Origin of the sequence: Shewanella sp. 3_MG-2023 (assembly GCF_030548765.1) — a bacterium.
In the GTDB taxonomy this organism is placed as follows: Bacteria; Pseudomonadota; Gammaproteobacteria; order Enterobacterales; family Shewanellaceae; genus Shewanella.
In genome coordinates, this window is sequence record NZ_JAUOSH010000031.1 from 1 (window position 1) to 55,014 (window position 55,014).

The following is a 55,014-nucleotide window of genomic DNA, read 5'->3' on the forward strand; positions in this document are numbered from 1 at the left end:
TATGTTACCCACATATCAAAGGTAGATTGTCATAAAAAATTGTCAAGGGTTTTTGTCATAAAAAATTTCTAGGGGTGAATTGCTTCTCGCCCCACACGCCAAAGGCATCAGCAACGGCATGATCTTCATCACTGAGTAAGGCAAAGTTTAACTCTTGCTTGTCATTGAACTTAAGCAGTTTAGCAACTGGGTCAGGGCTTAAACCCAATACTGTGACATTATGATTTGCTAACTGGTCTTTGCTATCACGCAAGCCTTGAGCTTGCACTGTGCAACCAGGTGTTGATGCTTTAGGGTAAAAATAAACTAACACAGGGCCGGTTTTTAAAGCTTCAGAGAGAGAGACTGATTGGTCAAATTGATTTTGTAGGGTAAATTGTGGTGCTAAATCACCAAGGGTTAAGGTATTCATTTTATGTCCTTATTTTATATTCTATTTGTCACTGTTTTGCATATGATTGATAGAGCACTCAAGTGATAGTTCTTTTGCCAGTTCATGGATACTTTTTTCAAGCTTTATAAGATCAATTTTTTCCGGCACATTGATAGTAAATAAAATATGCTGCGTTAAATTATCGTCGTCAGCGTGAGAGCGCACCGCAGCAAGATCAAGGGAACGATCCGCTAAGAATTCGGTTATTCGCTTCATGGTGCCACGTTGATCTTGACCGTTAACATTGACCTCGATACGCGACACGTAATTTTGTGGTGTATGCTTGGAAGTACGTTTCATTACCATGAGTAATTCAAGCTGTACACTTAAGCTGGGTAACTGGGTTTCTATCTTTGTTATTGCTGCCCAAGAGCCTGAAATCATCATAATTAAGGTAAATTCATTACCAAAAAGTGCCATACGGCTATCGACGATGTCACAGTCACATTCACTTGCTAAACGGGCTAGACGACTTACTAAACCAGGGCGATCAGCACCCATAGCAGTAACGACCAGATAGTTGGTCATGGATTTTCCTCACTTTTTCGATATCATGGAGCGTAAACTAGCGAGCTAACGCAAAGTTTTTTTGCGGGCACTAATGCTACCATAACTAATGTAAAACCACATAAGTATGTCACTATGAAAGTTAATTCATATTAAAAATTTACTTCTTGGCATAACAACTTAGGTGTAAGATTGATTTCAATGAAATAAAGTACCTAACGTCATGATATAAAAAATATGCTTAGCCATTAAACAATCATCTGACGATGTAAATTTGTGCTTTAGTAAAAATGCATTTGAGAGCCCCCGTTAATGCTTGTCATTAGTTGTAGGCATCAGTAACATAGCGAATCCTGAAACCTTGGGGAATTTAGATGATAAACGGAAGCATCGTTGCCTTAATCACTCCTATGAATAGTGATGGCACAGTAGATTATAAAAGTCTTGAAAGACTGGTAGAGTTTCATATAGAGCAGGGGACTGATGCGATCGTTGCAGTCGGTACAACAGGTGAGTCTGCTACTTTACCCATTAAAGAACATGCACAAGTTGTGTCGCAAACTGTTAAATTTGCCGCAGGTCGTATACCCGTCATTGGTGGTAATGGCGCTAACGCCACTGCCGAAGCGATAGAACTTACCCAATCAATGGCTGATTCTGGCATTGTTGCCATGCTTGGGGTCACGCCTTATTACAATAAGCCTTCACCTAAGGGCTTAATTGCACATTATAAAGCTGTTGCAGCAAGTACTGATATCCCTCAAATTCTTTATAACGTCCCTGGACGTACTTCAGTGGATATGTTGCCTGAAACCGTGGCTGAATTAGTAGCGGTGGAAAATATTATCGGTGTTAAAGAAGCCACTGGCGATTTAACCCGTGTTGCTCGATTACGCGAGCTTTGCGGTCAGGATTTCAAACTTTATAGCGGCGATGATGCCACTGCGAGAGACTTTTTATTACTTGGCGGTGATGGTGTTATTTCGGTTGCTAATAATATTGTTCCAAAAGCATTTAAACAACTGTGTGATGCAGCATTAGCAGGTGACCATGCTTTATCCGAAAAACTAAACCTACCACTGAAAGGTTTATATGAGCATTTATTCTGCGAAGCTAACCCAATCCCTGTTAAATGGGCTGCGCATCAAATGGGTTTAATTAGCCAAGGACATATTCGTTTACCTTTAACTGAACTTTCTGAGCAGTTTCATGGTCAGTTGTTAGAAGCGATGAAACAAGCCGAGATAGAGGTAACACAATAAATGTTGAAGCAAGTCACTCCAATTTTACTTATAGCAGCAGTTTCTGCTTGTAGTTCACCGACAGATCGTCGCGTTGCCAATGGCAATGATGAATATGTTAACGCCAAAGAAGTCCCACTATTAGTTATTCCAGAAGGCTTGACTGAGCCAACTTATGGCCGTGAATACGACATTCCTAAAGTGGGTAACAAAGTTGATAAAGACTTAGTTGGAAAACGTCTGGATATTCGTCCTCCTTTACTGGTCTTGCCTATGTCTGAAGGTACGCGTATTGAAGAAGGCAGTGACAATATTAAAATTATTGTCGAATCAATTACGACCACAAAAGATCTAAAACAAGAAGTTTTTGATAATTTACATGGTTTCTTAGCAAAACATGAAGTACCTATCGAAAACGAAAATTATGACGAAGGTTTTATCGAAACAGGTTGGATAGACACGCAAGACGTCATAGAAACAAGCTGGTTCGGTGAAGACAAAGTGTATTTACTGCGTCAACGTTACCGTTATGAGGTCGATGTGAGTCCTCATGGTCGCTCAGGCAGCATGGGTATTGATCTGATTGAGCATGAAGAAAGCTACAATGGTGATGATCAGCAAGTGCTATTAACGGCAGAAGATAAACGCCGTTACACCGTTGATATGCTCAATAACACTATTGCTTACATCAGCTTAAAACGTGACAAGCAAATTAAAGCTGACCGTATTCAACAAAGTAAAGGTATTAACGTTGATCTAGTGGCTGAAACAGAAACCACTGGCGCTTATTACATTTCAGAAGTTGATTTCAATAAAACCTGGGATCGATTACGTATTGTATTGCCTGAGCTAGGTTTCGATATTGTTGATATGAACAGCGCCAAAGGTTTGTATTATATTGTCCTGGAAGAAACTGGCGGGTTCTGGAGTTCATTATGGGGCGAAGATAAGTTATCACTTGAAAAAGGTAACTATCGAATTGAGCTTGTTGAAACTGATGATAAAGATCAAACTGAAATCTTTATTAAAGATGCCGCAGGTGAGCCATTAGAAAATGAAACGATTACTGAAATCTATCGCGTAGTCAGCGAAGCAATGAAAGAAGATCGTAAAGTACGATAATGCGTTAAATTAACATTACCTAATTGTTCGTATTTTAGGCTATCAAAAAAAAGAGACAGTATTTACTGTCTCTTTTTTTATGCTTTAAAAACAGTAAAAATAGTCATTTAACCTTCTATATCGATTGTTTACCAATTAAAAAGCTAAGATTGATCTTAGTTAACCCCGATCCCGTATATTCCGCAAATGTTTCCTAAGTTTGTTAATTGTAAGAAAAGGTAAAACACCTTGATACCAGTATGATGCTGAGTACACTAGCGGTTGGCTAAATCCCATAACATATCGTTTTTGAGTTTGATGAATGGAATCCCGATGAAAAAAATAATAATTCTCCTCGTTGCGTTACTGATAGGCTGGTTTACATACCAATCTATGAAGCCTACTGAAGAGGCCAAGGTGCGTGCTAAACCTATCCCAAACGTTGTTGTTGCTAAAGTGGCGATGTTGCCAGTAAGAGATGAGGTTGAGGCAATAGGAACCAACAAAGCGTTTGAGTCTATTACTATTACACCAAAAATCACTGAGAAAATCGCAGACATTAAATTTAACGATGGAGATGTGGTTAAAAAAGGTGATTTGCTGGTTCAATTACGTAACCGCGAGCAGCTAGCCAAAGTTAAAGCCGCTGAGTTTAAAGTCAGCGATAATTTACGTGAACTCGACAGAATTCGTAGTTTGGTTACCAGTAAAACGGTAGCAGAACTTGAGCGAGATAGATTACAAACCTTAATCGATACGACCCGCGCTGAGCTTGAGCAAGCTAAAGCAGCTTTGGGTGATCGCGCCATTCATGCACCATTTAGTGGTCGCTTGGGACTAAAGCTTGTCAGTGTCGGCAGTTTAGTGTCACCAGGTACCCAAATATCGACCTTAGATGATGTCAGTAAAATTAAACTTGATTTCTCAGTGCCAGAGCGTTTTATCCAACAACTTAAATTAGGTAAAACCGTTGAAGCGAAAGCGATTGCTTATCCAGATCGTATATTTAAAGGTGTGGTCACATCTATTGATACAAGGGTAAACCCAACAACACGTGCTGTGGTAGTTCGCGCTATTATTGCCAATGACGATGCAGCGTTATTACCCGGCATGTTGATGAAAGTTAAACTGATTAAACAAAATCGTGAAACCTTATTATTACCAGAGTCTGCCATCATTCCTATTCAATCAAAACACTATGTATACACAGTTAACGAAGAGAATATTGTCGAGCGAAAAGAAGTCACAATAGGCATTCGTAATCGAGGTTGGGTTGAAATTCTTGATGGTGTCGGAATTGGTCAATCGGTCATTATCCGCGGGTTATTAAAAGTAAGACCGGGAGATGAAGTCACCACTCAGGCTGCAGAAGCGTTTAACTTTGCCAATGTCGCTGATGTGGAGAATGCGGCATGATCCTCACTGACATTTCCGTAAAGAGGCCGGTATTTGCTTCTGTTATTAGTATTTTAATTATTATTCTTGGCATGGTGTCATTTGATAAGTTACCTCTTAGAGAATACCCCAACATTGATCCACCGGTAGTATCGATTGATACCAATTATCGCGGCGCGAGTGCTTCAGTGGTTGAAAGTCGCATTACCCAATTAATTGAAGACAGAATTAGCGGCGTTGAAGGGATCAAACAAATTACCTCAAGTAGCCGTGATGGACGCTCTTCTATTACCTTAGAGTTTAATATCAACCGTGATATTGAAGCGGCGACCAATGATGTTCGAGATAGAATTTCAGGGTTACTGGATAACTTACCAGAAGAGGCAGACCCACCAGAAGTAGAAAAGTCCAATGGTGGTGATGAAGTGATCATGTGGCTTAACTTAGTGTCTGATCAAATGAACACATTACAGCTAACAGACTATGCCCGACGCTATTTGGTCGATCGATTTTCAGTTGTCGACGGTGTTGCCAACATCCGTTTAGGTGGCGGTAAAGTTTATGCCATGCGAGTGTGGATAGACAGACAAGCTTTAGCAGCGCGTAAACTGACCGTAGCGGATGTGGAATCTGCGCTGCGCTCAGAAAACGTTGAGCTTCCGGCGGGTTCTATTGAGTCAAAAGAGCGCCATTTTACTGTCAGGGTTGATAGAAGCTTTAGAACCGCTGAAGACTTTGCCAGCATGGTTATTACCCAAGGTGATGATGGCTATTTAGTGAAGCTTGGTGATGTGGCTAAAGTGCAAATTGGCTCAGAAGAAGAGCGGATAATGTTCCGCGGTAATACTGAATCAATGATTGGCTTAGGGGTATCTAAACAATCAACCTCAAACACCTTAGAAGTCGCCCGTGCTGCCAATGCGTTAGTCGATGTTATTAATCCGACATTACCAGCAGGAATGGAGATTAAGCGCTCATACGACAGCTCAGTATTCATTGAAGCGTCAATTAAAGAGGTGTACCAAACCTTATTTATCGCGATGCTATTAGTGATAGTGGTGATTTATCTGTTCCTAGGCAGTGTGCGCGCGATGTTAATTCCAGCGTTGACTGTTCCAGTGTCGTTAATGGGGACTTTTATTGTTTTATATTCATTAGGTTATACCATTAACTTACTGACTTTGCTGGCGATGATCCTTGCCATTGGTATGGTGGTTGATGATGCCATTGTGATGTTAGAAAATATTCATCGCCGTATTGAGCAAGGTGACTCACCGCTTAAAGCGGCCTATTTAGGTGGCCGTGAAGTTGCTTTTGCGGTAGTTGCGACAACATTGGTATTAATTGCCGTGTTTATGCCGATCACGTTTTTAGAAGGTGATTTAGGTAAGCTGTTTAAAGAGTTTGCAGTTACCATGAGCGCCGCAGTGATTTTCTCAAGCTTAGTCGCATTAACCCTAAGCCCAATGATGTGCTCTAAGTTGCTTAAACCCGCCGGTGAAAGCACTTGGTTAGTACGTAAAGTCGATGACGTGATGGATAAGTTATCTGCTATTTATCAATCGCATTTGGTGAGTGCGATTAAAAAGCCCTATCTTATCGGCGTAATTGTCGTGGTGGCTTTTGCGTTAAGTGGCTACTTGCTTAAACAAGTACCTCAGGAATTTGCCCCTCGCGAAGATAGAGGCTCAATGTTTTTGGTGGTTAATGGCCCTGAAGGAGCAAGCTTTGAGTACATTGAAAAGTACATGGATGAAATTGAAGGCCGTTTAATGCCATTAGTTGAATCGGGTGATGTGAAACGCTTATTGATCCGCGCTCCTCGTGGTTTTGGTCGCTCAGCAAACTTTTCAAACGGCATGGCGATTATCGTTTTAGAAGATTGGGCCGAGCGACGTCCTGCCAGTGAAATTATTACTGATATTCGCGCTCGAATTTCGGACTTAGCAGGGGTCAGGGCATTTCCCATTATGCGTCAAGCCTTTGGCCGTGGTGTCGGTAAGCCTGTGCAGTTTGTATTAGGTGGTCCAAGTTATGAAGAGTTAGCTTTATGGCGAGACATCATCATGGAAAAAGCTAAAGAAAATCCGATGTTAACCGGGCTTGATCATGATTATAAAGAAACCAAACCTCAACTTAGAGTGTCAATTGATAAAGACAGGGCTGCTGATTTAGGGGTGTCAATATCACATGTGGGCAGAACCTTAGAATCGATGCTGGGCTCACGTTTAGTGACGACCTTCATGCGAGAAGGGGAAGAATATGATGTGATCATTGAAGGTAATCGTGAAAATCAAAATACTGCTACGGATTTAGAAAATATCTACGTGAGATCTGATCGAACCGGCGAGTTAGTGCCACTATCGAATATTGTCACTGTAGAAGAGTATGCTGATGCCAGCTCTTTAAATCGCTATAACCGCATGCGGGCGATCACTATCGAAGCAAACTTGGCTGATGGCTATAGTCTAGGTGAAGCGTTAGATTATCTTAATGATTTATCCTATACCTATTTGCCTGCTGAAGCGGTGATTAGTTATAAAGGGCAATCGCTGGATTATCAAAGTTCAGGCAACTCCATGTACTTTGTGTTTATCCTAGCGTTAGGTATTGTGTTCTTAGTATTGGCGGCGCAATTTGAAAGTTATGTGCATCCTATGGTGATTATGCTTACAGTACCTCTGGCTACGCTAGGCGCATTAATTGGCCTATGGTTTACCGGACAAAGTATCAATATTTACAGTCAAATTGGTATTATTATGCTGGTGGGGCTAGCGGCTAAAAATGGTATTTTGATTGTTGAATTTGCCAACCAATTGCGTGACAAAGGCATTGAGTTTGAACAAGCAGTCATTCAAGCCTCATCCCAACGTTTAAGACCGATCCTCATGACCGGTATTACCACTGCAGCTGGTGCTATTCCATTGGTGCTATCAAGTGGTGCGGGCTCTGAAACACGTTTTGTGATTGGCGTGGTAGTGTTATCAGGTATTTTGTTAGCAACCTTCTTCACCTTGTTAGTGATCCCGGTGGCTTACAGTATCTTTGCCCGAAACAGTAGCTCGCCTGAAGCGATTGCCAAGCAACTGGAACAAGAGTTAACGACTTAGTGACAATCTGCTTAAGTGAATTAGCTGTTATAAACGCTATGTTGACTTAAGCACTTCAAAAAGCCAGTTGTGAATAGTCACAACTGGCTTTTTTATGTCTGTATAGTGACAACCCTATAATTCACAGCTAATCGAAGGTTAACGATGAAAAAATCCGACAAGAAACGTGATAACCAAATTCGTCAGCAGTTAACACTGGTGTGTGATTTATTAATGTCAGAGTGTGAGGGCTTTCAATGGCTCACGCATTCGGTAAACTACACCGCTTTTCCTAAATCGTTAAAAGTGATTTGTGTATTTAGTAATGAGGCGCAAATAACCAAGGTCAAATTAGCCAAGCAAGATGCGTTTATTGTGCAGATGATAAGCCATTATTTACAGGCTGTTTCTGTGGAGATAACTGCTGGGCAGATTGTATTAGACAGTGAAGCGGCATGTGATAGTCAACATGAGGGTAATTGGGCAAAGCGTTTAACTTAAGTCATTATTATTTTTGCTTAACACTAGGGTAATTAGCGCAGCTTAACTTGGGTTTACAGCAAATAAAAAAGGGAAAGCAATGCTTTCCCTTTTGGTATTTTTAGTTAGCTTTAAAAAGTGAGTTAAGCCGCTTTAACTTGCTTGGCTTCACTAACAACCTTTGCTTCAAGCTCTTCAGGGTCAAAGTCATCAACATTGATTGACTTCATACGACCAATTTCAGCTCTTTCAAGTAAGGCCACTTCAGTATCACTTAACACACCTAAGGCTTTACCTTGTGCAGCGACTTTATCTAACCACATAAATGGTAGGCGTTTACCGGCAGCTTTACAGACTTTGTCGTATAAAGGCTCTGAAGCTAAAATATCTAATAAAGTTTGCTCTTGAATACCTACCGCATTGTGCTCTGAAGCTGTCCAGAATTGGCCTTGGCCTAAACGGTCACGACTGGCACATGGCGTTTGCATAATTTTAGACACTTTATGGTCTAATACATCGCTAGGACGTTTTAGTGGGCGACCAAATGGGAAGATAACAGCGCGAAGTGCAATGCCAAGACCCATAGGGAAGTTATCCAGTAAGTCATCTAAAGATGTTTGTAGTTTATGTAGTGAATCTTCTACAGCCCATTGAACTAACGGTAAATCTTCAGTTAAACGACCATCATCTTCATAACGCTTAAGCGTTGCAGACGCTAAATATAGCTGACTTAATAAATCACCTAAGCGTGCTGAAATACGTTCTTTACGCTTAAGGTTACCGCCAAGTGTTGCCATCGCTAAATCCGAAAGCAGGGCTAAGTTAGCACTGAAACGATTCATCTGCTGATAATAACGTTTCGTTTTATCATTATAAGGTGATTTGGTGAAGCGGCTAGAAGTAACGCCCATCCAGAAACTTCTTACAAAATTAGACATCGCAAAGCCAATATGACCGAAGATGGCAGCATCGAAGTTACTTAAGCCTTGACCCGATGTGGTATCAAAAGCAGATTCCATTTCAGCTAATACATATGGATGACAGCGAATAGCGCCTTGTCCATAAATAATCATAGAACGGGTTAAAATGTTGGCACCTTCAACGGTAATTGCAATCGGCGCTGCTTGATAACCACGACCCAAATAGTTATTTGGACCTAGACATACACCTTTACCGCCGTGAATATCCATGGCGTCGATAACACACTTTTGCATTCTATCGGTTAAATGGAATTTAACGATGGCAGAGATAACTGATGGCTTTTCACCTAGACCAATCCCCACAGTAGTTAATGAACTTACAGCATCCATCAAGTAAGCATTACCGCCAATACGTGCCATTGGCTCTTCAATACCTTCTAATTTACCGATAGGTAGTTTGAACTGACGACGAATTCGAGCGTAAGCACCTGTAGCTAATGCAGCTGTTTTGACGCCACCAGCAGAGTTTGACGGCAGGGTAATACCACGGCCTACAGAGAGACATTCAACTAGCATGCGCCAGCCTTGACCGGCCATTTCAGGGCCACCAATGATAAAGCTCAGTGGCACGAATACTTCGTTGCCACGAGTTGGACCATTTTGGAACATACAGTTCAATGGGAAGTGACGACGACCGGTTTCAACCCCTTGAATATCAGTAGGGATAAGGGCACAAGTAATACCTAAATCTTCGGTATCACCTAATAAGCTGTCAGGGTCGCGTAATTTAAATGCCAAACCTAATACTGTCGCCACTGGTGCTAAGGTAATGTAGCGTTTGTTCCATGTTAGTTTCATACCTAACACTTCTTCGCCTTCCCATTCACCTTTACAGACGATACCAAAATCAGGGATCGCGCCAGCATCACTACCAGCTTCTGGGCTAGTAAGTGCAAAACAAGGCACTTCAAGACCTTTAGCTAAACGCGGTAAATAATGATCTTGTTGTTCAGTCGTACCATAGTGTTGCAGTAACTCACCAGGGCCTAGAGAGTTTGGTACCCCAACCGTTGATGCAAGTTCACTACTCACGCCAGCTAATTTTTGCAATACACGTGACTGAGCATAAGCTGAGTATTCAAGACCACCGTATTTCTTTTTGATGATCATGGCGAAGAAGCCTTCGTCTTTTAAGTATTGCCAAACTTCTTGTGGAAGGTCAGCTAGCTCATGTGAAACCTGATGTTGGTTAACCATTTTACACACAGTTTCAACTGGGCCATCTAAAAACGCTTGCTCTTCAGCAGTTAAACGCGCTTTAGGGTAGTTATGTAATTTATTCCAGTTAGGGTTACCAGCGAATAAGTCAGCTTCCCACCAGGTTGTACCTGCTTCAATGGCTTCTTTTTCAGTGGTAGACATTTCAGGCATGATGCCTTGATATACTTTAAGCAGTGGACGTGAGATGAAATTCTGACGAAATGATTTAACATTTAAAGGTAATGCTAAAACTATATAGACAACCCAAGCTAGACTGCCAACAATATCTAATACACTACCAATTAACATTACAACTGCTGCTGCAATTGTTGCTGTTAATAACGACACCCGCAAGTAAGTTGCTGCGCCGAGTACCGCGATCATGGCGATGATCCAAATAAGTGTCTCCACTGTCTTTCTCCTTAAAAGTGTTTAATATTTAAACACCTACAAATTAATGATCCTATTCACAGAACTGACCGTGGTCTGACCTGTATCACATAAAATTAAACCTAACTGGCGCTGATTACAAGTTATTTCAAACAATTGTTTAAAATATTTTGTTTAATAAAAATGCCAATTTTTTTCTGCACTAGGTACAATATAAATTACGTAATATTTTGAGTTAATTATATTTTTAAGGCGTGTTTCATGTGTGAGTTACTAGCGATGAGCGCTAATGTCCCAACGGATATTGTATTTAGTTTCACAGGCTTAGCTGAAAGAGGTGGTGTTACTGGGCCACATGTTGATGGTTGGGGGATCACTTTTTATGAAGGCAAGGGCAGCCGCACCTTTAAAGATGCTCGTCCTAGCAGTGAATCCCATGTCGCTCAGCTCATTAAATCTTATCCAATCAAAAGTGAGATTGTCGTCAGTCATATTCGTCAAGCAAACCGTGGCTGTGTTGCGCTGGAAAATACCCATCCTTTCACCCGCGAGTTATGGGGCCGATATTGGACTTATGCCCATAATGGACAGTTATCAGACTACCAAAATAAGTTTCAAGTAAATCATTTTCAGCCTGTTGGGGACACCGACAGTGAGCTGGCATTTTGCTGGATTATGGAACAGGTGTTAGGTGAGTTTGGTCATACGCCACCCGATGACATGAAACAGGTGTTTGAATTTGTAGCAACGCTGGCTGATGACATTCGAGCTTTAGGTGTTTTTAATATGATCCTAAGTGATGGTGTCGATTTAATGAGTTATTGCACTAATAATTTGTGCTTCATTACCCGCCGTGCGCCTTTTGGCAAAGCCAAATTAATCGATACTGATGTGGTTATTGATTTTAATAAAGAAACGACACCCAATGATGTCGTTACAGTGATTGCTACTCGTCCGCTGACAAAAAACGAACAGTGGCATATTTTACAGCCTGGCGAATGGAAGTTATTTAGGCAAGGCGAATTACTGATTAACAGTTAATCCAGCGTTTGCTTTAGTAACAGCTGTATCGGATTCTATTGCTTGCTGAATTTGATAATTATCTAACTGAATATCAAGCTGCTTACTACCTTTAGAAAAATGACTTAAACGCACGGGTAAGTAGTTTAATTCTGGCGCCATCCAAAAAAAGGTTTGGCGCTTTTTACTTTTTCGTACCACTTCTATTTTTACGGTTTGATAAGTGCCACTGTCTAATATCACTTGTTCTTTGCCGACAATTTTAAATTCATAATCATCAAACTCTTTTTCTTTGACCATTTTGTATTTAAGCAATTCGGGTTGGCGGTACATATCCATTCTAAATATTAATTGAGATACCAAGGGATCGTAGATATCCTCGGCAAAGGGTAATTTCTCTCTTTCGTCTTTATATATGGTGTGGATAACGCCTTGTCCAGCAGCAAAGGCGGTTTGCTCTGTGTAGTCAGATCCGGTGCCGCTACGTTTACTCATATAGCGGATGGGCTTAACCTTGCCATCTTCGAGTTTGAACTCACTATTAAGGTTACGCACATCCGATAGCATTAATAAGCTGATATCGCTATCAAAGCGATAGTTATAGTAGCCATTATCACTTTCAGGCAACTGGTAGCGAGCTTTACCGAGTTCGATACTGCCATAGAACACCCGATATTCAGCAGAGTGAGGGGTTAATGCTTTGAGGTACTCGAGGTTTTCCTTGTCATCAGAAGCGACAGCATTAGGGGCCTGAGACAATGTAATGACAATAATATTGGCTAATAAAGCGGTGAATTTTCTAATCAAAGTAATACCTACCCATGCAATATTTAAAAAGGTAACGACATGACAAGGGTTGCAATGTCAGGGCGCCATTCATATTTTGACAATGAAACCTTGCCTTGGTTCACTTCTACTCCATCTGATCTTAGTCGCTGTTGCTGATTTTGGAAATGAATAGAATTGACTTTAAAAGAAATTTTTCCTTGGCTGTTAATCACTCTATACCAAGGTAAGTTTAGGTTATCGGGGGCGTCTTTGAGTGCTTTAGACACATACCTGGCTCTACCTGGTAGCCCAGCTAAGTCAGCCACTTTACCATAAGCTAAAACATGACCTGTGGGGATCATATTTACAATAAACCAAATTCTTTGCTTTGGGCTAAGGTTTTCCATTGATGGCTTTTGATCAGGTATGGGATGATAATTTATTGTAACCCGCTTTGGTGTTGCGAGTTAAGTAGACAATAGTAAGTATTCAATAGCCAGCTTATGAGTGTTGGTTATCGCTCATGGTTGATGAGCGATACTTTTTGAGTGAGTTTATAACAGTGAGACGAAATACTGACAGGGTTAATACTGTGGATATAAAGCAGGTTTATATGACTGTTAAATAAATACACAAGAAATGAGACAAGGCGCCTGCAAGTACAAATAAATGCCAAATAGCATGATTATAAGGAATACGCTTATTGACATAAAAAATAACCCCGATGCTATAAAAAGCCCCACCTGCAAGTAATAGGTTAAAGCCTAAATCTGACATGCCTTTGATTAAATCTCCCATGATGGTGACACAAAGCCAGCCCATAACAAGATACAAAATAACACTTAGCCCTTTGAAGCGGCCAATAAATAAGATTTTAAAAATAATACCGCCTAAGGCTAATAACCATATTGCAGTTAGTATTAGCGTAGCACTATCATTTTGAAGGCTAATTGACATTAAAGGTGTGTATGTACCAGCAATAAGCAAATAGATTGCACAGTGATCAGCCATTTTAAAGCGTTTACGCCATAAGGGGCTTTTACTGGAATGGTATAAGGTTGAGGCCAGAAAAAGCATAATAATACTTAATCCATACACAGTGATCCCGATAGTGTCAGCGATATTAAGTTGGCCATTCGCTTTTATTAGCATTGCAATTAGCGCGGCGATACCCGCAAGTACCCCTATACCATGGGTGATACTGTTAGCTAATTCCTCAATCACACCATAGTCTGACTTTGATGTAGGTGTTGGTGCTAATGTTTGATTAGCATCTAACTCAAGTGACATAGTTGCATACAACCTTGTTAAGCAATTTACATTGAGTCTACCAGCAATATTCATAATAGGCCATGACTTTAGCGTACACGTGTAAGCTTAAGTTTGACGCTATGATAACTGTCTGATTTTGTGGGGAGTCGTGTGTCATCGACATAAATTAAATGAACTTAATGGCTTTTTTATCATCTAGTTTATGGTCAGCTTGTGGTTAAAGTCTGATCTAGCACGATTTATATCCAGTGATTCAAAAGCGACAGGAGGCGCGAGTAATGAACCAAGGTGGTGATAAACATTTAACACAAGGATTGGCAGCAAACACTAATTTTGAACCGGGTGCTAGTGGAAATTCGACAGGCTTAAATGGCACACAAGTTTCACATGGACAGCTTTACATAAATGCAAGCCGCCAAGAATCTGCGGTTGAAGTGATAGATTTCTGTGATCATGTTGTGATGTTACAAACGGTGAATGCAACTAGCACTGAAGTAACTAGCACTGAAATAATGAGCACTGATGTAATTAAAGCCCAAACATTACCGCTGCTCTGTGGGCTGATCGACAATCAAAATAATCAAGGTCGCTTTTTAAAACAAAATTCTGATAACGAGTTTAAAAAAATACTGACATCACCATCGAGCATTATTGTTGCAGGGCTACATGTTGTGCTGGTGTTTATGCTATTTTCCTTAGCTGATAACACCATTAGCCATTTTGTCGAGATCAGCCGTGAACAAGCCGTTAAAGCTGCGACATCTGAAAGTAACAACCAAGAAATAAAAGCCTACTTTTTAACGGCTGAGCAAATTACCCAGCTAGCTAAGACCCTGCCAAGTGAACAAGCCTTGATTGAAGAGGTCGTCAGTGAAGTCATTACCAATGAAGAAATAATCGATCAAACTATATCGAACAAACAAAGTACTAATAAGGTTGTCGATACAAGCTCAATAGCGCCTGCAGTTGCAACTAGCCCAAAAGATACTGTTAATCACAAGGCAATTTCCCCAAAGCCTATTGACCAAAAAGATATTCACCAAAAACCTATTCACCAAAAGCCAATTGACTACAAGCCCATAATTGAAAAATTGCCAATAGCAGAAGCAGTGCAAGCCGAAACGCACCAGTTCGATTGGTCTTCAGTTGATAGCATGTATCTGCAGCAGCAAAAAGATAGCAGTAACGAACATCTATTTAAGCCACAATTGTTTAATGAAACCATCTCAGAGGCCAATACCATAACAAGCGACAATTTATCGGCCATCAATCAAGCTAGCCATTCCTTTATAAATAAACTCAATCAACAACAAGTTAATCAGCAAATAAGTCAGCAAGCCCATTTAGCGACTTCTGTTAGTGGTGCCAGCACCAGTGAGTTAACCCCTGAAATGGATGATATAGAGTTAATAGTAATAGAAGATAAGCGCCAACCAACTACCCTCAATCATCGTTTAGATCCAAATAGAATTGTTAAGATTGGTGAAACTTGCCATCGATTGGTGGCATTACCAACCCAAATTAACCCTTATGCCGAAGGCTTAGATTTAGGACACCCATGTGAAGGAGGCAAAACAAAAAAAGCACTAAATAACGCCATTCAACAACGCTTATCGAAACTTAAATTACCTTGAACTGTTCAGACTTTCACAGAAGATTTATTTCAACAACATCAAAAATGAATAATATTTATCAAATTTATTCATCAAATTATTTCTGTGTTAATTGGATCTTAATCGCTTAATTGTAAATTAAATTCATATATAACAGTATTTTAATTAGTGAAATAATTTAACTCTTATTCCAATTCGAAAATTGTCAAAGACTTGTATTTTATTAAATAAGCTGACTATACTGCAGCCATCTTGTCGGAGTGCCTTTATGGCTGAGACCGTTTATTCGGGATCCGTTGAACCTGATCAGGCTAGAACCTGCGAAGGAAACAAGCAGTTAATTTGCTTATTTTTACCCTACAGTCAGCAGCAATTTTATAGTGAATGGCTGCGTGGCTAGATCATAAATATTAGTGCAAAATAAAAGATAGAATTAATTAAAGCAGAGTTATTGCTGAAGTTAATTTAACCCGCCATTTGCCGATATTTAAGGTTCAAAGTTAAGGTGTAAATTCAAGTCAATTACAGAGTTAATGTTAACTCGCTCGTCATCAACAATTCTCCAGGCAAGCAACTCTATTTTTTTATTTTGAGGTTGCTTATGTCAAATCGTCGTGAAACCCGCGCTCAAGCGCAAAATTTTATTGAAACCCTAAAACCTTTACAGCACCCAAATTCTGAAAAGATCTATCTGAGCGGATCCCGCCCCGATCTGTTAGTGGGCATGCGTCAAATTCATCAAAGCGATACTATCCTTGGCGGTAGTGAAGATGCGCCCGTGACTGAAGCCAACCCAGCCATTAAAGTTTATGATTGCGCCGGTGCCTATTCAGATCCTGATGCTGAAATTAATGTCCGTTTAGGCTTAAACAAGTTTCGCCAAGCTTGGATTGAAGAGCGCGAAGATACAGAGCAACTTGATGGAGTTAGCTCTGACTTTACCCAACAGCGTTTGGTTGACGACGGTTTAGATCATTTGCGTTTTGAAGCCCTTGTTCGCCCTAAAAAAGCCAAGTCAGGCCGCCGCGTTACTCAAATGCATTACGCTCGTAAAGGCATTATCACACCTGAGATGGAATATATTGCCATTCGCGAGAATATGGCTAGAGAGCAAGTCACTGATGAGATTTTGACTCAAAAAGCCCCCGGTGAAGCTTTTGGCGCTCACATTGGCCAGCCTATTACCGCTGAATTTGTCCGTGATGAAGTTGCCCGCGGCCGCGCCATTATCCCGTTAAACATTAATCATCCAGAAGCTGAGCCAATGATCATTGGGCGTAACTTTTTAGTCAAAGTTAATGCCAATATTGGTAATTCTGCTGTGACGTCTTCAATTGAAGAAGAAGTTGAAAAGCTGGTCTGGTCAACGAGGTGGGGCGCTGACACTGTAATGGATTTGTCTACGGGGCGCTATATCCATGAAACCCGTGAATGGGTCATTCGAAACTCTCCTGTCCCCATTGGTACAGTGCCCATCTATCAAGCGTTAGAAAAAGTAAATGGTGTCGCTGAAGACCTAAATTGGGACATTTTCAAAGATACCTTGATTGAACAGGCAGAGCAGGGCGTCGATTACTTTACCATCCATGCTGGGGTACTGCTGCGTTATGTACCAATGACGGCAAAACGTCTTACTGGCATCGTTTCTCGTGGTGGTTCCATCATGGCAAAGTGGTGTTTAAGTCACCATAAAGAAAGTTTTTTGTATGAGCACTTTAGAGAGATTTGCGAAATCTGCGCTGCCTACGATGTGTCATTGTCATTAGGCGATGGTATGCGGCCCGGCAGTATTGCCGATGCCAATGATGAAGCGCAATTTGCTGAATTAGAAACCTTAGGCGAGCTGGTTAACATTGCTTGGGAAAATGATGTGCAAACCATCATTGAAGGCCCAGGCCATGTACCGATGCAGCTCATTAAAGTGAATATGGAAAAGCAGCTTGCCCATTGTGATGAAGCGCCTTTTTACACACTCGGCCCACAAACCACCGATATTGCGCCAGGTTATGATCACTTCACCTCAGGGATTGGGGCGGCAATGATGGCTTGGTATGGCGTGGCCATGCTGTGCTATGTCACTCCTAAAGAGCATTTGGGTTTACCGAATAAAGAAGACGTTAAACAAGGACTTATCGCTTATAAAATTGCAGCTCATGCTGCCGATGTGGCTAAAGGTCACCCTGGTGCGCAAATTCGTGATAATGCCTTATCAAAAGCAAGGTTCGAATTTCGCTGGGAAGATCAATATAACTTAGGCTTAGACCCAGATACCGCAAGGGCTTATCACGATGAGTCGTTACCCCAAGAGTCTGCCAAAGTCGCGCATTTTTGTTCTATGTGTGGGCCAAAGTTTTGCTCAATGAAAATCACTCAAGAAGTGCGTGAATACGCTGCAAAGCAAGCGCGTGATCAGTTACAAAAGGTGAACGTGCTTGACGCTAGCGAATTTAAACACCTGCAGGCACACTCTAATCACAATGTTAATTCCGTAGACGCAAGTGCAGATATAAGCGTTAGTAGCGGTGTAGATATTCAATCAGCCATGGCACAAAAGTCAGCTGAATTTAAAGCCACAGGCTATGCTATTTATCATCCGTTACCTTCTAAGCCAGACACAGCAACAAGCGCAGATTTAGCTGTTAAGACCACTGCTGAATTAGAGGCTTAACCATGAATGTTTCACAACCACATAGCTTAGAAACCATGTCGCCCATCGTCTGGACTATTGCCGGTTCAGATAGTGGTGGCGGCGCCGGCATACAGGCAGATTTAGCAACTATAAATGACTTACAGTGTTTTGGCTGCAGCACAATTACCACTGTTACTGCGCAAAATTCGGTGGCTGTAACACTAGTCGAGGCTGTGTCAGAATCCATCTTATTGGCTCAGCTAAATACACTTGCTAGCGATTTAGCGCCAGCAGCCATAAAAATTGGCTTAATTGCCAATCAACAACAATTGGTACTCATTGCTCATTGGTTAAAGGCATTTAAAAGTCAGAGTTTAGCTAACCAGCTGATCCCGATTATTTTAGATCCTGTCATGGTTGCCAGTAGTGGTGATAGCTTAAATGAGCGCGCTAAAAAGCCGTTAGATTTTAGCCCTTTTAAAGGTCTAATTAGCTTAATTACCCCTAATGTTAGGGAGTTACACACGCTGACTGATACTAACAGCTTGGCATTTGAACCTCAGTGCACAATTAAAAGCCAAAGCCTAGACTCAAGTGATGGTTTTTATAGTGCGGCAGCGCAACTGGTTAAACAGCTTCATTGTCATGTGCTCGCCAAAGGCGGTGATGCAGTATGGCAACAAACCAAAGCCAATGATTTGTTCATTTGCCGTAAAGTTCACGGCGTGAGTGACGCCCATCAATATCAAGCTTATTGGCTTAATAGCGAGCGAGTTAATACAAGTAATAACCATGGCACAGGTTGCACCTTATCCACTGCGATAGCATGCTTTTTAGCCCATAACTATGTACTTCATGATGCCGTTGTGATGGCAAAAGCATATGTACTCAAGGGATTAGTGTGCAGTGAATCATTTGGTAAAGGCGCAGGGCCAGTGGCAAAAACCGCTTGGCCTGATGAAATACAATACTACCCTGAAATTACTGCCGTAAGTGGCGCTGAAATTAACAATTTAGGCAAAACACAGCAAGAATTAGCTGCTGGTGGAAAGTTTAGCAATGGATTAATAAATACAGCTCAGGGCTACCTAGATTGCCGTTTTCCTGCGCTGCATAAGGGCATTGGTGTTTATCCGGTTGTGGATGACGTGACTATGCTGCAAAGTGTGTTAGAAGCCAATTGCACCACAGTGCAGCTGCGAATTAAAGCTAATGCTGTCAATGAGGTCTCTAATGATGCTCAGCAAACCAAACTAGTACAAGATATTAGCCGCGCAATAGCTCTGGGTAAGCAATATAACGCCCAAGTGTTTATTAACGATCATTGGCAACTGGCAATACAGCTTGGTGCATTCGGGGTTCATTTAGGTCAAGAAGACCTTGAGTTAGCTGACTTAAATGAAATTTCAGCGGCAGGGCTAGCCCTTGGGTTATCTAGCCACAGCGTATTTGAAATTCTATTAGCTCAGCAATTAAATCCATCCTATATCGCCTTAGGGCATATTTTCCCAACGACCACTAAGGTGATGCCGTCAAAGCCTCAAGGCTTAGCAAAATTAGCACGCTACAGTGCATTACTTAACAACGTATGCCCAACCGTGGCCATTGGTGGTATTGATGCAAGTGTTATAACGGATATCAAAGCCACTGGGGTTGATAGTGTTGCCGTGGTAAGAGCCATTACTGAAGCAGAAAACCCTGCCAAGGCTTATTCATTGTTAGAGCAGCAATGGCATCTAGCGGCTGCACAACAACCTCAGCAACAACCTCAGCAACAGCCAAGGCAATCACATGTAAAATCCCACAAGCCATCAGTGAAACAGCTGCAGTGTGAGCCAGTGTCATGACGATTACACAACAGCGTCAAGCTAATAAGAGTGGGCTCACTTCCAAGCAGTTTATCAAGTATGCCAGTCATATTTTACTGACTGATATGGGTGAGCTTGGTCAGCTTAAATTACTTAATAGCCGGCTACTGATCATCGGAATCGGTGGTTTAGGTCACAGTGTTGCCCAGCAATTGGCCGCCGCGGGAGTTGGAGAACTGATATTGATGGATCATGACAAGGTAGAGCTTTCAAATCTGTCGCGGCAATTACTTTTTAACGAACAAGATATTGGTTTAAGCAAAGCGCTACTTGCCAAAGATAAGTTAGCAGCAGCCTATGACGACGTAAATATCATGGCAATTGAGCAGGCCTTTGGCGCTGATACAGATGGTGCAAAATTAGTTGAATCTGTCGATCTGGTGTTTGATTGCACTGACAACTTTACTAGCCGCTTAATGATTAATGAAGTTTGTGTTCGTCACGCTACAGGGCTAATTAGCGCAGCGATTTCCGCTAATGATGGGCAATTATTTTGCAGCTCAACTGACTATCCGCAAAGGGGCTGTTATCAATGCCTGTACCCACAAGATACTCATGTTTCACAAACATGTGTATCAATGGGGGTTAACACTGCTGCTGTTCAAACGGTTGCATCAATGCAAAGTTTATTGGGGCTAAATTGGTTAACAGCCGATGACTTAGGCAAAGGCCAGCTAGCGGGTAAGTTACATGTGTTTAATGCTAAAAGCTTGCAATGGCAGATTATACAAATGAATCAAGACCCTAAATGTAGTTGTTGTAGCGCAGCTATTACAGCGTCAACAAATGACGTCAACTCATGCAGATAACTTTACCGCAAAAGGATTAAACATGATTGAAATTGAATTTAATGGCCAACCAGAGCAGTTGCAACAAGCGCCAAGCTTATTAGCGCTAATAGAGTCTAAACAACTTAATCCCAAAGCACTGGCATTAGTGCTCAATCAACAAGTTGTACCAAGAAGTCGCTGGCAGGCCATTCAATGCCAGCCTAATGATAAAGTAGACGTCTTTTCAGCTGTAGCAGGGGGGTGATTATGTTAACCATAGCCGGACATCAATTTGAGTCTCGTTTATTTACAGGTACAGGAAAGTTTAGCGATGCTAACACTATGCTAGCTGCCATTGAGGCCTCTAACTCACAATTAGTGACCCTCGCAATGAAGCGTATTGATCATAGTAAAGACTATGATGACTTGTTGACGCCATTACAGCAAATGGGAGTTAAGTTATTACCCAATACTGCAGGGGCAAGAACCGCTAAAGAAGCTATTTTTGCAGCAGAACTTGCCAGTGAAATGCTTGGCACAAAGTGGATCAAACTTGAAATCCATCCAGATCCGAAATACTTGATGCCAGATGCTATTGAAACCCTTAAAGCTGCCGAAGTCTTGTGTAAAAAAGGCTTTATTGTGTTGCCTTATGTTCATGCAGATCCTGTGCTGTGTTACCGGCTAGAGGAAGTGGGCTGCGCCGCTGTGATGCCGTTAGGCAGTCCTATCGGCAGTAATCAAGGTTTAGCCACTGAGCCTTTTTTAGAGATGATCATTGAGCAAGCTAATGTGCCGGTGGTTGTTGATGCTGGGATTGGCGCACCTTCGCAAGCTAGCCGAGCAATGGAGCTGGGCGCAGATGCCGTGCTAGTCAATACTGCGATTGCCAGTAGTCAATCTCCCATAGTGATGGCGCGGTGTTTTGATTTTGCGGTTAGAACCGGTCGTGATGCCTATACCGCCGGACTTGGCAGTGTTACCAAACAGGCAGAACATACTAGCCCGCTGACGCAATTTTTACATCTGTAAGCCAGATTATTCCCTTACTGGTGAATGATTTGGTTTGAGTAATTTAACTTTGAATGCGGTTGGTTCAACAAATTAAGTTAATAGAGTGGCGCACCATGAGTTTTGTCGAGCAATTTAAACAGCTAGATTTAATCGATTTATCAATGCGGATTAATAGCAGCACTGAAGCTGATGTGCAACAAGCATTACAGCGCCCCCAAGGTCATATTGACAGTTTAATCGCGCTTTTATCGCCTGCTGCATTACCTTTTTTAGAAACGATGGCGCAGCGGGCATATCAGATAACCCGGCAACGCTTTGGGGCTAATATTGGTTTATACCTGCCATTGTATTTATCTAACTTGTGCGCAAATGAGTGTGACTATTGCGGTTTTTCTATGAGTAATAAACTCAAACGAAAAACCTTAACAGAGACCGAATTATTAGCTGAAATTCAAATCATTAAACAGCGAGGTTTTGATTCAATATTACTGGTTTCTGGAGAACATGAAACCAAAGTAGGCATTGAATACTTTAAAACCATCTTGCCACTGGTAAAACAGCATTTCAGTTATGTAGCAATCGAAGTACAGCCTTTGGCGCAAGATGAATACGCCCAGCTGGTGGGGTTAGGGCTCGATGCTGTGATGGTATATCAAGAAACTTATCATCGCCAAACCTATGCCAAGCATCATACCAGAGGTAAAAAACAAGACTTTACTTATCGGCTCACTACACCAGAAAGGGTCGCGGCGGCTGGGGTTGATAAAGTGGGATTAGGGGTATTGCTCGGATTAGACAGTTGGCGCGTAGATGCGTTATTAATGGGCTATCATTTGGCCTATTTAGAAAAACATCACTGGCGCAGTCGTTACAGTATTTCTTTACCGAGATTAAGACCGTGTACCGGTGGAATTAGTCCTAAAGTCGAATTAACTGATGTGGGCTTAGTGCAATTGATCTGTGCGTTTCGATTGTTTAACCCCCAGCTTGAAATTAGTTTATCTACCAGAGAAACCCAGCAGTTACGTAACAACTTATTGCCTTTAGGGGTGACTCATATCAGCGCTGGGAGCTCAACCCAACCTGGTGGTTATCAAAATCCCAACACCCAGTTGGATCAATTTGAAATCTCAGATGAGCGCAGCGCGGTGCAAATAGTGCAGCAAATACAAAAGTCAGGGCTTAACCCAGTATGGAAAGATTGGGAGACAAACTGGTATTAGTTTTTAAATTGGTATGCATTTTATCAAGACTATTCAATGTGATATAACTTGCTATTAGGTTGTTTCAAAAGGAGTTGTATCATGGAAATAGCATCAAGTTTTACCCTCGGTGTTCAAGGACTGCAACAGGCGCACAATGATTTAGCGCAGGCGACCACGGCGGTAGCCATCCCAGAAACGCTAAGTTCTGCCTCAGTACTAATAACTGCAGATAGCGTCACGCTTAGCTCGCAAACAGCGGCCCTGATTGATGCTCAGCAAGCTATCTCTCACGCCGAGGTTGCAGTAGATGTGATAAATGTCTGGTCTGAAAACATTGGCACCATAATCGATGTCTCAGTGTAGAGCTCAATGTAACTTGAGCTGGCATTAATGACTTTGAGTATCATTAAAGCTAAATAAATCAGTTATCTATCAAGGCTTGTTTTGGTCAATATCGTGCTGTAATAAAATTAAAGATTCTAACAATTTACTGGCAGGCCCCTGATTATCTCGGTTAGGGATAACCAAAGTTAATGCAATTTTACGACTTTTACTGCCTTTAAGAATAAGCCTGGCGAGCTTACCTTGGCGAATATCATCCACGACCAAATAAGCGGGCGCCCAACAAAAGCCAATGCCACTTTGTAACACGTTTTTTGCTTCGTGAAAGTTTGATACTGTCCAGCGCTGCTCTGACTTTAACCAACCAGTATCTACTGATTTTTCAGTTGCAGTGTCTTTAATGACCACTTGTAAGTGCTGCGCCAGCTCTGTTTCATCGGCAACAATACCGCACTGGGTTAATGGATGAGTCGGACTGCATACAAGGTATAAGTCTGACTCACACAGGAACTCGGCAATATGGCCTTTTGCAGGAATACCGCAAATAGCGATATCGGCGATGTTATTGTCAATTAATTCTTGTGTGCCTGTGATCACCGAGTCAATGACAGTCACTCGGGTCCCACGGCTATCGGGCCAAAAGGCTTTTAAGGCGTCCACAAGAAATTGCATTGGATAGATGATTTCGCGGGCAATGGTCAAGTTGGGCTCCCAGCCTTGTCCTAAATTGCTCGCAAGTTGCTCAAGTTCATCAACGGTTTGGGTTAAGTGACGTGAGCGCCTGAGTAGTACTTCACCTTGCTGCGTTAGGTAAGCTTTGCGTCCCTTTACTTCAAGTAATTGAATCCCAAGTTGGTTTTGTAGTTTAGCCACAGCGTGATTGAGCGAAGATTGGCTTTTATTCAGCTTTTCTGCTGCTTGGGCGTAACCACCAAAGTCCACTACAGATTGAATAATTCGCCATTGCTCAAGTGTGGATTTTGCTCTATTCATACAAAACTCATTAGTTTACAGGTCAATATTAAAAAGAGCGTATCACACAGTGATACGCTCTTGAAGGCAATCGAGAACGCGCTTAATTACTTAGCGCTAGGTTTCTCTTTTGTATTGCTGTTAGTTTTAGTGAGATCTTTAGGCGTCACTTGCACCGGCAAATACTTTTTCGTCGCTTTTATTTCAGCAAGGTAAGGGCCTTTATGCAGCTTCTCTGGCCAATCAAGAAGCATCATCGCCAATACATTGCGGTGTTCGCCTGACACCATATTGGGATTACCACGAGGTGACGGGATCAGTTGATACTCAGGGATAAATGACGCCGCAATATGGTTTTGAGTCTTTTTAACCACAGGATGGTTTGGCTGACCCGCTAATAAAAAGCTAATGCCGACTTCTGAAATAATGTCATCGGTTGCATCAGTTAAGATCCTATCAATGTTGTTATTAAAGTAATCTAAAATCCATTGATAATCTTTGGCGTTAACTTGCTCTTGGTAATAACCACTAGAGGCAAAAATAAAGTGTGTCATACCATATAGCTTGTTTCGGTACTGCTTTTTATCAAGATTGTTGTCTTTATCGTCAGGATAAGTCTCGATGAACGCTTGTTTATATACCTCGACATAATCCCCCACATTTAGCTGTTTAGCCCAGTAAACATAATTCACTAACTGTGCGGCCCATGATGTGATCATTTTAGGATCAGTCAAAGCTGGGGTTAAATCATAGGCTTTTAAGCCTTTAATCATTTGCTCATGACATGGCCCCATGAAACCCAGTTCATCGGTGCGACTGGCATAGCGCAATAAAATATCGCTATAGAAAATAAACTCTGGAAACGGCTTAAGGGCTTTTTTACGCGCTTTAGCACGAGGACCTTTACCTAACACGCTAATAGCTTGTTCGGCTTCATCTTCAATAAAATTAGGTTTATCCATATTACAGGCAAAGTAGTTTTGTCTTTCTGTAATGGTGATCAAATCAATTAAAGCGGCATTAGCGTACTTTTCATCACCAGTCATGCGATACATACGTAAACCATAATGCCCTTGAATTCGAGGTGGCAAGGAATACATATTTTGTTCAAGGTTAAGCTGAATTGCGCTTCGAACTTGCTGGTGAGTTAATTGATGGTTATCTCTGGTTTCAGCAAAGCTGCTGGCACAAGTAAGTAGCAACGAAAAGCTGATTAAACTGGTTAAGGATTTAAATTTTCGAATTGCCAACATTAAAGGCTCTCCTGATGATTGATGATGGATCAGTCGGTGGATTAAGTATAATGCTCATTTGTTGGATTAGGGATAAATTATCTTCATTAACTACCAAAATATCAAAAACTTGGCGATTTGTTATTGAAGCGTTAGTGTCTGTATTAATCAAATTAACTAAATTTTGTTGCCAAAGTGGGTGATAGTAATCGAGCCCTTCATTAGCTATGCCGTTAAAGCTATAGGCCATATTTTTTGCATCCGGCCATTGTTGATTAAAACTCGCCTGAAAAGCCTGATTGATGGCGCTATTTAGTTGTTGATTATTTATATCATCCCCTTGCTGCTCAGAGTTTAAATAATACCAAGCGACTTTGCTGCGAAATACCCTAAGTTGCTGTCGATAAGACTCAGCAAATTGCTCTCTCGCTGAAGGGGTTAAATAGGCTAATTGGTGTTGTAGATGACTGCTTAACCAATAATAACCTAATAAATAATTATCTGTTGATACTCCAAGCTTATTTACCAAATAGAATTGGCTGCCTCGAGTCATAGCAGTAATGGCCTCGCTGAGGCTTTTCACCAGTTGCATTGCTTGGCGCCGATTAGATAAATATTTTGGAAAAACCACGCTCGCTTGGGCAAATTGCTGACCGATCACCGGATACCTAATGATATTCGCCATCGAATGCTTACTTGTATGGATATAGAGTTCACCAACTAAACGCTGCTGATGCCACAAGCGATAAGTTGTAATTGGTTCTGATGGTTCATTGACCGTTGCAGTGCCATTGCCAGTACTCGCGGTGGTATTGGTTTCATTAGTGGACGACATATCAGCTTGCACTTGGAGGGGAATCGCTTCGAATTCAAGCCCCAGAGGCGTTAATACATCGACAACTTGCTGAAATAAATCACTACTGTTTTTGGGGCCAAGATAAGGGGTATTTTTTATCTGACTAAGGGTTTTACCGATATTCCAAGGCGCTGTATTAATATTATTGGTTTGGCTTTCTAAGAAGGATAATAACAGCTGATTTGTTAATAACGGCTTTGTTGATAATGATTGGGTTGCCTGTAATGGCGCGCTTTGGGCTTCAGCTGAAGCAATGCTGGGCTCAGGCGCTGAAACTTGCTGCTTAATGGTTTTAATTGTCGCTAATAACTGCTGATTTTTACTTTTTGCCCGTGCTTGATAGGCCTGCCAAGTGGTTTTTCGGCATTGCTCATCTGGTTGTAAAAGTAAGTATTTGGCTAAACTGATCTCAAAAGCAGAGTTTGTATCATCGCGGTTGGTATCTAACTGGCATTGTGCGTTATTAAATACCAATTTCAAATTACTATTACTAAGGTTTCGTCTTATCGTTGCCTGTGCATTGTGTAACTGTGATTTGGTATCGATATCAAGTTGGGCTAGTGTAATCGCGTTAATTTTATTGGCTAATAAAGAGTAGGGCATGTGGCTATCTTCAAGCTCAGCGATAAAACTGGATAATTGAGGCGCTGTTAACAATGCTGATAATTCATCAGCTAAATGTAATTGGCACATTAATAGCCCTTCACGCTGGTTATGAGTGGCTAAGTGGCGGTAGTAATTTAAACGGTCGTTAAAATTGTTAAAGCCTAAGGTTAATTGCTCAAACTGTAATGTTTGGTAAGGGGTTGTTTGCTTTAAATCTAGGGATGCTAAAGACGGTTTGTATTGCAAACATTGTTGCACAAACAGCTGAAGAGGATTGGCAACTGCTTGCGCAGTTGCCAATAAACTAAAAGTTAGGATTACTACAGAAATGCTTTTTGGCATAAGCCACACGTTCTTCCACTGAAACGGCAGGGCCTTTGATAGACTCAACATGTTGCAAGCGTTGTAAAATCCCTCTACCGTTTGCGGTTTGAATTGCAAGTCCTGGTCGAGCATTTAGCTCCAGTAGTAATGGACCTCGCTGCTTATCCAAAACCATATCGGTTCCTAAATAACCCAGTTCACACATTTCATAGGCACTGGATGCGGTATGAAGCAGGGTGTCCCAGTTTGGGACTTGAATTTGTGACAATTCAAATTGAGTATCAGGATGCTTTAAAACAGGTTCATCAAATTGAACAGCAAACAAACTTTTGCCTGTAGCAATATCTAAACCGACACCGACAGCGCCTTGGTGCAAATTAGCTTTGCCATCAGAAGCAGCTGTTGAGCAGCGTAGCATGCCCATTACTGGATAGCCTTTAAACACGATTAAGCGGATATCAGGCACGCCTTCGTAACTAAAACCATCAAAAACCGGATCGAACTCAATCAAGCCTTCAACAATGGCGACATCAGGGGTGCCGCCTAAAGAAAACAACCCACTTAAGATGTTGGAGACATGGCGATAAACTTCAGTCGGCGTCACTTCATCGCCATTAGGTTTATAATAGCGACCGCCTTCCACTTTAGTGATCACCAAAATCCCTTTACCGCCAGAACCTTTTGCTGGCTTTATCACAAAGCCAGTACGGTCGATGACCATTTGCGGAATATCATTGATTTTGTGCTGCTCTTCAACAACACCAATCAAGTCAGGTACGGCAATACCATTGGCTAAAGCTAATTGCTTGGTAATCAGCTTGTCATCCACGCGTTTGTAATATTTACGAGGATTATATTTTCCAATGTAATCGATATTACGCTTATTCATATTTAATACGCCTTTGCGGCGCAGCTCCCAAGGCCAGGCAAAGTTCATTACTGATCTCCAGCCAAAGGTTTAAAGCGTTTAAGCTCTGTGAGACGGTAGCCAGTGTATTGGCCCATCACTAACACCATTGCTAAAATCACTAAGTGAATACCTAAGAAGTTAAATACCCAATATTGGATCCAACTGTTACTCATAGCAAGGTAGGCTAAGGTGGCGACAAACAAGCTACCACCGCCGGCCATCACTACCGCTTTAGGGCCTTCTTCTTCCCATAAAATTGACATACGTTCAATGGTCCATGCCAAAATGATCATCGGGAAGAAGGTAATGGTTAAGCCTTCACTTAATCCCACTTTATAGGAAATAAGCGTAAACAAGCCGATAATAAATATCACTACAATAATGACCGCGGATATTCGGGATATGAGCAATAAGTTAAGTTGCGATAAATAGGAGCGGATCATCAAACCAAAGGCGACAATTAACAAGAAGCCAATTAAGCCGGTCAATAATGTGGTTTGAATAAAGGCTAATGCAATCAGTACCGGCATAAAGGTACCTGATGTCTTGATACCGATAATCACTCTTAAGAACACCACCACAAGCACGCCAATTGGGATCAATAAAATCCCTTTGAAGGTACTTTGTTCTTCTAGTGGTAATTGGTACAAAGAAAAATCCAGTGCATCTGAGTTTTTCATCATATCGATAGAGGTTGCCAGTGCTGAGCGTGTTTCTTGCAACATTGAAAAGTTAACTTGCGAGTTACTGCCACCAACAACATCTAACACCGATTGGTTATTGTGTTGCCATAAAACCAAGTTATCAGGACGGCCTTGTTTGTTGCCTTCAACATCAAATAAAACCCATTCACCATTATGATAAACCTGCACATAAGGATTGAGTTGCTGACGACGACGTTGGTCTTCTAGCATTAGACCACTCACTTGTTTTGCAGGAACGCCTTTAGAGTGCAGCATTTGCAAAAACAACTGGGTACGAGTGTTAACTGATAATAACAGTGCTAAATTCTGCGATTGATTAGTGTCGTTAATCACTGACATTAACTGCTGTGCGTAAGAAAGGTTATTAGCACTGCGCTGCCATACATCGTTCATGATTTGGTCAGCGGCGCCTTTTTCAGTGACTTGCCATAAAAAGGGTTCTGGTGTTTCAGGTACTTCATCTTGGGTGACGTCAAGTTGACCTGTCGGTACCAGTGTTACACGGTAATATAAGGATTGACGTCCAGAGGATTCACGAATTGACCAAACTGCTCTTCTGTCAGCCCCTTCTGAGATATTTAGACCATATCCCGGTGAGGTAGCATTTTCTGAAAGTACATCAAATGCAGGATCTTGTGGCAAAGAGAGTGATACTTCGGTTGGGTTATTATTACCATTAAACATCACTTTTGCTTCCACTGACCAGCTTTGAACCTGCTGACCAGGAAGGAAAGGGACGTTGTGTTCAACGCTGCGATAAATACTGGCTGCAGTACCGAATATAAATAATAACGCGACGAAGATAAAAAACGGTTTACGTGAATGCATTAGAAGTCCTATTTAACTTTTGTCGTTATTTGTTTGTCTTTTTTTCCATGAATATAGCTCTGGCCGACATCGACTACAGCAATATCTTTCATAAATTTACGACCAAGTAGTAAGGGATAATCTAAATGGCTACGATCGGTTAAGTTTAAGTCAGTTTCAGCGGCGTATTTACCAATTTGCAGGTGGGCATGAATAACGGGGCGGCGATCATCAGGTTGTTCTGCATCTTGTTTAATGCGCACAAAACGTTCAACTTTATGTTCAAAAGTATCCCCAGGTTGATCCTCTCCATTGATCATTACATCGAAGCGAACCCATTGAACGCCATTACGTTCAAATAACACAATATTGCGGGCATCTAATGATGACGATTCAGCGCCAGTATCAATACGCGTTGCAAAAGCGGCTTTTAATTCGTCAATAAAAACACTTTCTACTTCACCCAGAACAAACTTATCGGTTATTGCTGACTCAGGACACTGAGGTGGTTCATTTAATTGCGCTAATGCAACGGCATCAGCATCCATTTTTTCAGATTGTTTGGTAAGAGTATCGGTGATTTGTAACCTTAATTGTTGTACTTCTTCGTTTAAGGCAACAATTTCAGGTGTGGCGCTAATACATTGGCTATTAATCGCTTCAATAATAGCGGCCTGAGAACTGGCTAAATTTGAAGTAAACTCTTCACTACCAACCGGAGTTACTTTTTCTGTTGAAGCACAGCCGGTGATTAACGCGGCTGTACAAGATAAAATAAATACCTGCTTTAACATGATAATTCCTGTTATTTTAATAATCTAGGTTAAATTAAGTCGTGATTAGGTTGGTTCTTTATTGCAATAATCGTTGCACGTTTGGGTGCAGGGTAACCTTCTACCGTTAAACTAACATCATTTGGATCAAGATAATCCACTAACGACTCGTTTTTCATCCATTTAGTTGAGCGCTGTTCTGCCATAGAGGTGACATCAACATCGACACAACGGATATCGGTAAAATCGCATTTTTTAAGCCATAACATTAACGCATCAACGGAGGGTAAAAACCATACGTTGTTCATTTTGCCGTATCTGTCTTCTGGCACTAAAACCGCATTTTCATCACCATCGATAACTAAAGTTTCTAATACCAATTCGCCGCCCATACGCAGTTGATCACGTAACTGCATTAGATGGTCGATAGGTGAGCGGCGGTGATATAACACTCCCATAGAAAACACTGTATCAAACGCATCAAGTGCTGGCAGTTCTTCAATTCCTAATGGCAATAAATGAACAGGATGCTGATTACCCGCTAAACGCTTAACGGCTTCAAATTGGCATAAAAATAACGGCGAAGGGTCAATACCCACGACACGTTTTGCGCCAGCCCCTAGCATGCGCCACATATGGTAGCCGCTACCACAACCTACATCTAGCACGGTGCGATTCTCTAACGGTGAAATATGTGGTTTTACTCGATCCCATTTCCAGTCACTGCGCCATTCGGTATCGATATCAATACCATGAATATTAAAAGGACCTTTACGCCAAGGTTGAAACAAGCCTAAAAGGTTTTCAAGTTTTTCAGTTTGACCTGCAGTTAATTGGCTGCCATCGCCAATTTTGACACCATTGAATAAATCGATGCTTGTTGGAGTAGGGTAATTAAGTTTGTTAAGGACTTTTTCCCATTTAGGTAAATTGCCGTGTTTATGTTCACGTTGCCACTTTCCTAAAATAGCCGGTAATTCTTCCAACCAGTGTTGTAACGATGAGTCGGCAATTTGTTGATAAAAAGAGCTGAAACTAATCACTTGATAGCCACCATAGATGCGAAATTAAAACATTGGAACCATACAGTTGAATGACTAAAGCCATTATCAGTAAAGCGTTGTTGGTGGATTGTTAAACTGTCTGGGCGCATCACATTTTCAAGTGCGCTGCGTTTTTGGCTGATTTCTAACTCACTGTAGCCATTAGCACGTTTAAAATCGAGGTGTTGTTCATACAGCAATGATTGAATCACATCATCTTCAAAGCAGAGCTTTTCTGAGATCACTAAAATGCCGCCAGGCAATAAGCCTTGAAATATTTTTTTGATCAGGCTATCTCTATCTTGTACCGGTAAAAACTGTAAGGTGAAATTTAACACCACCATCGATGCATTGGTGATTTCTACATCTCTAATGTCACCACAAATTAACTCAACCTCAGTATCACTGACATAAGCCGCGAGATTTTCCTGACATCGAGAAACCATAGACTCGCTATTATCTACTGCGATAATACGGCATTGGCGTTGTTCAATTTGACGACGAATACTTAAGGTAGCAGAGCCTAAGGAGCTGCCTAAATCATAAATATTAGAATTTGGCGTTACATACCTATCAGCAAAATCACCTATCGTATTAATGATTTGTGCATAACCAGGTACAGAACGTCTGATCATATCGTTGAACACACCAGCGACGCGATTATCAAATTGAAAATCTGATATTTTGTCAGTTGCTGTGGCGTAAATTGTGTCTTGTTGAGAGTTCATCTGCAGTAACTTAGGAGTATTATATTGTCATTCTAGCTAATCCTAACAAATAGCAGCAAGTATCCCATTGGAATTTTTGTAAATTATTTTGTTTATTGGCTATTTTCTCGGTAAATTATTCACCTTGTTAGACAATTAGTCGATATAAAACGGTATGATGTACAGTAATTAAAAATAATCAACAAACACATAACCTTTTTCTTCAGAGAAAATACATCTTGCACAAGGGATAGCGCTTGAAGTTCACTCAATTTATATTTGTCATCATAGTCAGTTTAGTGCTCACCACTGCTACTTGGGCTAATACCTCCTCAGATGAGATACTAGTAAGCTCACTACCGAAAACAATATCTATTTCAATGAGTGAAGACGCTTACCCTTATCAATTTGTTGATCAAAATGGTAACCCTTCGGGTTTGATGGTCGATTTATGGCACGAATGGTCAGTTAAGAGTGGCATTAAAGTGATTTTTAAGCCCATGCCATGGAAGGAGTCACTCTCTGCTGTTGAAGAAGGTAAGGTCGATGCCCATATAGGAATGGTAGTAAACGCGAAAAGAAAGACAAAATTTGCTTATGCCAATCAAATAACAACATTAAATAATTACGTTTACCTTCATAATGATATCGCCACTAAGAAAAGCATCACAGATTTAAAACCTTTTAAAATAGGGGTTATCGAAGGCACATCTCATCTCGATGATTTATTAGCCATTGAACCTAGTCTCACATTTAAAACCTTCAAAACTAAACGTGAACTCGTGGACGCGGTAATTGATGGCGAGCTATATGCTTTTGCTGCTATTCAAGGTTATTATCAAGGGATTCCGGTTAATTTTGATTTGGCCAATAACTATCAAACTTCCGCTAGGATCTCAGTTAATACAGTTAATTTAGCGCCAGCGGTTGCCAAACGGCACAGTTATTGGGTTGCTGAAATTAACCAAGGTTTTGCGCAAATATCAGCGAAGGTGGTTGATGATATTGAGAAACGCTGGTTTGGCCTGAGACGTGAATCAGGCGGCTTAATGATCGCTATGCAAGTTGAAATTGAGCCGTTTGTTGATATAAACCCTGAAGGTCAACCCCATGGTTTATTTGTCGATATTTGGCAGTTATGGTCTGAAAAAACGGGTATTAGTATCAACTTTATACCTAGCGATATGAACGGTAGTATTAATTTCGTTAAAAAAGGTTTAGCCGATGTACATATTGGCTATCCTGAAAGTGACAGCATAAATACTGGCTTGCATCGAGCTAATCATTTATACACTGTAAAAAGTCGTTTTTTTAGTTACCAAAAAGAATTAACCAATATTAGTCAAGTTGATGGTAAACGCATTGGTATTTTTGCCACATCTCCTTATATTGTTGAACTGAGAACATTATTGCCTAATGCGCAGCTGCGGTATTACGATTCTATGGCTCAAATGGTCAAAGCGAGCCAAGACGGCGATATTGTCGGCTTTGTTGCATCGAGTGCGACTACGTCACATTACTTACTTAATAATAAAAAATGGGCAGATTTCAATCAGCTCACTTCAACTGAATTTAGCACCCAGATTTATAACCTCACCAATGTTGAAAACACAGAGCTTGCTGAGCGTATCACCAATGGTTTCAAGCTGATTAGTTTGCATGAACTAAATAAAATAGAGCGTAAATGGCTGGTTAATAATGACGACCGCACTTTTATTAGCCGTGATAAGCAAATATTTTTAAGTCATAACGAGCAAAAATATTTGGACTCCTTAGGTGCATTAAAATTGGGCTATTTAGACGACTGGGCACCAATGGAATATCAAAATGAACAGGGTGAGTTTTCTGGCGTTAACAGCGACGTCACTGACATTATCTCTAATCAATTAGGAATCGATATTATTCCAGTTGCTTATCAAGATTGGGATAGCCTTAACAATGATATTAAATCAGGAACCATACACATGGTCGCTAGTATGGCCAAGAGTAAATTGCAGCAGCCTACGCTCGAATTTACCGATGGTTACTGGCCATCTCCTTGGGCCATTGCCACCTCACTCACTGAGCAACCACTATTTAATTTAAGTCAATACTCAAGTAAACGGATTGCTGTGGTCAAAGGGTACAGCATCAATAATCAATTAAGGCAACAATTTCCAGGCTTAAAGATCATGCCTGTGGCAGATGTCAAAAGTGGTTTAAAAGCCGTATCTACAGGTCAAGCTGATTTATTTATTGAGCAAGTGGTTACCTTGGCTTATGCACTTAATGAAGGTGGTTTCCCTGATTTAAAAATAGCACTGGTAGCGGATTTAGCAGAGCAAAAAAGTCATATTGGCGTCTATTCAGAACTTAAAAAGCTCATCCCACTAATTAATCGTGCCTTAGAAACTATTGATGAAACAAAGCAGCAGCAAATGTATCAGCAATGGGTGGCCATTGACTTAAGTAGCGAAGCGGATAAATATCAACATTGGTTTAAGATGCTGTTGATAGGGTTAGTTATTGTTAGCGCTATTACATTGTTGGTTATTTGGGGTAACAGGCGGCTGAAGGCAGAAGTGGAGCTTCGTAAACAAGCACAATTAGAAAGTAAATTTGCAGCTGAGCATGATCCTGTGACTCATTTACCTAATCGGTGTTTACTTGATGATAGATTAGCTTGCGCCGTCACCGCTCATCTAAGAGAACAACATAAATTTGCCATTTTATTTATTGATATCGATAAGTTTAAAGCAGTTAATGACACCTATGGCCATCATGTTGGTGATCAAGCATTAGTTGCTATAGCAAATAGCTTGAAAAAAGCGGTTAGAAAATCAGATACAGTTTCTCGATTTGGTGGTGATGAATTTGTCATACTACTGAATAATATCGATAACGCAGAAAGTGCAATTAAGGTGGCTGAAACCATTACTGCTAACCTAACAGAGCCTTTGAGGATTGATGGTATCAGTCTAACGCTTACTGCCAGTATCGGTATGGCGATTTATCCTGATGATGGTGATAACGCCATTGCATTGTTAAAGTGTGCTGATAAAAATATGTACCGCAACAAGAAAAGCGCTAACAACTTAGGTTACCAATAAGCTGAATAGTCTTGATTAATTTCTAACAAATAAACTTAAGGCTTGGCAGCGGTTAACCAAAAATGCAGCAGATCCACAAAAAAAGCATTGGATGATGCTTTTTTGCACGTTTATTGTGCTAACTTTTTCCTAAAGCCGCGTTAATTGCAGTAAACTATTTCAAAGCTTGTAGTAAAATAATGTTCGGATTTATTTATCACGTCATTGACGTTGTTTAAGTACTATAGTTGCTAGCATTATTTATCTAATGTTTAACAGAATTATTTTTTAGAACCTATTACCGAATTAAGGGTAGAGTTAAATGCGCAGTCAATATTGTGGAGACGTCAATAAGTCTCATCTTGGTCAAGAAGTCACCTTAGTAGGTTGGGTAAACCGTAGCCGTGATTTAGGTGGCGTGATTTTTTTAGATCTTCGTGACAGAGAAGGGATTGTACAAGTTGTTTATGATCCGGATTTAGAAGATGTTTTCAAGGTTGCCAGTAGTTTACGTGGTGAATTTTGTGTACAAGTAAAAGGCGTGGTGCGTGCAAGACCAGAAAGCCAAATTAATGCACAAATGAAAACCGGTGAAATTGAAGTATTAGGTAAAGACTTAGTTATTATCAATGCTTCTGCGCCGTTACCACTAAGCATGGATAACTACCAAAACAATAGTGAAGAGCAGCGTTTAAAATACCGCTACTTAGATTTACGTCGCCCAGAAATGGCTGACAGAATCGTATTTCGCTCTAAAGTGACTAGTGCTGTGCGTCGTTTCCTTGATGACAGCGGTTTTTTAGATATTGAAACGCCAATCTTAACCAAAGCTACACCAGAAGGCGCTCGTGATTATCTAGTTCCAAGCCGGACCTATAAAGGTCAATTCTTTGCCTTACCTCAGTCACCACAGTTGTTTAAGCAATTGTTAATGATGTCTGGTTTTGACCGTTATTACCAGATCGTAAAGTGTTTCCGTGATGAAGATTTACGTGCAGATCGCCAACCAGAATTTACTCAAATAGATATCGAAACTTCTTTCATGTCGTCAGATCAAGTGATGGCGAAAACTGAAGAAATGGTTCGTGGTTTATTTAACGACTTATTAAATGTCGATTTAGGTGAATTTCCACGTATGCCATATGCAGAAGCCATGGCACGTTTTGGTTCAGACAAGCCTGATTTACGTAACCCACTAGAGTTAGTGGACATCGCTGATTTGGTTAAAGACGTAGAATTTGCAGTATTCAGTGGTCCAGCTAACGATGTCGAAGGTCGTGTTGCGGCATTACGCATTCCAGCAGGCGCATCTTTGTCTCGCAAACAAATTGACAACTACACTAAGTACGCTGGCATCTATGGTGCTAAAGGCCTAGCGTGGATGAAGATTAACGACTTATCTGCTGGCATTGAAGGTATTCAATCACCAGTACTTAAATTCTTAAACGAAGAAATCGTTAACGAAATTATCAGTCGCACAGGTGCGCAAACTGGTGACATCGTGTTATTTGGCGCTGATAAAGCCAATGTTGTTGCTGAAGCAATGGGAGCACTACGTCTTAAAGCCGGTGAAGATTTTGACCTACTTGAAGGTGAATGGCGTCCATTGTGGGTTGTTGACTTCCCAATGTTTGAGAAAATTAATGGTGGTTTCCACGCTGTTCACCATCCGTTTACCGCAGCATGTGATGTTACCCCGGAGCAATTAGAAGCGGATCCAGCCGCTGCGATTTCAGATGCATACGATATGGTATTAAATGGCTGTGAATTAGGCGGCGGTTCAGTGCGTATTCATAATGCAGAGATGCAAAGCGCGGTATTCCGTATCTTAGGTATTTCAGATGAAGAAGCCAACGAGAAGTTTGGCTTCTTACTTGAAGCATTACGTTATGGTACACCACCTCATGCAGGTTTAGCCTTTGGTTTAGATCGCATTATCATGTTAATGACAGGTGCAAGCTCAATACGTGATGTAATGGCATTCCCTAAAACAACCACTGCGGCATGTCCGTTAACTAATGCCCCAGGTTTTGCTAACCCGCAGCAGTTAGTTGAATTAGGTATCAATGTTATTCCGCAAGAGAAGCCCGCTACTGAAGAGTAATCTAAAGTTTGGCTACATTGATAAAATAACAAACCGAGGCATATGCCTCGGTCTGTTTTTATAATACCTAAGTGTGTAATCTAACAGGTATTGAGACCGGAAATTTAAAGGACTTACCATGGCTGGACACAGTAAATGGGACAATATTAAGCATCGTAAAGCGGCCCAAGATGCCAAGCGTGGCAAATTATTCAGTAAATTTATTCGTGAGTTAACCGTTTCAGCACGAGAAGGCGGATCAGATCCAGATGCTAACCCGCGTCTACGCGCCGCAATAGACAAAGCTTTATCAAATAATATGACCCGAGACACGGTAGAGCGCGCAGTAAAACGTGGTGCCGGCGAGCTTGATGGTCAGCAGCTTGATACCATTATTTATGAAGGGTACGGCCCAGGTGGCACCGCAGTGATGGTTGAAACCATGACCGACAACAAAAACCGAACTGTCTCTGGCGTACGCAATGCATTCAGTAAGTCAGGTGGTAACCTAGGCACCGATGGTTCTGTCGCTTATATGTTTACAAAATCTGGGGTCATTTCATATCCAAATACTGTCGATGAAGATCTACTGATGGACGCTGCCTTAGAAGCGGGTGCAGATGATGTGGTTTCCCATGATAATGGTGCATTTGATGTACTCACCACGCCTGATGCATTTGGCAGTGTTAAAGATGCCCTAGATGCTGCTGGTTTTGAAGCAGTAAATGCCGAAGTCACCATGATTGCCGGTACTAAAGCCGATTTAGATGCTGATACTGCAGCTAAATTTATGCGCTTGATCGATAATTTAGAAGATCATGATGATGTTCAAGAGGTTTATCATAACGCTGAAATATCAGACGAAGTAATGGAAAGTCTAGGTTAAGGAAACCTTAAAACCGTGACAACAATATTAGGCATTGATCCTGGTTCACGAATTACCGGATACGGCGTCATCAAGTGCCAAGGCAGACAACAACTGTATTTAGGCAGTGGCTGTATTCGAACCTCAGCAGATGATTTGCCGACTCGATTAAAACAAGTTTTTGATGGCATTACAGAAATCATCAAGCAATACCAGCCGGATCAATTTGCCATTGAACGGGTTTTTATGGCAAAAAATGCCGATTCGGCTCTAAAGCTTGGGCAAGCACGCGGCGCCGCCATTGTGGCGGCCATGAATGCTAATTTGCCGGTTGCTGAATACAGTGCAACCCAAATTAAAAGTGCTGTTGTGGGGACGGGGCGCGCGCAAAAAGCGCAAGTTCAGCATATGATCCAGCAAATTTTTAAATTGCCTGCTGCGCCTCAAGCTGATGCTGCTGATGCACTTGGCGTTGCTATTTGTCACTACCACACTTATCAAAGTTTAATTGCGCTGGGTGGAAAAGCTCAAAGCCGCACATATGGAAGATACAAATGATTGGAAGATTATGCGGATTGGTGGTTGAGAAACAGGCCCCAGAAATTGTACTTGATGTTAATGGCGTTGGTTACGAGTTACAGGTACCAATGACCAGTTTTTACGAGTTACCGGAATTAAACCATACCGCAATGCTATACACCCACTTTGTGGTACGTGAGGATGCGCAATTACTTTATGGTTTTATTACTAAGCAAGAGCGGGCGTTATTTCGCTTATTAATAAAAACCAATGGTGTCGGCCCTAAACTGGCGCTTACCATTTTGTCAGGTATGACCGCTGGCGAGTTTGTTAATTGTGTTGAGCGTGATGATATCGTGACCTTAGTAAAACTTCCCGGTGTCGGTAAAAAAACTGCAGAACGCTTAGTTATTGAAATGCGCGATAAACTGAAAAGTTTACTCGAAGCTTCCGTTGGCTCCGAGCGTGAGTTTGCATTGCAAACTAACTATCAACCTGCAGTGGTTGAAAACAATGCCGAAGAAGATGCTATTGCCGCACTAGTATCATTAGGCTACAAACCCGCGCAAGCGAGTAAAGCGGTTATAACAGCTTATTCAGACGGCATGACCAGCGAAGTATTAATTAAAGCCGCGCTAAAATCGATGCTTTAACTCCGGTATTTAATTGCTTAATTAAAGAGATATAAATGATAGAAGCAGATCGCTTAATACAACCACAAGAATTTGAGCAAGAAGTACATATTGATAGGGCGATGCGCCCTAAAATGCTTGAAGACTATACAGGTCAAGATGATACTCGCGCCCAGCTTAAAGTGTTTATAGAGGCAGCGCTTAAACGTGAAGAGGCCTTAGATCATATGTTGATTTTTGGCCCTCCAGGTTTAGGTAAAACTACGCTGGCGATGATTGTTGCCAATGAAATGGGTGTAAATATTAAGTCTACTTCAGGACCTGTACTTGAAAAAGCGGGCGATCTCGCTGCACTACTGACAAACCTTGAACATGGTGATGTGCTATTTATCGATGAAATACACCGCTTAAGCCCAGTAGTGGAAGAAATTCTCTATCCTGCAATGGAAGATTATCAATTAGATATTATGATTGGTGAAGGACCTGCAGCACGTTCCATTAAACTGGATTTACCACCCTTTACTCTAATTGGCGCCACCACCCGAGCAGGGGCGTTAACGTCGCCTTTGCGCGCCCGTTTTGGTATTCCACTGCGTCTTGAGTTTTATAACGTAAAAGATCTTTGTACCATTGTGACTCGCTCAGCCAAAGTCATGGAATTACCCATCGATGAGCAGGGCGCCTTTGAAATTGCAAAACGCTCAAGGGGAACGCCTCGTATCGCTAATCGTTTGCTTAGACGTGTTCGAGATTATGCAGAAGTGAAACATGATGGTTTTGTGTCAGCTGATGTGGCACAAAAAGCACTCGACTTACTTGATGTTGATTTAGAAGGCTTTGATTATCTAGACAGAAAATTATTATTAGCCATCATTGATAAGTTCATGGGCGGGCCAGTGGGTTTAGATAACCTTGCCGCAGCTATTGGTGAGGACAGAGAAACCATTGAGGATGTATTAGAGCCATTTTTAATCCAACAAGGCTTTATACAAAGAACACCACGTGGCCGAATTGCAACAGATAGAGCATATCTGCACTTTGATATCATAAAACCAGCAGTTTAATTTGCTGTAATAAAAAATGGAAAGCTAAGGCTTTCCTTTTTTTTTACTTATAAATAATGGTGCAGTATTGAATAAATATTCATTATTAACTTATCGACGAATTGTAACATTTATAAATGATTAAAAATAAAACATACCGGATGGCATAATACTCAATTGTTAAATTGTAATAACCTAACACCTGCTTGTGTTGTACTTGTTAAAACCTAATGCTATTTAATTGAGCCATACAAACATTCCTACAGATAAAATTACCTTTCATTGTTATAAATATACTTGTTTAAATAATAACCACAGTTATTAATTCTATAAAGACCCAGTGCTGGTGCGGGTTACAGTGTTTTAGATCCTAAACAGATCTTAAACTGAATAAAAACTGACTAAATAAATTTTATATGGCGCAAGGTTCAATAATATTGTGTGATCCTTGTCACATATATTTGTTTTGATAAGTATTAAAAATGTTACTTTTGCACTAGATGATAACACTTTATTTGATGGTTATTGGCAGTGTTATTCACTGCTAAGTAAAATAAATTCTATTTTAGCGCGATAGCTACTTATTAGTGTTAACACTTGCACTTATAAGTTATTAACAAAATAACGGTCAAAAGTTAAAGGTTAGTGGTTTGACGAAATATCTCTGGTTATACAGTATCTAGTTCAACGCAAATTTAAATACTTATTTAATTGCGTACATAGAATAAGAAAAGATATCACCAGGGAGCTACAAATGCTTAAAAGATCTAAATTATCAAACAGCGTAAACGTCGCGTTATTAGCGTCAGTTTCAGCTGCTTCAGCCGTTTCGGTAAGTGCTTACGCAGCAGAAGAATCTGCTAACGTAGAAAGAATTGCAGTAACCGGCTCCCGTATCCAACGTCAAGACATGGAAACAGCATCGCCTGTAACAGTCATTGATGCCAGTGCTATTCGTGCAGAAGGTTTCACAACAGTTGATGAGCTGTTACAAGCCCAAACGTCAATGGCTGGTGCAGCAGTTGGTTCTAGTACCAACAATGGCGCAGACGGTGTAGCACAGGTTGATTTACGTGGTATGGGTTCACAAAGAACTCTAGTACTACTTAACGGCCGTCGTATGGTTAACTCAGGTTCTGGTGCTGATAGTGCCGTAGATTTAAATTCTATCCCGGTTGCCATGATTGCCCGCGTTGAAATCTTAAAGGATGGCGCATCAGCCGTTTATGGTTCTGATGCCATAGCTGGCGTAGTAAACATTATCACTAAGAAAGATTTCGAAGGTTTACAGGTTGACGTCCTAGGCGGTATGACTGATAAAAGTGATGGTGAAAACGGCGAAATCAGTGCACTTTATGGATTTAATACCGATACAGGTAACTATACCTTTGGTGCTGCTTATTCTAAACGAGAAGGTGTAGTTCAATCTGATCGTGATTGGAGTGATGCCGGTAATAGCTCATTTACTCCGCAAGGTGGTTTTATTGGTGATGGTATCGATGAAGATGGTAACCCTATAAAAGAAATGAAAAATTTCGATGGCACTGATTGGGTGTCTCAAGATTCTGGTTACGATTATACTCAAGATAGTTGGTTTCAAACACCTAGTGAACGTTACAGCATTTTTGCTAACATGGTTCAAGAGTTAGGAAATGATATCGTACTAACTGGTGATTTCTTGTACACAAATCGTCAGTCTAGTCAACAATTAGCAGCTCAGCCAGCTGATATTATGCTAAATGTCTGTGGTGCTGATGGTATTGCCGATGATGTTCCTTGTATGACCCTTGATCAAAGTATGATTGATGGTGGAATTTCAGCAGACAAAACTGGACGAGTTAATTATCGAAAACGAATGAATGATGTTGGTCCACGTATTTATTCTCAAGATACTGATACATATAGAATATCAGCAGGGTTAGCTGGTTATGTTGATATAAATACAGGTATGGACTGGGATGTTTCTTATACCTATGGAAATAATAAGGCTAAAACTTCTGTAGCTAACTCTATTAATGCCGTTAACATGGAAAATTCAATTTATGACAATCAAGAAGCATGGTTTAGTGGTGATCCATTATCTCAAGCTATTATTGATGATGTCAGCTACCTTGAACAAGCTGATGGTGGTAATGAGCAACATACTTTATCCGCAGGACTAACGGGTGAATTATTTGATCTAGATGCCGGTGCCGTAGCATTTGCTATTGGTGCAGAATATCGTCATGAAAGTGGGTATTACAACCCAGATCCAGTGATTGTTGCTGGTGACGGTACTGCTGCGCAGCAAGATGCAACAGACGGTAGTTACAGTGTACTATCAGTTTTTCAGGAAGTAAGCGTACCGTTTACTGATAAATTAACTGGTGAATTTGCATTACGCTTTGATGATTACTCAACATTTGGTAATGCGACGACATGGAAAATAGGTTTAACTTACGAAGCTACAGATGACTTAATGCTGCGTACAGTTGCAGCCACAGGCTTCCGTGCACCAAGTGTTTCAGAGCTATACGGCGGTAACACAGGTTCTTTTGATTACCTAAGCGACCCTGCTAAAGTAGCACAAGACCCTCAAATTCTAGTGAACTACACTTCTGATGAAGATTTACAACCTGAAGAATCTGAATCATACACGGCCGGTTTAGTTTACTCTCCACACTATATTGATGGCATGTCTATTACTGTTGATTACTGGAGATTTAAAGTCACTAATGCTATTTCAAGAAGAAATATCCAGTCTGAAATGAATAGCTGCTATGGCGGTGTTAGTGAATCTTGTGAATTAATTAATGTTACCCATGAAAATGCACTTATAGGTGAATGGACTGGCTTAACCAATCAGTTAACTAACATTGGTTATCAAGATACTTCTGGTATTGATTTCAATCTTGCTTATACTTTTGAAGGGTTAGGTTTAGATTGGAGAATAAACAACGATACGACTTATCTTTTAAACTTTGAACAAGATAACGAAGATTACACTGGTACAATCGATGGTAACTTTGGTGCTTATGCGAACTTAAGAAATAACTTCAGTATTCAAGCATCACGCGGAGACTGGAGCGTAATGTACTTTAACCGTTATATTGGTGCGATGGATGACCATTATACTGTATATGATGATAATGATGATCCTCATGCAGCTCTTAGAGAATCTAAGTCAGTTTTATACCACAATATATCAGGTACTTATCATATTAATGATGATATGACATTGAGTATGGGTGTTAAAAATCTAACGGATGAAGAACCATCTACTGTTTCTAACGGAAGTGACGGCGGAACAGTGCCAGAAGTATACGACGTTATTGGTCGTCAATACTATGCTGGTTTCTCAATGAAGTTCTAGGCAATAAAGCTTACTTGAGCCCAATAAAAGCCAGCTAACGCTGGCTTTTTTGTATTTCAACTTAGCGACAATCTCAGCTAGCTAACTTAGTGACTAACCTAAACCCTGAGTCGCAGACTTCATTTGGATGAGCTCAATTTTGTAACCATCTGGATCTTCTACAAAGGCAATTTCAGTACTACCACCGGCAACAGGACCTGGCGCACGCGTGATATTAGCGCCGGCCGCAGCAATAGCTTCGCAGCGGGCGTAAATATCATCTTCGCCAATAGCTAAGTGCCCAAAGCCTGTGCCTAAATCATAACTCTCTGTACCCCAGTTGTAAGTCAGTTCAACCACGGCTTGCCCGGTTGATTCATCACCGAAACCGACAAAGGCGAGGGTGTATTGATATTGTTCATTTTCTGATTTTCGCAACAATTTCATACCCATAACTTGGGTATAAAATTCAATACTACGGTCAAGGTTGCCGACACGGATCATGGTATGAAGAAGTTGTGACATAATATTCTCTATAATTGAATGTATGTAAGTAACTGTTCAAGCATAACAAATTTTCATCTGAGATATAAAATTGATTTCAGGTTAAAATTTACGTTTTAGTTCACAGTTTTGTTGTTAAACAATAGGAAAATAATTATTAAAAGCTAAAATTAACTTATATTCATTTGGAGACAAGATAATGACAACAGAACTAAAAATGGCTCTTGGTACCTCAGTAGTAATCGCAGTATGTTTCAGCGCATTTTTTGTATCAATGTTTTAAAACTTGCTGAAAATATTCACAAAAAACCGCTTATAGCGGTTTTTTTGTGCCTTAAATTTGACTTGGTCAAACTAAGTACCTGTTTGCTTCTTTTTATGGGTAAATTTTGCAGCTTTAGCAAATATGTTAGCTAAGCAAGAACACAATGGTGCTGAAAACATATAAGGTATTTTTAGTTTATTAATCAGCACTAAAACAGCCAGCGGTGCTAACAGGGCAAAGATAAAACCGATAACAAGCTGTTCGATAAAAGAGTGTATGCCTAGTTGACTTAGTAGTGCTCTAGCGGCTCCGCCCGCAACAACATGCATTAGATATATTGCCATTGAACAGCGACCTAAATAAGCAAAAAAACTTAGGTTAAATTTTGCCAGATGAATAGATAAAGAAACGATAAAACCAATTGAAATTATAGCCAGTAACAAAGACCGTATACCTCTATCACGATATTCTAATGACAGATAACCGTGAAATATCCATTGCCCTAATATGAAAGCCAAAAATAATCCGACAAGGGCTAATTTGCTATCAAGCCACTGTGTTTTTATATGCAGTGAAAAAATAATTCCTAGCACGAAAAAAGCTGTGTTTTCAGTAATATAATTAATTATTTTATCATCTGAAATCATCGAGCTAGTTAAGTACATTATAATGCTGAAAATGCCAAATACAGCGCTGAAGCGTTGTGGTAATAAACGATATGCTAGCGTCGATAATGCAAAGATTAACAATAAAGCATATAAGAACCAAAAATGTGCTCTAGGGGCCCACAACAGTGAAAGGACGTCAGTAAAAGAGGGACTTCCATTGGTGTAGCTAGGTAAAAGTAATTCTAATGAACCTTGTAACATTGACCACAATAAGTAGGGGTAAAAGATAGTATCAATTTTACTGAAAACTAATTTTTTCGGTCCTCTTTTTTGTAATGATGTAACAAAGAATAACCCTGATAAAAAGAAAAAAAGCGGCATGTGAAAACTATAAACTAGGCTATCAGCAAGTTTGTAAAAAGGAACGGGTAAGTCTATGCCCGAATGATAAATGCCACGGGCTACATGTCCATACACCACTAACATAATGCCTATTGCTTTAGCGTATTCAACCCAAGCTGTGTCTTTCTGTGTCACGAAATGTCCTTTTCTAAATGTTGTGCTTCAAACCACAAATAATTCTTGCTACGCATTGAGTATTTAGATGAATTAGCTGTAAAGGTTATGACGGATAGCTGCAAGTATCATTAGCTTATAATGATAGCAAAATAGATCACAGTATTAACATTTTATTAATGCAAAAGTATTAACTGATTTGGGCGCGGGATTGTATTTACAGGATGGTATTTAACAGTTTAACCATTGCCAATTGGAAGGCAATGGTTCGTAGAGATGCTCTAATAAAAAGTACTAAAAAGATAACATTAGATGATTAATCTTCTGGGTAAACCTTATCTTTGTATTCGCAAAGGTCTTCTATCATACAGCTACCACAGCGAGGCTTGCGGGCGATGCAGGTATAGCGTCCATGTAAAATAAACCAGTGATGTACATCGACTTTAAATTCGGCAGGGGTGACTTTCAGCATTTTTTCTTCTACTTGGTCGACATTTTTACCCATGGCAAATTTAGTGCGATTTGCCATACGAAAAATATGGGTATCAACAGCGATAGTAGGCCAGCCAAATGCAGTGTTGAGTACCACGTTGGCAGTTTTACGGCCAACGCCAGGGAGTGCTTCTAATGCCTCTCGATTTTCAGGTACTTCGCCGCCATGTTGATCAATTAGCATTTTACAGGCTTTAATAACATTTATCGCTTTGTTGTTATAAAGCCCAATGGTTTTAATGTAAGTTTTTAAGCCATCAACGCCAAGATCGTAAATTCCTTGAGCTGTGTTGGCGACAGGGAATAATTTGTCAGTGGCTTTATTGACGCTGACATCGGTTGCTTGTGCCGACAGGGTAACGGCAACCAGCAGTTCAAACGGCGATGAAAAATTTAATTCAGTTTCAGGTTTAGGGTTATTGTCCCGAAGACGGGTTAACATTTCATAACGTTTTTGTTTGTTCATCTATTAGCTAACCTTGGTAATTCTGGCGCGCGCTATGGCTTCGCTTTGTTGTTTTGGTTGTCGGCTTTCGAGTTTTGCATCAATAACATTTTTAAGGGCAATTAACAGTCCCATGGCGATAAACGCCCCCGGCGGTAACATTGCAATTAAAAAATGGCTATCGAGTTGAAATACTTGAATCGTCAGTGCGCTTGCCCAGTCACCTAACAGCAGCTCAGCACCATCAAATAAAGTGCCTTGACCAAGAACTTCACGTACTCCGCCAAGCACCACTAAAATGGCGGTAAACCCAAGTCCCATCATGAGCCCATCAAAAGCAGCGCTGCTAACATTGTTGCGTGATGCAAAGGCTTCTGCTCGGCCAATGATCACACAGTTGGTGACAATCAAGGGCAAGAAAATGCCTAAAGAAAGATATAAGCCATAGGCATAAGCATTTATTAACAGCTGAACACAGGTTACTAGTGCGGCAATGATCATCACAAACACTGGAATACGGATTTCTTTTGGAACAAAGTTGCGCACCAATGATACCAGTACATTAGAACCAACCAGCACTAGCAGTGTGGCAACACCTAAGCCTAAAGCATTAGTTACCGTAGCTGTTACAGCTAATAACGGACATAAGCCTAATAACTGAACCAATCCGGGATTGTTTTTCCATAATCCTTGCCAAGCTATTTCGCGGTAATTAGTCATGATCTCGTCCACATTGGTTTACGGTGCTATAAAGCATTTGCCTGTTGTTTTTAACATAGGTTAGGGCATTATTAATCGCTTTGACATAAGCTCTTGGGGTAATGGTAGCCCCTGTAAATTGGTCGATGTTACCACCATCTTTTTTAACGCCTAATGGTTTATCGTTTGAATTAAAAACTAACCCATCAAAGGCTAAAACCCAGTCAGATTTTCTTAAATCAATTTTGTCACCTAAGCCAGGTGTTTCCTGATGTGCTAAGGTTCTTACGCCTAGTAGGGTGTTGTCGTTATCGACACCGATAATAAGCTTGATATCACCGTTATAACCGTCAGGGGCAATGGCTTCAATGGCCATTGCAACAGGTAAATCGCCCTGTTTAGCAATATAGGCTGATAACGATTGATCGCTGCCCAAATATGCTTCATCAATCACGGCAATACAATCGTCAGTTAATGCATTGTCATGCATTGCTTGAGGTATGATTTGTTGCAGCACGCGTGTAAGTTGCTTGCGTTGCTGGTCAATAATCCTGTCTGCAGTTAAATAGTTCACGCTTGCTACTAAGCCAGTGCAACACAAAGCAAATATTGCAAGTATCAGGCCATTTCGTGTAATAATATTAGACATAATAAATCCTGTTTAATTTCCTGCTCTATGGCCGTATGAGCGCGGACGAATGTAGTAATCAATAAATGGGGCACACATATTGGCAAGTAAAACTGCAAAGGCGACCGCATCAGGGTAACCACCATAGGTTCTAATCACAAAAATAAGCACGCCTATGATAGCGCCAAATAACAATCTGCCCCGGGGACTGGTTGCAGCGGTAACAGGATCGGTCGCAATAAAGAAAGCACATAACATGGTGCCACCAGAAAACAGATGCAGTAATGGGCTAGCATGAGTACTTGGATTTAATAAAAATCCCACACCTGCACAGATAAATATCGCTAATAATATGCCAGTACTGATCTGCCAGCGGATCACCTTGAGCTTTAACATCACAAGGCCACCAAGTAAATACGCAATATTGACCCAAAGCCAGCCAACACCTGCTATGCCGTCAAAAACATTCTTCTGTAAACTTTCGGCGCTAGTTAACCCCATAGATAAATCAGTTTTGAATGTGTCTAACGGTGTCGCCATAGTATGACCGTCGATGCCAAGGCGATATAAATGAATATCCACATTGGATAATTCAAATATTGAATTTAATGCTGCAATAATGCCCACATGATTGCTAGCAAGTTCTGCAGGTGCAACCCATGAGGTCATTTGCACTGGAAACGAAACCAGTAATAGAACATATGCAGCCATGGCAGGATTAAAGATATTATTACCTAGCCCGCCATATAAATGCTTTACGATCACGATAGCAAAAAGACAGCCTATAACCGTCATCCACCAAGGTGTTAAGGGCGGTATGGCAACGGCAATCAATAAAGCTGTAACTAAGGCACTATTATCTGCTAAGGCTGTTTTAATTGATTTATTACGTAACTTCATTATGCAAGCTTCAGCGCTTAAGGCTGTTACTACGGCAATAATGATTTGTACCAAAGTCCCCATACCAAAGAAGTAGGTTTGGGCTAAAATACCCGGAATTAAACAGTAGGCAACACGCAGCATGACTTTATTGGTCTGCAGTGTGGTACTGACATGTGGAGATGAAGCTATTTTAAATGCCATGTTTATTCCTTTTCACTCAGCTTACGCTGATTTTCAAGCTTCTTCGCTTTTGCTTTAGCAACTGCAGCTGCAATTTTCGCTTTTTTGTCGTCAACGGGTTCTGACTGTACTTTTGTCACTTCGCTAACAACTTGCTCGTTAGCAGCTTGTTCGTTAGTAGCTTGAACAGAGGCAGAGACATCATCAGTTGCATTTGTTGCAGCGAGCTTTTTCGCTTTAGCTCGTGCAACGGCAGCCGCAATTTTCGCTTTTTTGTCGTCAATTGGTTTTGACGTTACTTCTGTTACTTCGCTAACAACTTGCTCGTTAGCTACTTGAACAGAGGCAGAGATATCATCAGTTGCACTTGTTGCAGCTGTTGCAGCGAGCTTTTTGGCTTTAGCTCGTGCAACGGCAGCCGCAATTTTCGCTTTTCTGTCGTCAATTGGTTCTGAGGTTACTTCTGTTACTTCGCTAACAACTTGCTCGCTAACAACTTGCTCGTTAGCTACTTGAACAGAGGCAGAGATATCATCAGTTGCACTTGTTGCAGCTGTTGCTGCGAGCTTTTTGGCTTTAGCTCGTGCAACGGCAGCCGCAATTTTCGCTTTTCTGTCGTCAACTGCTTCTGACGTTACTTCTGTTACTTCGCTAACAACTTGCTCGTTAGCGGCTTGAACAGAGGCTGAGACATCATCAGTTGCACTTGTTGCAGCGAGCTTTTTGGCTTTTGCACGTGCAACTGCTGCGGCGATTTGTGATTTTTTGTCTGTAGCTGTGTTGCTAGGTTCACTGCTAGTAGTAACAGTGCTAGTAGTAACAGTGCTAGTAGTTACAGGCGTGTCATTAGCATCAGCTGGAACTGCACTGGCGAGTTTCTTGGCTTTTGCTCGGGCAATAGCGGCTTTAACTGCTGCACTTTTATCTGTAGTGGCACTATTGTTATTGGTTTCTGCAGCGGGTGTTGCCGTCGCTTGCTTTTTGGCTGCAATACGCGCCATTGCTTCTGCAACAGCATCTTTTTTACTGCTATCCATAGCAGCTTTACGTTTTTCTGCTGCGAGTCTTGATTTTTCTTCGCGGGCACGCTTTTCATCTTCAAGGCGTTGCAAGCGGGCTTCAAAACGTATTTTAGCCTGTTCAGCTTGGAATTTTTCTTCCGCTTCATTTTTAAGCGCTGATTTGGCAATGCGATAATACTCAACAAGTGGAATATCACTGGGGCAAACATAACTGCAACAGCCGCATTCAATGCAATCTTTTAAATTAAAGCTAGCGGCCTTATCGTACTCCTGGGCTTTTGCATGCCAGAATAATTGTTGCGGTAACAACAGAGCTGGGCAGACAACAGCACATTCTCCGCAGCGGATACAGGCTTTTTCATCGACATCAGGGGCGATTTCATCACTGCTTGGTACCAATATGCAGTTTGTTCCTTTTAATACTGGAACATCAGTATTGGGCAGTGCATAACCCATCATAGGACCACCGATGATGACTTTAGCACTTATGTTATTAGTGTCTTTGACTGGCGTTTGTGTTTGCTTGAGTGCATGGGTGATCGGTGTACCGATAGGTAACCAATAGTTGCCTGGTTGTGATACTTGATTACCCGTGATGGTCACTAATCTCTCAATCAGAGGTTTACCATTTAACACAGCATCTTGAATCGCAAAGGCGGTGCCGACATTGTGCACCACAATACCTTGCTGGGCCGGAATGCTACCTGTGTGTATTTCTTTACCGGTCACAATTTGAATCAACTGCTTTTCGCCACCGGAGGGGTACTTAGTTGGAATGATGGTGATACGAGTCATTTTTGCTAAGGATTCAAAGCCTGCTAACGCCGTCTTCATCGCTGCAGCAGCTTGTGATTTGTTATCTTCGATAGCGATAATTATCCGTTGAGGTTTCAACAAATAATCGATGACTTCGATGCCTTTGATGATGTCAGTTGCGTATTCACGCATTAACACATCATCAGAGGTGATATAAGGTTCACACTCAACACCGTTAATGATCACAAGATCAATTTCACTGGCTGGATTAAGTTTTATATGACTTGGAAACGTTGCGCCGCCCATACCCGCGATGCCAGCTTGCTTAATTTTCTCAATAACTTGTTGGTTACTCAGTTCTGTCAATGTCGCAGGCAAAAATACCGCAGCAGTATCTTGACCATCAGCGGCAATGGTGCAAGTTAAACAAGGTAAACCAGAGGCATGATTACTTGCATGCTGTTCAATACTGATAATTTGACCAGATGTAGGCGCATGTACAGGAAGGTACATAAAGCCTTCACCATCAGTGAGCATTTGCCCTTTGAGTACCTGCTCGCCGACTTTTACTGTTAAACGAGCGCAATCACCGACTTGAGGCAGCGGTACTCTATATTGAGCTGCTAAGGGGAGTTGGCGTACAGCTTGAGTATTAGACAGAGTCTTAAGTTGTGGAGGGTGTATTCCACCTGGAGAATGCCATAAAGTCCCTTTATCAATTTGTTCTAATAAAGTTAGCACTGAGATTCCTCGTTTACATCGTTTACTTTAGCTGCTTTTGAGCTTTTAACATGATCAATATCAATAAGCGTGACTGGGATAGAAGATAATTTCCAATCCCAGTTCTTTAGGTTTTGTTCAACTGGGATCATATCAATACAGTCAACTGGACAAGGCTCTACACACAAATCACAGCCGGTACAATCTTTAGTAATAACCGTATGCATCAGTTTACCCGCGCCTAAAATGGCATCTACTGGGCAGGCTTGAATACATTTAGTACAACCAATACATTCATCTTCTCTGATGTAGGCGACTTTTTTAACCGTTTCCTGAGCTACTTCGTTTAATGGCTCTGGATCAACTCCCATTAATGACGCAAGTTTCTCCATAGTCGCAGTGCCACCAGGCGGGCACTTATTGATGTTATCACCATTGGCAATAGCTTCAGCATATGGTCGGCAGCCTGGATACCCACATTGACCGCATTGGGTTTGCGGCAACAGGGCTTCTACTTGATCGACAATAGGGTTTCCTTCGACTTTAAATTTAATTGAAGCGTAACCAAGAATTAAGCCAAATATTAAGGCTAAGATGGTTAGCACAATGACAGCGATTGCAATACTAGACATGATTATTTAACTAGCCCCGCAAATCCCATAAAGGCAAGCGACATTATGCCTGCGGTAATCATGGCAATAGCACCACCTTTAAAAGGTAAAGGCACGTCAGCCGCCGCCAAGCGTTCGCGCATGGCTGAAAACAATACTAGTACTAAAGAAAATCCAACCGCTGCACCAAAACCATATACTGCAGATTGAATAAAGTTATGATCTTCATTGACGTTAAGTAGGGCGACACCGAGTACTGCGCAGTTGGTAGTGATGAGCGGGAGATAAATCCCTAATGCTCTATGTAAAGAGGCACTGGTTTTTTGTACTAACATTTCAGTAAATTGCACCACAACAGCAATGACCAAAATAAAGCTCATGGTTTTTAGATAGGTGATACCAAAAGGCTCAAGTAAAAATTCGTTGGTTAAGTAGCTAAGTATAGATGCTAATGTGAGTACAAAAGTTGTTGCCATGGACATACCGATGGCAGAAGCTAACTTGCTAGATACCCCCATAAAAGGGCATAGTCCAAGGAATTTTACTAATACAAAATTATTAACTAGCACTGTGCCAATTAACAGTAAGAGATAGTCTGTCATTACTACACTTTTCTATATGAGAGTTCTTTAAGAGATTAGCAGTATTATCTAAGGTTTAGGCTGGTTTAACAACGGATAAAAAAAAGGGTTATGTAAATAATAACCCTTTTTTTGAATAAAGGTCTTACATTGGTTATTTATTTATCTGTTTTCGCGATAATTTCTGGTCTGGCAATGTAATAACCTTGTAAGCCATCAACGAGTAATTTTTCAAGTGTTAGTTTCTCTTCTTGCTTTTCTACGCCTGTAGCGACCACTTTTATGCCAATTCTTTTGGAGATATCAACAATCATTCTTATGAAGAATCTATTGTTGTTGTTTTGATCAATCTTATCGCTATAACTGCTGTCAAGCTTGATAAAATCGGGTTTTACTTCCCTAAAGAATTTGAAAGATGAAAAACCTAATCCAAATTGTTGAATGGCAACCTTAACGCCAACTTTGTGCATCTCATTAACGAAGCGTTGGCTTGCATTTAAGTTCTTCTGCATACCTGATTCATTGACTTCAAAGATTAATCTTGCAGCAACACTGCGGTGGCTAGATAAAATATCTGTTAACCAAGACACAAAGACTTCATGGGTAGCAGATGAGGCACTAATATTGACGCCAAAATTACCCTTAAGGCTTGGATTGGTGCTGAGTAATTGTATGCAATGAACGATGAGCATTTTATCCAAATCGATATTTAATCGATGACGTTCAGCCATTGCGACCACACTGGCTGTGGGTAAATTGGAGCCTTCATTATTAAAGAAACGGGCAAATAACTCACGATAAACATCGACTTGATTATTACAAGGTAAGATTGGTTGTTGAAAAAACTTAACCCCTTTGCGGTTAATGAGGTCATTGATGGTTACTTTCCAGTGGTTATCGCCTAATTGTTCGTTACCATTGAATTTTTCAAGAATATGGTATCTGTTAAGGCCAGATGTTTGCGCGATGCTGACTGCGGTATCCGCGAACACCAATAGCGCGTGAGGGTCAAACTGGTTTTCAAAAGGGACTAAACCGGCATTGGCAATATTATCGGGTTCAATGGTTTGGGCATATTCATCAAAGCTTCTTTTTAGGTTATCTAAAAATCGCTCAGACTCTTTTGTCGTAATACCATGAATAAATAATGCAAAATCACTGCTTGATACCCGGTAAAATTCATTGACTCCCATCTTAGAGCCAGCTGTTCTGATGCAAGTCGCAATTTTATTTAAATAATCATCGCCAGCTTCACGTCCTTGCAACTGGTTTATACTGGCAAGTTCAGCAGCTTTAACAATACAAAGCACGCCAAATTGCTGCTTATCTGATTTCGAAATAGATTTTATTTGATCGTCAAAGCGTCTTCGGGTTGAAAAGCCGGTGACAGCATCCTGATAAGCGGCTTTGGTAAGGGTATCATTTTTGTTATGAAAACTGTCGATGCTGGCTTTTAATTCGCCTCGGCTCTTTTCAAGAGCAATACCTATGGGTTTAAGCGAGCCTTTTAATCTTGAGGTTTCTACAGCTTGAAATGACAGACTAGAAATATTACTGATGTAATCAGATGCATACTTTATCCCTCTGCGGTGCACATGCATTAACAGCGCAAAACTCAGCATAATAACTAAATACGCTAAAATGGTCAGACTCGCTGCTTTTTCAAGGTTAACAAAGCTTGTGGTGATAACTGAACTCGTGTTTAACCGGACTTGCAGGCGAGCGTCAGCAAACGTATTAATATGACCTAATTCGATAGAAAAAATTTTATCTTCAAAGTCGGCGTCAGTTTTAGCTAACGTTCCATAGGTAAAGTTATTATCACTGTCAGTACTGTGGATGTATTGGAAAAATTGGAAGCTAAAATTTTCGCTTAATTGCTGAAAGAGTGCCTGTCCATCACTATTCCATTCTGTAATTGAATTGATTTGGTGCTTGTAATTTTCAATTGCAATTTGGCCTTGGCGTTGCATTTCTTTATTTTCAAGGTCATAAATACGAAATAATAACAGACCAAAAATAACAAAAAGTACTAACTGGAAAGATTTTGATAAGCCCATGAATGATCCGTTTCCTGTCTTAAATGCTTGAGTTTAATGAGAATAATGTACTCAAGGTATTATAAACTTAAAAAAGAAATATAACTGTATTAAATTGTAATAGAAAAAGACATAAAAGGAGAGGGTTTTAAACTAAAAACGTGAGATATAACATGATGATATGCTAGAGGTAAATCTTGGCTCCCCGGACTGGACTCGAACCAGTGACATACGGATTAACAGTCCGCCGTTCTACCAACTGAACTACAGGGGA

General features: G+C 40.9%; 44 protein-coding genes, 1 tRNA gene, 1 pseudogene and 1 riboswitch. Of the genes and pseudogenes, 21 read left to right on the forward strand and 25 right to left on the reverse strand.

What is annotated here, in order from left to right; genetic code table 11:
* Positions 1–76 precede the first annotated feature (76 nt).
* Both bcp and Q4591_RS16025 read right to left on the reverse strand, forming a co-directional pair.
* Positions 77–412 (reverse strand): annotated as a pseudogene (bcp, locus tag Q4591_RS16020) (thioredoxin-dependent thiol peroxidase); the annotation flags it as partial.
* 21 nt (positions 413–433) lie between these two features.
* Positions 434–961, reverse strand: coding sequence for a glycine cleavage system protein R (locus tag Q4591_RS16025; RefSeq protein ID WP_102437160.1), 528 nt, complete (start codon positions 959–961; stop codon positions 434–436).
* A 353-nt stretch (positions 962–1,314) separates the two neighbouring features.
* On the opposite strand from Q4591_RS16025, the gene dapA reads away from it, so the two are divergent.
* From dapA to Q4591_RS16050, 5 genes are all read left to right on the forward strand, one after another.
* Complete coding sequence (gene dapA / locus Q4591_RS16030) at positions 1,315–2,202, forward strand: 4-hydroxy-tetrahydrodipicolinate synthase (RefSeq protein WP_102437162.1); 888 nt, start codon at positions 1,315–1,317, stop codon at positions 2,200–2,202.
* Positions 2,203–3,303 (forward strand): outer membrane protein assembly factor BamC, encoded by a 1,101-nt coding sequence (gene bamC, locus Q4591_RS16035; protein ID WP_102437164.1) that lies wholly within the window; start codon positions 2,203–2,205, stop codon positions 3,301–3,303.
* A 312-nt stretch (positions 3,304–3,615) separates the two neighbouring features.
* A complete protein-coding gene (locus Q4591_RS16040) occupies positions 3,616–4,698 on the forward strand; it encodes an efflux RND transporter periplasmic adaptor subunit (protein WP_102475507.1) in 1,083 nt (360 codons plus the stop codon).
* The gene (locus Q4591_RS16045) at positions 4,695–7,787 is read left to right on the forward strand and encodes an efflux RND transporter permease subunit (RefSeq protein WP_303461895.1); all 3,093 of its coding nucleotides are present in this window, start codon (positions 4,695–4,697) and stop codon (positions 7,785–7,787) included. Before Q4591_RS16040 ends, Q4591_RS16045 begins: the two co-directional genes overlap by 4 nt.
* Before the next feature lie 144 nt (positions 7,788–7,931).
* Positions 7,932–8,267 carry a Fis family transcriptional regulator gene (locus Q4591_RS16050; protein WP_102437170.1) on the forward strand — a complete coding sequence of 112 codons (336 nt, stop codon included), beginning with the start codon at positions 7,932–7,934 and terminating at the stop codon, positions 8,265–8,267.
* Between the two features lie 122 nt (positions 8,268–8,389).
* Here the strand turns inward: Q4591_RS16050 and fadE are convergent, their stop codons facing one another.
* Positions 8,390–10,837, reverse strand: coding sequence for an acyl-CoA dehydrogenase FadE (gene fadE / locus Q4591_RS16055; protein ID WP_102437172.1), 2,448 nt, complete (start codon positions 10,835–10,837; stop codon positions 8,390–8,392).
* A 240-nt stretch (positions 10,838–11,077) separates the two neighbouring features.
* Here fadE and Q4591_RS16060 point away from each other — a divergent pair, with 240 nt between their 5' ends.
* A complete protein-coding gene (locus Q4591_RS16060) occupies positions 11,078–11,857 on the forward strand; it encodes a class II glutamine amidotransferase (protein ID WP_102437174.1) in 780 nt (259 codons plus the stop codon).
* Here Q4591_RS16060 and Q4591_RS16065 read toward each other — a convergent pair.
* The 3 genes from Q4591_RS16065 to Q4591_RS16075 all read right to left on the reverse strand — a co-directional run bounded on the left by Q4591_RS16065 (position 11,840) and on the right by Q4591_RS16075 (position 13,894).
* Positions 11,840–12,643, reverse strand: a complete 804-nt coding sequence (locus Q4591_RS16065; RefSeq protein ID WP_241901099.1) for a DUF3108 domain-containing protein — start codon at positions 12,641–12,643, stop codon at positions 11,840–11,842. The two genes, Q4591_RS16060 and Q4591_RS16065, sit on opposite strands and share 18 nt — an antisense overlap.
* A gap of 23 nt (positions 12,644–12,666) precedes the next feature.
* On the reverse strand, positions 12,667–13,011 hold the full coding sequence (locus tag Q4591_RS16070; protein ID WP_102437176.1) for an MGMT family protein: 345 nt from the start codon (positions 13,009–13,011) through the stop codon (positions 12,667–12,669).
* A gap of 202 nt (positions 13,012–13,213) precedes the next feature.
* Entirely contained in the window at positions 13,214–13,894 is a 681-nt protein-coding gene (locus tag Q4591_RS16075) for a hemolysin III family protein (protein ID WP_303461897.1), read from the reverse strand.
* Between the two features lie 260 nt (positions 13,895–14,154).
* On the opposite strand from Q4591_RS16075, the gene Q4591_RS16080 reads away from it, so the two are divergent.
* The 8 genes from Q4591_RS16080 (at position 14,155) to Q4591_RS16115 (ending at position 23,338) form a co-directional block, all read left to right on the forward strand.
* Positions 14,155–15,510, forward strand: a complete 1,356-nt coding sequence (locus Q4591_RS16080) for a hypothetical protein (RefSeq protein ID WP_303461899.1) — start codon at positions 14,155–14,157, stop codon at positions 15,508–15,510.
* A 225-nt stretch (positions 15,511–15,735) separates the two neighbouring features.
* Positions 15,736–15,835, forward strand: a riboswitch (TPP riboswitch).
* A 255-nt stretch (positions 15,836–16,090) separates the two neighbouring features.
* Complete coding sequence (thiC, locus tag Q4591_RS16085; RefSeq protein WP_102475512.1) at positions 16,091–18,157, forward strand: phosphomethylpyrimidine synthase ThiC; 2,067 nt, start codon at positions 16,091–16,093, stop codon at positions 18,155–18,157.
* A gap of 2 nt (positions 18,158–18,159) precedes the next feature.
* Positions 18,160–19,965, forward strand: coding sequence for a thiamine phosphate synthase (thiE, locus tag Q4591_RS16090; RefSeq protein ID WP_303461902.1), 1,806 nt, complete (start codon positions 18,160–18,162; stop codon positions 19,963–19,965).
* A complete protein-coding gene (locus tag Q4591_RS16095; protein ID WP_303461904.1) occupies positions 19,962–20,795 on the forward strand; it encodes a HesA/MoeB/ThiF family protein in 834 nt (277 codons plus the stop codon). The genes thiE and Q4591_RS16095 overlap by 4 nt, the downstream gene beginning before the upstream one ends.
* A gap of 22 nt (positions 20,796–20,817) precedes the next feature.
* Positions 20,818–21,021: a sulfur carrier protein ThiS gene (thiS, locus tag Q4591_RS16100; RefSeq protein WP_102437188.1), complete on the forward strand. Its 204-nt coding sequence runs from the start codon at positions 20,818–20,820 to the stop codon at positions 21,019–21,021.
* Positions 21,022–21,023: 2 nt separating this feature from the next.
* Positions 21,024–21,788, forward strand: a complete 765-nt coding sequence (locus Q4591_RS16105; RefSeq protein WP_102437190.1) for a thiazole synthase — start codon at positions 21,024–21,026, stop codon at positions 21,786–21,788.
* Between the two features lie 95 nt (positions 21,789–21,883).
* Entirely contained in the window at positions 21,884–22,993 is a 1,110-nt protein-coding gene (thiH, locus tag Q4591_RS16110) for a 2-iminoacetate synthase ThiH (RefSeq protein ID WP_303414029.1), read from the forward strand.
* A gap of 81 nt (positions 22,994–23,074) precedes the next feature.
* Entirely contained in the window at positions 23,075–23,338 is a 264-nt protein-coding gene (locus Q4591_RS16115; protein ID WP_102437192.1) for a chemotaxis protein, read from the forward strand.
* Between the two features lie 69 nt (positions 23,339–23,407).
* Here the strand turns inward: Q4591_RS16115 and Q4591_RS16120 are convergent, their stop codons facing one another.
* The 8 genes from Q4591_RS16120 to cmoA all read right to left on the reverse strand — a co-directional run bounded on the left by Q4591_RS16120 (position 23,408) and on the right by cmoA (position 32,272).
* Positions 23,408–24,310 (reverse strand): LysR family transcriptional regulator, encoded by a 903-nt coding sequence (locus tag Q4591_RS16120; RefSeq protein ID WP_303461906.1) that lies wholly within the window; start codon positions 24,308–24,310, stop codon positions 23,408–23,410.
* 86 nt (positions 24,311–24,396) lie between these two features.
* On the reverse strand, positions 24,397–25,542 hold the full coding sequence (locus Q4591_RS16125) for a DUF3541 domain-containing protein (RefSeq protein ID WP_102437196.1): 1,146 nt from the start codon (positions 25,540–25,542) through the stop codon (positions 24,397–24,399).
* Positions 25,520–27,325, reverse strand: coding sequence for a hypothetical protein (locus Q4591_RS16130; RefSeq protein ID WP_102475515.1), 1,806 nt, complete (start codon positions 27,323–27,325; stop codon positions 25,520–25,522). Before Q4591_RS16130 ends, Q4591_RS16125 begins: the two co-directional genes overlap by 23 nt.
* The gene (locus Q4591_RS16135; protein ID WP_076536381.1) at positions 27,288–28,244 is read right to left on the reverse strand and encodes an alpha-L-glutamate ligase-like protein; all 957 of its coding nucleotides are present in this window, start codon (positions 28,242–28,244) and stop codon (positions 27,288–27,290) included. The genes Q4591_RS16130 and Q4591_RS16135 overlap by 38 nt, the downstream gene beginning before the upstream one ends.
* Positions 28,244–29,749 (reverse strand): inactive transglutaminase family protein, encoded by a 1,506-nt coding sequence (locus tag Q4591_RS16140; RefSeq protein ID WP_102437200.1) that lies wholly within the window; start codon positions 29,747–29,749, stop codon positions 28,244–28,246. Before Q4591_RS16140 ends, Q4591_RS16135 begins: the two co-directional genes overlap by 1 nt.
* 8 nt (positions 29,750–29,757) lie before the next feature.
* The gene (locus Q4591_RS16145) at positions 29,758–30,522 is read right to left on the reverse strand and encodes an ATP-dependent zinc protease (RefSeq protein ID WP_102437202.1); all 765 of its coding nucleotides are present in this window, start codon (positions 30,520–30,522) and stop codon (positions 29,758–29,760) included.
* A gap of 29 nt (positions 30,523–30,551) precedes the next feature.
* Entirely contained in the window at positions 30,552–31,544 is a 993-nt protein-coding gene (gene cmoB / locus Q4591_RS16150; protein WP_102437204.1) for a tRNA 5-methoxyuridine(34)/uridine 5-oxyacetic acid(34) synthase CmoB, read from the reverse strand.
* On the reverse strand, positions 31,541–32,272 hold the full coding sequence (gene cmoA / locus Q4591_RS16155; RefSeq protein ID WP_102437206.1) for a carboxy-S-adenosyl-L-methionine synthase CmoA: 732 nt from the start codon (positions 32,270–32,272) through the stop codon (positions 31,541–31,543). The genes cmoB and cmoA overlap by 4 nt, the downstream gene beginning before the upstream one ends.
* Positions 32,273–32,508: 236 nt before the next feature.
* On the opposite strand from cmoA, the gene Q4591_RS16160 reads away from it, so the two are divergent.
* The 7 genes from Q4591_RS16160 to Q4591_RS16190 all read left to right on the forward strand — a co-directional run bounded on the left by Q4591_RS16160 (position 32,509) and on the right by Q4591_RS16190 (position 43,813).
* On the forward strand, positions 32,509–35,340 hold the full coding sequence (locus Q4591_RS16160) for a transporter substrate-binding domain-containing protein (protein ID WP_303461908.1): 2,832 nt from the start codon (positions 32,509–32,511) through the stop codon (positions 35,338–35,340).
* A 301-nt stretch (positions 35,341–35,641) separates the two neighbouring features.
* Positions 35,642–37,423: an aspartate--tRNA ligase gene (gene aspS, locus Q4591_RS16165; RefSeq protein ID WP_102475518.1), complete on the forward strand. Its 1,782-nt coding sequence runs from the start codon at positions 35,642–35,644 to the stop codon at positions 37,421–37,423.
* 118 nt (positions 37,424–37,541) lie between these two features.
* A complete protein-coding gene (locus Q4591_RS16170; protein ID WP_102437211.1) occupies positions 37,542–38,288 on the forward strand; it encodes a YebC/PmpR family DNA-binding transcriptional regulator in 747 nt (248 codons plus the stop codon).
* A 15-nt stretch (positions 38,289–38,303) separates the two neighbouring features.
* Positions 38,304–38,825, forward strand: a complete 522-nt coding sequence (gene ruvC / locus Q4591_RS16175) for a crossover junction endodeoxyribonuclease RuvC (RefSeq protein WP_102475520.1) — start codon at positions 38,304–38,306, stop codon at positions 38,823–38,825.
* The gene (gene ruvA / locus Q4591_RS16180) at positions 38,822–39,439 is read left to right on the forward strand and encodes a Holliday junction branch migration protein RuvA (protein WP_102437215.1); all 618 of its coding nucleotides are present in this window, start codon (positions 38,822–38,824) and stop codon (positions 39,437–39,439) included. Before ruvC ends, ruvA begins: the two co-directional genes overlap by 4 nt.
* 35 nt (positions 39,440–39,474) lie before the next feature.
* Complete coding sequence (ruvB, locus tag Q4591_RS16185; RefSeq protein WP_303461910.1) at positions 39,475–40,482, forward strand: Holliday junction branch migration DNA helicase RuvB; 1,008 nt, start codon at positions 39,475–39,477, stop codon at positions 40,480–40,482.
* A 733-nt stretch (positions 40,483–41,215) separates the two neighbouring features.
* Positions 41,216–43,813, forward strand: a complete 2,598-nt coding sequence (locus Q4591_RS16190) for a TonB-dependent siderophore receptor (protein WP_303461912.1) — start codon at positions 41,216–41,218, stop codon at positions 43,811–43,813.
* A 93-nt stretch (positions 43,814–43,906) separates the two neighbouring features.
* Here the strand turns inward: Q4591_RS16190 and gloA are convergent, their stop codons facing one another.
* From gloA to Q4591_RS16245, 11 genes are all read right to left on the reverse strand, one after another.
* Complete coding sequence (gloA, locus tag Q4591_RS16195) at positions 43,907–44,317, reverse strand: lactoylglutathione lyase (protein WP_303461914.1); 411 nt, start codon at positions 44,315–44,317, stop codon at positions 43,907–43,909.
* A gap of 333 nt (positions 44,318–44,650) precedes the next feature.
* On the reverse strand, positions 44,651–45,706 hold the full coding sequence (locus tag Q4591_RS16200) for an acyltransferase family protein (RefSeq protein WP_303461916.1): 1,056 nt from the start codon (positions 45,704–45,706) through the stop codon (positions 44,651–44,653).
* 295 nt (positions 45,707–46,001) lie between these two features.
* Positions 46,002–46,643 (reverse strand): endonuclease III, encoded by a 642-nt coding sequence (nth, locus tag Q4591_RS16205; RefSeq protein ID WP_303446531.1) that lies wholly within the window; start codon positions 46,641–46,643, stop codon positions 46,002–46,004.
* A 3-nt stretch (positions 46,644–46,646) separates the two neighbouring features.
* Positions 46,647–47,342: an electron transport complex subunit E gene (locus Q4591_RS16210; protein ID WP_076536406.1), complete on the reverse strand. Its 696-nt coding sequence runs from the start codon at positions 47,340–47,342 to the stop codon at positions 46,647–46,649.
* Positions 47,335–47,970 (reverse strand): electron transport complex subunit RsxG, encoded by a 636-nt coding sequence (gene rsxG / locus Q4591_RS16215; protein ID WP_303461918.1) that lies wholly within the window; start codon positions 47,968–47,970, stop codon positions 47,335–47,337. The genes Q4591_RS16210 and rsxG overlap by 8 nt, the downstream gene beginning before the upstream one ends.
* Before the next feature lie 12 nt (positions 47,971–47,982).
* A complete protein-coding gene (rsxD, locus tag Q4591_RS16220; RefSeq protein ID WP_102437230.1) occupies positions 47,983–49,032 on the reverse strand; it encodes an electron transport complex subunit RsxD in 1,050 nt (349 codons plus the stop codon).
* Between the two features lie 2 nt (positions 49,033–49,034).
* Positions 49,035–51,530 carry an electron transport complex subunit RsxC gene (rsxC, locus tag Q4591_RS16225; protein ID WP_303461921.1) on the reverse strand — a complete coding sequence of 832 codons (2,496 nt, stop codon included), beginning with the start codon at positions 51,528–51,530 and terminating at the stop codon, positions 49,035–49,037.
* Positions 51,524–52,141, reverse strand: coding sequence for an electron transport complex subunit RsxB (gene rsxB / locus Q4591_RS16230; RefSeq protein WP_102475526.1), 618 nt, complete (start codon positions 52,139–52,141; stop codon positions 51,524–51,526). The genes rsxC and rsxB overlap by 7 nt, the downstream gene beginning before the upstream one ends.
* Before the next feature lie 2 nt (positions 52,142–52,143).
* Positions 52,144–52,722, reverse strand: coding sequence for an electron transport complex subunit RsxA (gene rsxA / locus Q4591_RS16235; protein ID WP_076536414.1), 579 nt, complete (start codon positions 52,720–52,722; stop codon positions 52,144–52,146).
* Between the two features lie 137 nt (positions 52,723–52,859).
* Complete coding sequence (locus Q4591_RS16240; protein ID WP_303461923.1) at positions 52,860–54,761, reverse strand: GGDEF domain-containing protein; 1,902 nt, start codon at positions 54,759–54,761, stop codon at positions 52,860–52,862.
* 177 nt (positions 54,762–54,938) lie between these two features.
* A tRNA-Asn gene (locus Q4591_RS16245) sits at positions 54,939–55,014 on the reverse strand.

Coding starts and splice junctions, on each gene's coding strand:
- Q4591_RS16025 (WP_102437160.1), bottom strand. CDS start 961: ATGACCAACTATCTGGTCGTTACTGCTATGGGTGCTGATCGCCCTGGT.
- dapA (WP_102437162.1), top strand. CDS start 1,315: ATGATAAACGGAAGCATCGTTGCCTTAATCACTCCTATGAATAGTGAT.
- bamC (WP_102437164.1), top strand. CDS start 2,203: ATGTTGAAGCAAGTCACTCCAATTTTACTTATAGCAGCAGTTTCTGCT.
- Q4591_RS16040 (WP_102475507.1), top strand. CDS start 3,616: ATGAAAAAAATAATAATTCTCCTCGTTGCGTTACTGATAGGCTGGTTT.
- Q4591_RS16045 (WP_303461895.1), top strand. CDS start 4,695: ATGATCCTCACTGACATTTCCGTAAAGAGGCCGGTATTTGCTTCTGTT.
- Q4591_RS16050 (WP_102437170.1), top strand. CDS start 7,932: ATGAAAAAATCCGACAAGAAACGTGATAACCAAATTCGTCAGCAGTTA.
- Q4591_RS16060 (WP_102437174.1), top strand. CDS start 11,078: ATGTGTGAGTTACTAGCGATGAGCGCTAATGTCCCAACGGATATTGTA.
- Q4591_RS16070 (WP_102437176.1), bottom strand. CDS start 13,011: ATGGAAAACCTTAGCCCAAAGCAAAGAATTTGGTTTATTGTAAATATG.
- Q4591_RS16075 (WP_303461897.1), bottom strand. CDS start 13,894: ATGTCACTTGAGTTAGATGCTAATCAAACATTAGCACCAACACCTACA.
- Q4591_RS16080 (WP_303461899.1), top strand. CDS start 14,155: ATGAACCAAGGTGGTGATAAACATTTAACACAAGGATTGGCAGCAAAC.
- thiC (WP_102475512.1), top strand. CDS start 16,091: ATGTCAAATCGTCGTGAAACCCGCGCTCAAGCGCAAAATTTTATTGAA.
- thiE (WP_303461902.1), top strand. CDS start 18,160: ATGAATGTTTCACAACCACATAGCTTAGAAACCATGTCGCCCATCGTC.
- Q4591_RS16095 (WP_303461904.1), top strand. CDS start 19,962: ATGACGATTACACAACAGCGTCAAGCTAATAAGAGTGGGCTCACTTCC.
- thiS (WP_102437188.1), top strand. CDS start 20,818: ATGATTGAAATTGAATTTAATGGCCAACCAGAGCAGTTGCAACAAGCG.
- Q4591_RS16105 (WP_102437190.1), top strand. CDS start 21,024: ATGTTAACCATAGCCGGACATCAATTTGAGTCTCGTTTATTTACAGGT.
- thiH (WP_303414029.1), top strand. CDS start 21,884: ATGAGTTTTGTCGAGCAATTTAAACAGCTAGATTTAATCGATTTATCA.
- Q4591_RS16115 (WP_102437192.1), top strand. CDS start 23,075: ATGGAAATAGCATCAAGTTTTACCCTCGGTGTTCAAGGACTGCAACAG.
- Q4591_RS16120 (WP_303461906.1), bottom strand. CDS start 24,310: ATGAATAGAGCAAAATCCACACTTGAGCAATGGCGAATTATTCAATCT.
- Q4591_RS16125 (WP_102437196.1), bottom strand. CDS start 25,542: ATGTTGGCAATTCGAAAATTTAAATCCTTAACCAGTTTAATCAGCTTT.
- Q4591_RS16130 (WP_102475515.1), bottom strand. CDS start 27,325: ATGCCAAAAAGCATTTCTGTAGTAATCCTAACTTTTAGTTTATTGGCA.
- Q4591_RS16135 (WP_076536381.1), bottom strand. CDS start 28,244: ATGAACTTTGCCTGGCCTTGGGAGCTGCGCCGCAAAGGCGTATTAAAT.
- Q4591_RS16140 (WP_102437200.1), bottom strand. CDS start 29,749: ATGCATTCACGTAAACCGTTTTTTATCTTCGTCGCGTTATTATTTATA.
- Q4591_RS16145 (WP_102437202.1), bottom strand. CDS start 30,522: ATGTTAAAGCAGGTATTTATTTTATCTTGTACAGCCGCGTTAATCACC.
- cmoA (WP_102437206.1), bottom strand. CDS start 32,272: ATGAACTCTCAACAAGACACAATTTACGCCACAGCAACTGACAAAATA.
- aspS (WP_102475518.1), top strand. CDS start 35,642: ATGCGCAGTCAATATTGTGGAGACGTCAATAAGTCTCATCTTGGTCAA.
- Q4591_RS16170 (WP_102437211.1), top strand. CDS start 37,542: ATGGCTGGACACAGTAAATGGGACAATATTAAGCATCGTAAAGCGGCC.
- ruvA (WP_102437215.1), top strand. CDS start 38,822: ATGATTGGAAGATTATGCGGATTGGTGGTTGAGAAACAGGCCCCAGAA.
- ruvB (WP_303461910.1), top strand. CDS start 39,475: ATGATAGAAGCAGATCGCTTAATACAACCACAAGAATTTGAGCAAGAA.
- Q4591_RS16190 (WP_303461912.1), top strand. CDS start 41,216: ATGCTTAAAAGATCTAAATTATCAAACAGCGTAAACGTCGCGTTATTA.
- gloA (WP_303461914.1), bottom strand. CDS start 44,317: ATGTCACAACTTCTTCATACCATGATCCGTGTCGGCAACCTTGACCGT.
- nth (WP_303446531.1), bottom strand. CDS start 46,643: ATGAACAAACAAAAACGTTATGAAATGTTAACCCGTCTTCGGGACAAT.
- Q4591_RS16210 (WP_076536406.1), bottom strand. CDS start 47,342: ATGACTAATTACCGCGAAATAGCTTGGCAAGGATTATGGAAAAACAAT.
- rsxG (WP_303461918.1), bottom strand. CDS start 47,970: ATGTCTAATATTATTACACGAAATGGCCTGATACTTGCAATATTTGCT.
- rsxD (WP_102437230.1), bottom strand. CDS start 49,032: ATGGCATTTAAAATAGCTTCATCTCCACATGTCAGTACCACACTGCAG.
- rsxB (WP_102475526.1), bottom strand. CDS start 52,141: ATGTCTAGTATTGCAATCGCTGTCATTGTGCTAACCATCTTAGCCTTA.
- rsxA (WP_076536414.1), bottom strand. CDS start 52,722: ATGACAGACTATCTCTTACTGTTAATTGGCACAGTGCTAGTTAATAAT.
- Q4591_RS16240 (WP_303461923.1), bottom strand. CDS start 54,761: ATGGGCTTATCAAAATCTTTCCAGTTAGTACTTTTTGTTATTTTTGGT.